Origin of the sequence: Streptosporangium amethystogenes (assembly GCF_000721075.1) — a bacterium.
GTDB lineage: Bacteria > Actinomycetota > Actinomycetes > Streptosporangiales > Streptosporangiaceae > Streptosporangium > Streptosporangium amethystogenes.
The window spans coordinates 339287-396957 of the sequence record NZ_JOEQ01000001.1 but is presented as its reverse complement, the minus strand read 5'-3'; the positions used below and the strand labels follow the sequence as shown (position 1 = coordinate 396957).

Sequence of the window (57671 nt, the reverse complement as noted above, 5' to 3'; positions counted from 1 at the left end):
AAGCCGGCCAGCCCGAACTGCGCCTACCGGTGGCTGAACTGGATGGGCTCGGTGCGGGCGCAGCGTCCCGCCGCGGCCTGGACCGGTCTCGCCCCGGCCAATCCGGAGGCGTGTGGCGGGCGTGCCCGCCGGATGTGCGAGGTGTACCAGGTGCGTGACAACCGCCGGCTGCGCGACGTCCTCTTCGCCACCCGCCCGGTGAGGGACTGCGGCGGCCTGGGCGGGGAGTGCACCGACTACGCCGATTGGGCGGAGCGCTGGAAGAGCCTGCGGGCATCCTCCGGGCCTGGAAAGCCGCAGATCTCCGACTGAGGCCGGCCGCGGTCGCCTCCTCGCCCCCAAAGGGGCTCCGCGATGTTCCCTCTACCTCTCTATGTCGGCGATCCCAGTAACAAGCTATGTTTTTCGTTGCTCTGATCGTTTTTGGCGATGGATTCAGTGGGAAAATCATGCTCCTAATATCGACTGGTCGACCAGTCAGTGGGTAGGCTGGTCGCCATGAGAATCCTCCTCGTTGGAGCGGGCGGCGTTGGCTCCGCCGTCGTCCCGATCGCCGCACGCCGAGATTTCTTCGAACACATCGTGGTCGCCGACTCCCAGCAGGACCGGGCCGCCGCCGTGGTGGCCAGGATCGCGGACCCGCGTTTCAGTGCCATCGGACTGGACGCCTCCGACCGGGTGGCGGTCGAGGCCGCCCTCACCGAGCACCGCTGCGACGTGCTCTTCAACGCGGTGGATCCCCGCTTCACCATGTCCCTGTTCGAGGCGGCGCTCAACGCCGGAGCCCACTACCTCGACATGGCGATGTCGCTCTCGCGCCCCCATCCCCGCAGACCGTACGAGCTGACCGGGGTGAAGCTCGGCGACGAGCAGTTCGCCCTCGGCGAGGCGTGGCGGGAGCGGGGCGGGCTGGCGCTGGTCGGCATGGGCGTGGAACCTGGGCTGGCCGACGTTTTCGCGCGCTACGCCGCCGAGCACCTCTTCGAGAGCATCGAGGAGATCGGTGTCCGCGACGGCTCCAACCTGGTGGTCGAGGGTTATGACTTCGCGCCGACGTTCTCCATCTGGACGACCATCGAGGAGTGCCTCAACCCGCCGGTGGTCTGGGAGGACGGCGACTGGCACACCACCGAGCCGTTCAGTGAGCCCGAGGTCTTCGACTTCCCCGAGGGGATCGGGCCCGTCGAGTGCGTCAATGTCGAGCACGAGGAGGTGCTCCTGGTACCGCGCTACATCGACGCCAGGCGGGTGACGTTCAAGTACGGTCTCGGCGAGGAGTTCATCGGAGTCCTGAAGACCCTGCACAAGCTGGGCCTGGACCGGGCGGGCAAGATCAAGGTGGGTGGTGTCGAGACCTCGCCGCGCGACGTGGTCGCGGCCAGCCTCCCCGACCCGGCCACGCTTGGTGACCGGATGCGGGGCAAGACCTGCGCCGGAACCTGGGTGAAGGGCGTGGGCAAGGACGGACGGCCGCGCGAGGTCTACCTCTACCACGTGGTCGACAACGAGTGGTCGATGCGGGAGTACGGCTGCCAGGCCGTGGTCTGGCAGACGGCGGTGCACCCGGTGGTCGCCCTGGAGCTGCTGGCCACCGGCGCCTGGTCGGGCACCGGGGTGCTCGGCCCCGAGGCGTTCGACGCGGTGCCCTTCCTGGAACTGCTCAACGCCTACGGCTCGCCGTGGGGCATGCGCGACCAGACCACTGCGGCACTCCTGTCGGCCTGACGCGCCGCGCCCTCCTTCGCGTTCACGCTTCGGGACGGTGTGGGGTCGGAGGTCTAGAAGAAGGCGACGCGGCGAGGGAGGGAGTGGGTGTCGTCCTGCGGCAGCAGTGCCTCCGCGCACTCCGGGCAGGCGAAGAGGGCGTTGCCGTCGGGAAGGCGGCCGATTCTGATGCGCGGGCGGGGCCACTTCTTGTGACAGGCCACGCAGGCGTCGCCCTCACGCTGGGTGCGGGTCAGCCCCTCGGGGTCGAAGGTCATCGTGTCGTGTGCCGTTCTGGCCGGCCGCCAACTCATTTTAAATTCCTCCAGCGTGGAGACCCCTGGTTCTCTCCCGCGGCGCGGCCGTGGGGAGGATGCCGACACGTTTCCTGTGGTGATCGAGCACTTCCATATCGGAACTGTTATAACGCGATCACGACCCGTGACCGTTGTGGTAGGTGTCAAGTGGTGGTTAAATCACGGCCTACATGCGGGCCGTATAACGGCAAATAGGGCACTCAGCATCAAGCCGGGTGCCCTATTTGGTGGTATCTAAACCGTCAGACCTCGCTTATGGCTTTCTCCAGGATGGTGAGCCCCTCCTCCAGGAGGTGGTCGGGGATGACCAGCGGCGGCAGGAAGCGCAGCACGTTGCCGTAGGTGCCCGCGGTCAGTACGAGCAGGCCCTCGGCGTGGCACCTCCTGGCGATCTCGCCCGCCGCCGTGGGGTGCGGGTCCTTGGTGCCGGGAACCACCAGCTCGATGGCGATCATGGCCCCCCGGCCGCGTACGTCGCCGATCATCGGGTTCCGCTCCGCCATGGCGCGCAGCCGGGGGAGCATGGTCTCGCCGATGCGGCGGGCCTTTCCGGTCAGGTCGTCGGCCTCGATGGTCTCCAGCACGCCCAGTGCCGCCTCGCAGGCGAGCGGGTTACCGCCGTAGGTGCCGCCCAGACCACCCACGTGAACCCTGTCGAGGAGATCGGCCCGGCCGGTGACCGCGGACAGCGGGAGGCCGCCCGCGATGCCCTTGGCGGTGACGATGATGTCGGGCACGATGCCCTCGTCCTCACAGGCGAACAGGTCGCCGGTACGGGAGAAGCCGGTCTGCACCTCGTCGGCGATGAAGACGATGCCGTTCTCCCGGCAGAACTCCGCGATCCTCGGCAGGAAGCCCTTGGCGGGCTCGATGAAGCCGCCCTCGCCGGCGATCGGCTCGATCACCACGGCGGCGACGTTCTCCGCGCCGATCTGCTTGGTGATCTGGTCGATCGCCTGGGCGGCGGCCTCCTCGGCGCAGTTCTCCGGGCCCGAGGGCCAGCGGAACGGGTAGGCCAGTGGCACCCGGTAGACCTCGGGGGCGAACGGGCCGAAGCCCTGCTTGTACGGCATGTTCTTGGCGGTCAGCGTCATCGTCAGCAGGGTCCGGCCGTGGTAACCGTGGTCGAAGACGACGACCGCCTGGCGGCCGGTGGCCTGGCGGGCGACCTTGACCGCGTTCTCCACGGCCTCGGCGCCGCTGTTGAGCAGGAAGGTGCGCTTCTCGTGGTCGCCGGGGGTGATCTCGTTGAGCTTCTCGGCGACCTGCACGTACGACTCGTACGGCGTGATCATGAAGCAGGTGTGCGTGAAGTCGGCGACCTGCTTGCGCACCCGCTCGACGACGCGCGGAGCGGCGTTGCCGACGTTGGTCACCGCGATGCCGGAACCGAAGTCGATCAGGGAGTTGCCGTCGGCGTCGACAACCACACCGCCTCCGGCATGCGTCACGAAGACGGGCAGGGTGGTACCGATGCCCGGGGGCACGGAGGCCTGTTTGCGCGCGAACAGTTCACGGGACTTCGGGCCGGGGATCTCGGTGACGATGCGGCGTTCCTGCGGAAGCGAGGGGCCGCCCTCGGTGACGGTGCTCATGATGTGAAGGTATGTGGTGGATGTCGGTGTGCCGATGATGCACTATGTCAAAATTGACGGGGAACACTGGACGTAACGTACAAAACGGGGGTGGCTGTGGCGCCGACGCTGCGCACCGTCGTCCGGCGGTCGCCGCTCGGGCTCGGCGTGCTCGCCGGTGGGGACTCGCTCGACCGGCCGGTGCGCTGGGTGGCGGTCAGTGAACTGGAGGATCCGACCCCGTTCCTGGAGGGCGGGGAACTGGTCCTCACCACGGGCATGCGCCTGGACGCCGGCAACGCCGCGTCCTACGTCGAGCGCCTGGTCGGCAGGGAGGTCGCCGGCCTCGGATTCGGTGTCGGGCTCGGGCACGAGACGATCCCCGCGGAACTGGTCGAGGCCGCCACCCGGGCGGGGCTGCCGCTGCTTGAGGTGCCGCGCGACATCCCGTTCGTCGCCATCGGCAAGGCGGTCAGCGAACTGCTCGCCGCGGAGCAGTACGACGAGCTCAGCCGCGCCTTCGCCGCCCAGGGCCGTCTCACCCGTGCCGCCCTGCGCCCGGAGGGGCCTCGCGCGGTGATCGACCGCCTGGCCCGCGAGCTGGGCGGCTGGGCGATCCTGCTCGACGAGGCGGGGGCCGTGCGGCACGCGGCGGGCCGGGGTTCGGCCGGCGCCGCCGAGGACCTCGGCCCCGAGCTGGAACGGCTGAGAAAGATCACCAACCGTGGCGCGCCCGCGAGCGCGGCCTTCTCCTCGCCCCGGGAGCACGTCATCGTGCAACCGTTCGGGGCCCGCCGGGTCAGGGGATTCCTCGCCGTCGGCCTCGGCCGGCCCTTCACCCCGGTCGCGCACACCGTGGTCAACGCCGCGGGATCCCTGCTGACGCTCGCCGTCGAGCACGGCAGGGAGTACCTGGCCGCCGAGCGCCGGATTCGCTCGGCGGTGCTGCGGCTGCTGCTGGCCGGGCAGGTGGACGCCGGGTGCGAGACGCTGGAGCGGCTGGGGGAGCGGCTTCCCACCGGGCCGCTGGTGGCCATCGCCTGCGCCGGCGAGCGGGAGGCGGTGCTGGAGACCGCGGGTGACGAGTTCGCGGCGGCCGACGGTGACGCGGCCGGTGACGCCGACGGTGACAGGGTGGTCCTGCTCGTCCCGGACTCGCGGGCCGATGCCGTGGCCGCGGCGCTCGGCGAGCACGGCCCCGTCGGGGTCGGCGATCCCGCCGGTCTCGACGATCTGCGCACCGGGCTCGACCAGGCATACCAGGCGCTCGCCGCGGCCAGGCGCGGCGCCGTGCCGGTGATGCGCTTCGCCGACCTGGCGGGCCGGGGACTGCTCTGCCTGCTCGACTCCGACGCGGCGGCGGCGTTCTCCTCGGCGCTGCTCGCCCCGCTCAGGAGGTACGGCTCGCGCGCGGATCTGCTGGAGTCCCTCCGGGCCTACCTGGACTGCAACGGTCACTGGGACGCGGCGGCGCAGCGGCTCGGAGTGCACCGTCACACCCTGCGCTACCGCATGCGCCGGGTCGCCGAACTCGTCGGCCGTGACCTCGACGACCCGGCGGCCCGCGCCGAACTCTGGGTCGCCCTGGCCGTCGCCCCGGGTGACGGGTCCGCCCGGTGAGCCGGGGCGGGGGCTCCGCCTGCGGAGAGGTGGGGAGGCCGGTCACGCCCGGGAGACGCCGGCGACCAGGTAGCGGGAGATGACGGCCTGGATGACCGTGTCGTAGGTGCTGCTGTCGCGCAGGTGCCCGGCACGTTCCAGACTGATCGCGCCCTGGGCGGCGGCCCACACGGCATCGGCGATCTTCCTGGGCTGGGTGGGGACGATGTACCCGGCCGAGATGCAGTCGGCGATCACTCGGTCGACGATGTTCAGCGCCGCGCGGGCCAGGGTCCTGGCCCGCTCACTCGGTGCGAAGCCGGGGATCGCGCGCTCGAACATCAGGGCGTAGTAGCCGGGCTCGTCCAGCGCGGCCTCCCGGTAGGCGGGGCCGAGCGCCGTGAGGTGCTCCAGGGCGTCCCTGCGCGGGGGCACGGCCTCCAGGCGCCGCCGGAAGCGCTCGAAGCCTTCCAGGTACAGAGCCTCGGCGAGGCCCTCCTTGCTGCCGAACATGGTGTAGATGACCGTTGTCGAGCATTCCGCCTCGGTGGCGACGCGGCGCATCGACAGGCTCTCGGGGCCGATGGTGACCAGCAACTGGCTGGCGACGTCGAGCAGTCTGGCGCGCAGTTCGTCGTGTGAGGCCCGTTCACCGAGGAGATACGCGCCCTGAAGGCCGCGCGGCGCCGAGGAGGTCATGCGCCCACGCCCTTCCGCTCTGAGTGTTCATTCGGTGACTTAGCCATGATGAAGATCATTTAAACCGGCGCCATGTAAGGAATATCCCCGAATGCCCCTCTTTTCGTTACAGGGCCGGGATGAACGGACTATTGGCCGGAAAGGTGTGCCGGTACCAGGATCTTGTGCGGAGTGGAGTAAGACCACGCCGTCGCAGGTGACATAGCGTCGAGGTATGGACGTGCGCCCCTTCTGGCTCGCCGGCCGCCCCGCCACAGGCGACACCGAGCTCACCGTGACCAATCCGCATGACGGCCGAGTCGTCGCCGTCTGCTCCGTGCCGACGGCCGACCAGGTCGAGGAGGCCGTAGCCGCCGCGGCGGCCGTGCGGAAGGAGGCGGCCGCGCTCCCGATCCACGTGCGCGCCGACGCCCTCGCGCACGTCTCGCGCCGCCTGGCCGAGCGTGCCGACGAGATCGCCCGCCTCATCAGCGAGGAGAACGGCAAGCCGATCTTCTGGGCTCGCGGTGAGGTCGGCCGTGCGATCTCCACCTTCAGGTTCGCCGCCGAGGAGACCCGTCGCCTCGGCGGCGAGACCATGCGCCTGGACACCGAGGCCGCCTCCGCGGGCCGCCTCGCCTACATCTCGCGGGTTCCGCACGGCCCGATCCTGGGCATCACCCCGTTCAACTTCCCGCTCAACCTGGTGGCGCACAAGGTGGCCCCGGCGATCGCGGTCGGCGCCCCGATCATCGTCAAGCCCGCCCCGGCGACGCCGGTCTCCTCGCTGGTCCTGGGCGAGATCCTGGCCGAGACCGACCTGCCGGAGGGGATGTTCTCGGTCCTGCCGGTGCCCAACGACCGCGCCGCGGGGCTGGTCGAGGACCCGCGCCTGCCCGTCGTCTCCTTCACCGGATCGGCTCCCGTGGGGTACGCGATCCTGGAGGCGGTCCCGCGCAAGCACGTGACCCTGGAACTCGGCGGCAACGCCGCCGCGGTGGTCCTCGCCGACGCCGACCTGGACTGGGCCGCCTCGCGGATCGCCCTGTTCTCCAACTACCAGGCCGGTCAGAGCTGCATCGCCGTGCAGAGGGTGATCGTCGAGGCGTCGGTGCGCGATGACTTCGTGGCCAGGCTCGTCCCGGCCGTCGAGGCCCTGGTCGTCGGCGACCCCGCCGACGAGAAGACGCAGGTGGGCCCGCTCGTGTCCGTCGAGGCCGCGGAGCGCGTGGAACAGTGGGTCGGCGAGGCCGTCGCGGCCGGTGCCCGCCTGCTGGCCGGCGGCACCCGCGACGGCGCGACCGTCGCGCCGACGGTCCTCACCGACGTGCCGGCCGACGCCAAGGTCTCCTGCGAGGAGGTCTTCGGCCCCGTGATGATCGTCCAGACGGTGTCCGGAGTGGACGAGGCGTTCGCCACGGTCAACGATTCCAAGTACGGCCTGCAGGCCGGGGTGTTCACCCGCAGTCTCGACAATGCCTTCCGGGCCAACCGGGAGCTTGAGGTCGGCGGAGTGATCATCGGTGACGTGCCGTCGTACCGCGCCGACCAGATGCCCTACGGCGGGGTCAAGGACTCGGGCGTCGGCCGCGAGGGCATCCGCTCGGCCATCGCCGACTTCACCTACGAGAAGGTCATGGTCCTCACCGGCCTGACCCTCTGAGCCCGCCCCGGCGAACCGGCCGCGGGATCCCGCGGCCGGTTCGCCGGTGACGGCCCTCCGAACCGGGCGCGGCTCCCGGCGTCGACGAGACCCGCGCCGCCCCCCACCGGAGACGCGACCTCCTCGACCATCTCGTCCCGCGCCTCGTCCGCCGCTGTCATGACGTTGCGGCCATGGTGTAGAGCTCCCTGGCCGAGTCGCCGAAGTAGGGGCCGTACATGGTGCGGTGGTCGTCGCTGTACTTGAAACTGCTGACCGAGACGATCGTGCCGCGACCGGTGGAGGCGTCGAAGCCGCTCAGCCACGGGCCCCCGCTGGATCCGGCGGTCATGTCGCAGCGCATCCCCTGGTCACCGGTCTGCCCGTTCGGGTCGTCGCGGAGCGTGCCCGCGCAGTAGACCAGGTGCTCACCGTCGTAGGGCGAGTCGGCGGGAAAGCCGAAACCACTGGTGGGGCGCCCTCTGGGGGTGCCGAAAGCGATCTGTTGACCGCCGACGGCGTCGCCGAGGTGCTTGCCGTCATCGGTGTTGACCGCCACCATGCCGATGTCGTGGCTGTCGTCGCCGTCGCGCGACCAGGGACCCGCGACGAACATGCGGCGCGCGGTGTACTGCCCGTACGGGCGGCGGCCCTGGGAGTAACCGGGGACGAAGGTCCAGTTCTCGGCCCAGGCGCCGGCGCCGTCCTTGACGCAGTGACCGGCGGTCACGACCAGGTCCCTGTTGGCACTTTTGACCGAACTCGCCGAGCACACGAAGTCACTGCCCTTGATGGTCAGGAACACCCGCCCCGTGGTGCGTTCGACTATTCCGCCGGAGGTCCAGCGGGCGCCGGAGGTGCGTGCGGCGGCGCCGTTCGGGCTCCGTTGGAGAGCGACCCCCCGGTCGGCCCGGGCGAAGAGCCGCCCGAGCAGCCCGGTGGTCTTCGAGAGCCGGTCGACGGGGAGCGCCGAGGCCATCCGGCGGGGGGTCCAGTAGTCGAGTGCGCGCCTTCGCTCCGACGCGGTGGGAGCGATCGTGCGCTCGACGACGTCCGGCATGCCGGGCGTCGCGACCTTCGCGGTGAGGGCGGGGATGTTCACGGCCCGCTGCCCGGGCTCGGCGGCCGTCTGCCAGGTGGCCGTCACGCCGGTCATCGGGGCGCTCAGCAGCCCGGCGAGGAGCGGGGCGGCCGCAAGCAGGGGGAGGCTTGGGGTCATGAAAACCGAGTTTGCACTACGGAGAGTGTTTCTGTGGTTACTTTAGGGTAATTCGAGGTCGTCGAGGGCCCGGTGATTCTCAGGAAGCGCCGGTTGTTTGGGCGGCCTCGTAGACGGCCTGCGCGTCGGTGCCGAAATACGGGCCGAACATCCAGCCGGAGGCGAAGTCGTACTTGAAGCTGTTCACCGAGTTCAGGGTGCCCAGGCCGGTGCTCTCGTTGAAGCCGAGGAACCAGGGGCCGCCGCTTGACCCGCCGGTCATGGTGCAGTTCAACCCGATGTCGCGGGACATCAGGAAGTCGTCGAAGGCGCGTCCGGCGCAGTAGACCAGCTTGGAACCGTCATAGGGGCTGGCCGCCGGGTAGCCGAAGGAGTGCATCTGTGCCCGGCGCGACTGGTTGAAGGAGACGCCCTGGCCGCCGACCACGTCGGTCAGCGATCTGCCGTTCAGCGGGGCCACCACGGCCGAGGCCACGTCGTAGTTGATGTCCTCGGTGTTGTTCCACTGCGGGGTGGTGTAGAGCGTGGTCGCCACCCACGTGCCGTAGGGCCGGTCGCCGTTCTGGTATCCCGGTACGAACACCCAGTTGCTGTGGAAGGCCCCGCCCATCCGCACGCAGTGCCCCGCGGTGATCACGGTGCTCCTGTTCTCGCTCGTCACCGCGTTCGCCGAGCACGAGGCGTTGCGGCCCTGGTAGGTGAAGAAGACACGGCCGGTGGTCCTGGCGATCGCCCCGCCGCGGGTCCACGGCGCGCCGGTGGAGGCGCGGACGGCCGCCGTGCCCTTGGCGGCCATGCCGGCGGCCGGGACGGTCCCGCCGTTCGGTGTGGTCGCGGGGATGGAGACGGGGTCGGCCGCGGCCTGCGCCGCGATCGCCGCCGAGGTGAGGCGGGCACCGTCCTTCTCCGGGACGAGGGTGGCGAGCGGCTGCGCCGCCTCCATCCTGGCCTCCGTCCAGTAGCGCTGGACGGTCCGCTGCTCCGCCTTGGTGTCGGCCGCCTCCTTCTCGACCGGCTGGGGAACGGCCCGCGCCGCGGTGACGCCCCCGCCCCTGCCAGGGCCGCCCGCACCCGCACCCGTGTCCGTGGCGCCGTGCGCGATCGTCGCGGTGAGCAGAGTGCTTCCCGCGACCGCGGTGAGAAGAGGGATGAGTCGTGCTGTGCGTCGCATATGTACCTCCCGAGGCCCGTTGCTGTTCCGGGAAGCTAGTGCGCCGTACGTACGTATTTCTCAAGATTTACAGCTATTGATATGACGAAATTCGGACTTAAATATCGCCTTTTATCGCGTGTTTCTCGCCTAACAGATTTCCGGCGGGATGAGGCCGATTCGACAGCGCGGCCCGAGCCGGGAGAATGGGACGGTGCAGTCAGACACCGTCCGCTCCGTCGTCCTGCTCGGCTCGACCGGGTCCATCGGGACCCAGTCCCTTGACGTCATCGCCCGCAACCCCGGCCGGTTCCGGGTGGTCGCGCTGGCCGCCTACGGTGGCCGGATCGACCTGCTGGCCGGGCAGGCGGCCGAGTTCAGGCCCGACGTGGTCGCCGTCGCCGATCCCGCCGCGGTGCCGGAACTGCGCGCGGCCCTGGCCGCGCGCGGAGTGGCCGCGCGGGTGCTGGCCGGCCAGGAAGGGGTGGCGGAGGCCGCCTCCTGGCCCGCCGACGTCGTGCTCAACGGCATCACCGGCGCGCTGGGGCTGACCTCCACGCTGGCCGCGCTGGAGGCCGGCCGGGCGCTCGCGCTCGCCAACAAGGAGTCGCTGATCGTCGGGGGGCCACTGGTCAAGCGCCTGGCCAAGCCTGGCCAGCTGATCCCGGTCGACTCCGAGCACGCCGCGCTGGCCCAGTGCCTGTGGGCGGCGGGCCCCACCGGTCCCGACGCCTCCGCCGTGCGGCGCCTGGTCGTCACCGCGAGCGGCGGCCCCTTCCGCGGCAGGTCGCGCGCGGATCTCGCGGAGGTGACCCCCGAGCAGGCACTCGCCCATCCCACCTGGTCGATGGGACCGGTGATCACGGTGAACTCCGCCACGCTCGTCAACAAGGGCCTGGAGGTCATCGAGGCGCACCTGCTCTTCGACATCGGCTTCGAGCGCATCGACGTCGTGGTCCACCCGCAGTCGGTCATCCACTCGATGGTCGAGTTCGTCGACGGCTCGACCATCGCCCAGGCCAGCCCGCCCGACATGCGCCTGCCCATCGCGCTGGCCCTCGGCTGGCCCGAGCGGGTCGCCGACGCCGCGCCCGGCGTCGACTGGACCGCCGCCCACACCTGGACGTTCGAGCCGCTCGACGACGGGGCCTTCCCCGCCGTCGCGCTGGCCCGCCACGTCGGCACGGCCGGCGGCACGGCACCGGCCGTCTACAACGCCGCAAACGAGGTCTGCGTCGAGGCGTTCCTGGCCGGTCGGCTGCCCTTCCTCGGCATCGTCGACACCGTGGCCTCGGTGGTCTCCGAGCACACCGTCACCGAGGCCGGCTCGGTGGCCGAGGTGCTCGACGCCGACTCCTGGGCACGCATAAGGGCACGGGAGCTCACCGGGACTGCCTAGACTGGTGAGCGTCGTCGACTCTTCAAGGGCTGAAAATGACTTCTGTTGCTCTCGGAATCCCGTCCGTAAGGACCCGGCCGATCGCCGAGCGACGCATATCTCGTCAGATCATGGTCGGTTCCGTCCCCGTGGGCGGGGACGCGCCGGTCTCCGTCCAGTCGATGACCACCACGGTCACCGCCGACGTCAACGCGACGCTCCAGCAGATCGCCGAGCTGACCGCCTCGGGCTGCCAGATCGTCCGGGTCGCGGTCCCCTCGCAGGACGACGCAGATGCGCTGCCGACCATCGCCAGGAAGTCGCAGATCCCGGTGATCGCGGACATCCACTTCCAGCCGAAGTACGTCTTCGCCGCGATCGAGGCGGGCTGCGCGGCGGTCCGGGTGAACCCCGGCAACATCAAGAAGTTCGACGACAAGGTCGGTGAGATCGCGCGGGCCGCGGCCGACCGCGGCGTGCCGATCAGGATCGGCGTCAACGCCGGCTCGCTCGACCCCCGCCTGCTCCAGAAGTACGGCAAGGCCACCCCCGAGGCGCTGGTGGAGTCCGCGCTCTGGGAGTGCTCGCTCTTCGAGGAGCACGGCTTCCGCGACATCAAGATCTCCGTCAAGCACAACGACCCGGTCGTGATGGTCCAGGCGTACCGCCTGCTCGCCGCCCGGTGTGATTACCCGCTCCACCTCGGCGTCACCGAGGCGGGCCCGGCCTTCCAGGGCACGATCAAGTCCGCCGTCGCCTTCGGGGCACTGCTCGCCGAGGGGATCGGCGACACCATCCGCGTGTCGCTGTCCGCCCCGCCGGTCGAGGAGGTCAAGGTCGGCAACCAGATCCTGGAGTCGCTCAACCTGCGCGAGCGGGGCCTGGAGATCGTCTCCTGCCCCTCCTGCGGGCGCGCCCAGGTCGACGTCTACACCCTGGCCGAGCAGGTCCAGGCGGGGCTGGAGGGGCTGAAGGTCCCGCTGCGCGTCGCGGTGATGGGATGCGTCGTCAACGGCCCGGGAGAGGCCCGCGAGGCCGACCTCGGCGTCGCCTCCGGCAACGGCAAGGGCCAGATCTTCGTCAAGGGCGAGGTCATCAAGACCGTTCCCGAGTCGCAGATCGTGGAGACCCTGATCGAGGAGGCGCTGCGTCTCGCCGAGCAGATGGGCGTGGAGGTCGACCTCGACGACGACGTCACGGGCGCCCAGGTCGTCGTCGGCTAGGCACCGTCCCGCTTCCCGAACCTGTCCGCCCCCGGTCGCTCTCTCGCCGCCGGGGGCGCGCCTTTTGCGGGGGCTCTCCGCCGGAGATCTCCGGTCTGCGTAGCCTCCGTGGCCGTTTGTGGCGTTCTGCTGGTCCGTCCGGAGGTGCCGCCCGACCTGGGATCATTACACTTAGCAATCATCTGACTACACTTTGCTAGATATCCGGTTGTGTCCCGGGTGAATCGCGCCGCCTCCGGGAGACCATCGCCTCTGCCGTACGAGTAGGGGGACCACACAGTGAAGAAGAGGGTCGTCGGGATTGCCGCGAGCATCGCGATGCTGGCAGCCGCGGTGGGAGTGCCGCAGGGGGCGGTGGCCCAGGGCAGGGAGGGGCTGGTCTGGGGGCCCTGCGAGGGTGGGGCCTCGGTGCCCGGAGTGACGCCGTCCGTTCCAGCGCCGCGGGCGGACAGCCGGATGGAGTGCGCCACGCTGAGTGTGCCGCTCGACTACGCCAACCCGTACCAGACCGTCAACATCGCCCTGAACCGGATCAGGGGGAGGGCCACCCACGACCGTCTCGGCGCGTTGCTGGTCAATCCGGGTGGTCCCGGGGCGTCCGGTCGCGATCTGGTCAAGGGCGTCGTGGCAGGGCTTCCCGGCGGCCTGGCCGACCGGTTCGACGTGATCGGTTTCGACCCGCGCGGGGTGGGGGCCAGCGAGCCCGCGCTGAGCTGTGTCGATCCCGCGGAGTACTACAGGCCGCCCCGTCCCGACCAGGTGCCGGTCACCAGGCGCGACGAGAGCACGCTCATCGACCGGGCCCGCGAATACGCCCAGGCCTGCGGTGACCGCTGGGGCTGGATGCTGCCCCACATGACCACGGAGAACTCCGCCAGGGACATGGACCTGATCAGGGAGGCGCTCGGCGAGTCGAAGATCAGCTTCCTGGGCTACTCGTACGGGACCTACCTGGGCGCGGTCTACGCGACACTCTTTCCCGGCCGGCTCAGCCGGCTCGTCCTGGACAGCGTGGTGGATCCGCGCGGTATCTGGTACCGCTCGAACCTCAGCCAGAGCATCGCCTTCCAGGGCAGGCACCGGGAATTCCTCAAATGGATCGCCCGTCACAATCCGGTCTACCGGCTGGGCACCACTGAGAGGGCCGTCTCCTTCGCCTGGGACGCCATGCGTACCCGGTTGGGCGGCCACCCCGCGGCGGAAGTGGTCGGCCCGAGCGAGCTCGACGACCTCTACACCGTCGGCGGCTACTCCGATGCGATCTGGCCGCAGCTGGCCAAGGCCTTCTCCGCCTACGTCAAGAAGGGGGAGACGGCACTCCTGCTCAACGCCTACCGCAAGCACGCGGAGAACGACGCCAAGGATGAGAACAGCTACGCCGTCTACCTGGCGGTGCAGTGCCGCGACGCCGCCTGGCCGCGCGACTGGACACGCTGGCGCACGGACATGACCAGGGCCAACGTCAGGGCGCCCTTCCTCACCTGGCCCAACGCCTGGTACAACGCGCCGTGCGCGTTCTGGCCCGTGCAGGGGGGCACCCCCGTGCGGGTGCACGACAGCACCAGGCTGCCCCCGGTCATGCTGATCCAGGGTGAGCGCGACGCCGCCACCCCGTACGCGGGGGCGCTGCGGATGCGTACCCTGCTCCGCGGCTCCCGGCTGCTGGCCGTACCGGGTGGCAACCACGGGATCTCGCTCAACGGGAACGCCTGCGTCGACCGTCGCCTGGCCGCCTACCTGCGGGACGGCACCCTCCCCGGTGGAGCACGGCAGGACCCCGGCAGCCCGGACGCCCGTTGCCCCGGCCTGCCGCTGCCGGTGCCCGTGCCGGTGATCGGACCCTCGCCCGTCCGGGTGCCCGCCGGGCATCCGGGGGGAGGGGCGATCTAGCAGGTAGATGAGATGCTCTGTGTTGGTTCCTGCCAAAATCGAGGGGGTCGCGTAGGCTGAGCGTGTGATGCTGCGTACAACGGCGTCGCGCGTGCTCGACGACAACGATCGAGACGAGGTCCTGGCGCTTCTCGACATCGACCCCGTCGGTAATGTTTTCGTCGCCTCCAGAGTCCGTTCGGTCGGGCTCAATCCGGCCAGACTCGGTGGCCAGATGTGGGGGTTCGGGCCGCGCGGTGGCCTGACCTCCCTCTGCTACGCCGGGGCGAACCTGGTTCCGGTCAACGCCGGTACCGACGCCGTCTACGCCTTCGCCGAACGCGCGCGCAGGCAGGGCCGCCGCTGTTCCTCGATCGTCGGCCCGGCCGACGCGGTCGAGGTGCTCTGGGAGCGGCTGGAGCCGCACTGGGGAGCCGCCCGGGCGATCCGCTGGGCGCAGCCGCTCATGGTGGCCACGGAGCCGTCGCCGCTCCCTGCCGACCCGCTGGTGCGGCGGGTCCGGCCCGACGAGTTCGACATCCTGCTGCCGGCCTGCGTGGCGATGTTCACCGAGGAGGTGGGTGTCTCCCCCGAGCTGGGGGACGGCGGAGCCCTCTACCGGTCCCGGGTCGCCGAGCTGATCAGGATCGGCAGGTCGTACGCCCGCATCGAGGGGGGCAGGGTCGTCTTCAAGGCCGAGATCGGCGCGGTGACGCCGCACGCCTGCCAGATTCAGGGCGTCTGGGTCCACCCCGACCTGCGTGGCCGCGGCCACGCGGTGTCCGGGATGGCCGCGGTGGTCAAGCACGCGCTCGACTACTTCGCGCCGGTGGTCTCGCTGTACGTCAACGACTACAACGCCCCGGCCAGGGCCGCCTACCGCAGGGCCGGTTTCGTCGAGGTCGGCACCTTCATGTCCGTGCTCTTCTGACCGGCGTCCCGCCGCTCCAGGCGGATCGCCGGCCCGCGCGACGTTCTCCCACGACCCCGGGGTGCCGGTCTGCGAGCGACTCGGCCACCGGCGGACCGAGGTCGAGACCGTGCGCCTGGACGACCGGACGCTCACTCGTGTCTCGGTTCAGGGGCTGCGGACCAGGCAGGTCACGAGGTGTTCCAGCTCCGCCTCCGGGTCGGCGGTGAGACCGGCGTGGACCGGGCCCGTCTGCACGATCGTGCTGCGCGGGGCGGTCAGCCTGCGGAACCGGCTGCCCGGCGGCTCCGCGGCCAGCGGTCCCTCGTCGCCGCCGCAGGAGCGCAGGTAGACGTCGAGCGCGTGCCGTACGCCGTCGAGGTCCACCCGGGGGTCGAGGGCGCGCAGGCGTGCCTCGTCCAGCTCCACGCGGGCGCACAGGTAGCCGCGCGGCTGGCAGTAGAGCAGCACGCCGGCATTGATCAGCTCGCCGCGCTCCACCCGGGGGATGATCCGGATGATCGCGTACTCGTAGACGTCCTTCACCGGGTGTCCTTCCAGAACGCGCCCACCGAGCCGGGCTTTCCCTGCTGAGCCACCGGGTCCTGGCCGGAGGCGGCCGAGGGGGCCGGCAGCCAGGTGCGCGGGCCCTGGGCGCGGGTCAGCAGGTGCTCGACGTACGCCTGCCGTACGGCCTGCGCCCCGTCGAACCCCGGCTCGTCCTCCAGCCACTCGTCGGGAACCTCGTCCACCACCCCGTCGAGCAGGTCCCGGGTGATCTTCTCGCTGAACTCGGCGTCGGCCTCGGACATCCGGGTGGCGAAGGGGGCCATCACATGGTCGCGCGCGTCGAAACCGCGCAGCGGATCGGCCGAGGGCCAGTTGTGGTGGAACCAGAGCGCGGCGCCGTGGTCGATCAGCCAGGTGTCGCCGTGCCACAGGAGCAGGTTCGGGTTGCGCCAGCTCCGGTCGACATTGTGGATCAGCGCGTCGAACCAGAGCAGGCGGGAGGCGAAATCGGGTTCTGGAGGCCAGGCCAGCGGCTCGAAGCCCAGCGCGCCCGGCAGGAAGTCGACGGCCAGATTGTTGCCCTCGCTGGCCTTGAGCAGGTCCTGGATCTCCTCGTCCGGCTCACGGGCGCCGAGCCGTGGGTCGACGTCGATCACCTTCAGTTCGGGCGTGCGGAAGCCGAGACGCCGGGCCAGCCCGGCGGACACGATCTCCGCCACCAGGACCCGGCGGCCCTGGCCGGCGCCGCGGAACTTCACGACATATGTGCCGAGGTCGTCCGCCTCCATGACCCCGGGGAGCGAGCCGCCCTCCCGCAGGGGCGTCACATAACGGGTGGCTTTGATCTTTTCGAGCACCCGGCCAGGCTATCGGCTCGGGCCGCCGGGCGACCTGCCACCCGGCACGCGGGCCCGGTACGGGGCCTTGTACGAGGTCGTGCCGTGCCGGGCGTGCGCGTCGGGCGAGGCGTCACATTTTCGAGACGACCTCCTCGGCGAAGCGCTCCATGGTGGCGACCTTGAGCTCGATGCCCTCGCCGTACCTGGCCTTCTCCTCGGGGGTGGCGAGCCACCAGGGCGCGGCCATCGTTCCGGTCACCCCCTTGTCGGCCAAGCGGCGGTAGGTGGCGGCGTCGGGCATGACCGCGAGTGGTGCGATGATCTGCAGGGCGTCTTCCGCCCTGCCGTACTCCTTGAGGTAGCGCCGCAGGTCGGCGAGGACCGGGTCGAGCCGCTCCTCGGTGTAGATCCGGTTGCCCATCCAGCCGTCACCCGTTCTGGCCGCGCGCCGCAGCGCCGCCTCGCTGTCGCCGCCGACGAAGAACGGCACGGGCGCGGAGGGTACCGGGGAGATCGAGAGCGGGCCGTAGTCGTAGTGGGTGCCGTGGTGGGCGACGGTGCCGCCGGCCCAGAGTTCACGCAGGGCCGGGATCATCTCGTCCAGTCTGCGTCCCCGGGTGTGGAAGTCCTGGCCTGTCTGGACGAACTCCTCCTTGCACCAGCCGACGCCGACGCCGAAGGTCACCCGGTTCCCGGACAGGACCGCGGCCGTGGAGACCTGCTTGGCGACGGTGAACAGATCACGGGCCGGGGCGATGTAGACGTTGGGCGCGAAGCGCAGGGTGGTGGTGACGGCGGCCATAGCGCCGATCGTCACCCACACGTCCGGCCAGTGCGTCTCGGCGTTCCAGCGGGGGGCGCCGGTGCTGGAGTAGGGATAGGGCGACTCGAAGTCGGCATAGAAGATGTGGTCCGACAGGGTGAGCGTGTGAATGCCGCACCGCTCCGCGGCCCTGGCCAGTTCGACGAACTGGCCGGTCTCGACGAACGACGCGCCAAGCCAGAACTGCACGGATCCTCCCAGGCTCCGAAATGCTGAAATTTCGATAGATGTTCCCGGGGTAGCCGGGTGCCGTCCCTGTCCTTCCTCCCCGGAGACGCCCGAAGGGTGGGGACCTCTGGAGGGCCGAATCAGCGAAAGGTCAGTCGGAGAACTCGGGGATGACCTTGGTGGCGAACAGTTCCAGGTTGCGCTTGACGGTGTCGAGGGGCAGGACGCCCTGCTGACCCTGCATGAACAGGCCGAACCACTCCAGATCCGGCATCCGGTCGAGCATCCGCTGGATGCCGCGCTTGACGTCGTCGGGGCCGCCGAGCAGGGCCATCTCGACCTCGTTCATGCGCTTGAAGTCGCCCTTCTCGGGGCTGATCGGCTGGTGCCTGTCGTCCTCCTTCTTCCGCAGGACCTCCAGGTAGCCGAACGGCCCGAAGAAGGCGGCGAAGTCCTTCTGCATGCTCTTGCCGTAGGTGGCGATGGCCTCCTCCTTGGTGCCGGCCATCCCGACGATCTTGAGGATGCCGGTGTGCTCGCCCAGCTTGTAGTCACGGCCGCACTTGGCCGACTCCTCCTGGTAGAGCCTGGCCTTGGCGGCGTGGTCGTCGGGGTTCGGGGTGAACATCCACGGCAGGATGTCCTCCTGTGCGGCCCTGATCACCGAGCGGTCGGAGATGGTGAACGGCTGCCACAGCTCCGGGTAGGGGTTCTGGTACGGCCGGGGGCAGACCGAGACCGCCTGGATCTTCCCGTTCTCGTCGAGCTCCCCGGGGGCGCCGAACGTCCTCGTCCACTCCTGCGCCGCCCAGCCCTCGATCCCGTCGAAGGGCGAGGGGACCTCGTAGTCGAGCACGTCGGACTTGTAGCGGAGCGTCTCCTGGGTCCAGGCCATCTTCATGATGTTCAGCACCTCGCCGAACACGTCGAAGTTGCGGTTGTCAGAGCTCGACCCATCGGACCTGGCGGCCGAGGTGTGCCAGCGCTGCCCCAGCACGTTCATCCAGCGGTTCTGGTAGCCGCGGGCCACGCCGAGCCGCAGCCGCCCCTTGCTGAACTGGTCGAGCAGGGCCACGTCCTCGGCCGCCCTGATCGGGTCCCAGGCCGGCAGTACCAGCCCGAGCGGGGCGAGCAGGATGCGCTCGGTCCTGGCCGCCAGGTCGGTCAGGAACATCAGCGGGTTGACCGAGAACTCGAAACCCTCGGAGTGGAAGTGGTGCTCGGTCATCATCAGCGCGTCGAAGCCGATCCGGTCGGCGTGGACGGCGATCTCGCGCACCTCGTCCAGCAGCTTCTGGTAGGACTCGGTGTCGCGCCCGATCGGCCTTCTGGCCTTCGCGTTCTCCTCCTGGCTGTAGCCCGAGCCGGGGATCTGCGGGTTGAGCATCAACGAGAACTTCACGGCAGGCTCCTTAGCCAGTTGGTGACGACGATGAGGAACTCGCCCGGACGCTCCTCGTGCAGCCGGTGACCGCTGCCCTCCCAGACGACCGCCTTGGAGTGCGGGTCCTTGAACAGCCCGGCCTCCCACGCCGCCTGGGCGGGGTCGAACCAGAAGGTGAGCACCGGGCAGGCCCGGCGCGCGAGGTAGTCGTCGGAGTTGGGGCGCAGGCCGAGCGCGTCCGGGCCGCCGAACATCGCCTCGAAGGCCTGGAGGAGTACGTGCGGGGGCGTGGCGAGGATCCGGCGCCGGTGCCACTCGCGCAGCCACTCGGGCGTGGCGGCGGTGTGGGTCCACTCGTCGTTGCGCAGCGAGACCCCCACGACGTCCTCGCGCATCCGCTCGATCAGGGTGGGGAGGTATTCGCTCAGCGCGCCCGTGAAGCCGTAGCCGGGATCGACCGTGACCAGCGCCCTGACCAGCGAGGGGTACTCCACGGCGAGGTGCGAGACGATCTGGCCGCCCATCGAGTGGCCCACGGCGACGCACGACTCCACCCCCAGGGTGGTGCAGAGCCGGGCGAGGTCGTCGGCCATCCGCCGGGGGGTGTTGCCGGTCTCGGGCGCGGAGGAGTAGCCGTGCCCGCGCACGTCCACCGCGATCACCCGATGGTCCCTGGCGAGGGTGGGGATGTGGTGGACCCACTCGTGGGAGTCGGCGCCCAGACCGTGGACGAGCAACAGCGTCGTGTCGCCGGAGCCGTCGTCGGTGTGGAACAGCCGGACGTCGCCCAGATCCGTGAACGCCATCAGCGTCCTCCCGTGAGGATTGCCGTGTCCGCCGGCCGCGGTGCTCAGCCGTGCTCGGTGAACGCCTCGTCTTTGGTGACGTGAGCAAGCTACCCTAGGGATGATAAACGAGCAATCGCTTGGTTAACCAAGCGGGTCCGCTTGGCCGGCACGTTCCCTCGGTGACCTGGGGGGACGGCGGGGATACGGGAAAGAATGTCCGGCGAAGGCGGGGTGTCCGGCCGAGAGGCGAGACACCCGCCGGGGGTCCGGACGCGAAGACGGAGGCGCTGATGCGGCTGGGTGTCACGATGTTCGCCACCGACCGGTCCATGCCGGTCGCGGAGCTGGCCAGGGCGGCCGAGGCGCGCGGGTTCGCCTCCCTCTACCTGCCGGAGCACACGCACATTCCCGTCTCCCGCCGTACGCCCCCGGCGGCGGGGCAGGCGGTGCTCCCCGAGGAGTACCGGCGCACGCTCGACCCGCTCGTCGCGCTCTCCCACGCCGCCGCCGTGACGAGCGAGATCACCCTCGGCACCGGCGTCATGCTCGTCGCCCAGCGCGAACCCCTGGTCACCGCAAAGGCCGTCGCCACCCTCGACCACCTCTCCGGCGGCCGGGTGGTGCTCGGCATCGGGTTCGGCTGGAACGTCGAGGAGGTCGAGGATCACCTCGGCCCGCAGGGCTTCGGCTCCCGCCGCGACGTGGCCCGCGAGCACATGCTGGCGATGAAGGCCCTGTGGAGCCGGGAGGAGGCCGGGTTCGACGGCCGCCACGTCGGCTTCGAGCCCTCCTGGTCCTGGCCCAAGCCGGTCTCCGGTCCCCCCGTCTACGTGGGCGGGGGTGCGGGCCCCAAGCTCTTCGCCCACGTCGCCGAGTACGCGGACGGCTGGATGCCGATCGGCGGCCGGGGCATCAGGGCCGCCCTCCCCGCCCTGCGCGAAGCCTGCGACAAGGCGGAACGCGAGATGGTCAAGGTCGTCCCCTTCGGCACGCTCCCCAACGCGGAGAAACTCGACTACTACTCCGAACTGGGCGTCGAGGAGGTCGTGTTCAGTCTCCCCAGCGCCGAGGCCGACCAGGTCCTCCCCGTCCTCGACGAGTACGCGACCTTCCTCCGCTGACCGGCCGCGGCCCGGCCGCTCCCGGAGGGCACGAGGTCGTGGACCTGTCCGGGGCGCCGACTCCGGGGGAACGACGCACCGGGGTCTGGTCCCGCGGGCCGTACCGGATGACCGGCCCGGCACCGGCTCTGCGCTGGGCATCGGCGATTCGGGGGGTCTGTTGGGACTTGCCCTGACCTGAGCATCACATGAACATCACGGTGAGGAAGAGAAGACCTGTCTGCCCGTTGACTGTCGGCGATGCTTCTTCTTGAGTGAGAAGGGTGGCGGCGAGGGGAGGCTCGCGTGCCGTATGCGCAGCCGCTCAGAACGGGGGATCCGGCGGCGCTCGGTGAGTACGAGATCATCGGGCGGCTCGGAGAGGGAGGCCAGGGAGTGGTCTATGTCGGGGTGCGCCCCGACACCGGATCAGAGCCCTACGCGGTCAAGCTTCTGCACGGCTCGGTAGGGGAGAACCCTGAGATCTTCCTGCGCGAGGTCGAGCTGGCGAAGCAGGTGGCCCGGTTCTGCACGGCCCAGGTGATCGACGCCGGGCTGGACGGCGACCGGCCCTACATCGTCAGCGAGTACGTCGACGGCCCGTCGCTCCACCGCGAGGTCGCGGTCAGCGGGCCCCGCGAGGGAGGCAGGCTGGAGCGTCTGGCCATCGGCACGGCCACCGCGCTCGCGGCCATCCACCGGGCCGGGATCGTGCACCGCGACTTCAAGCCGCAGAACGTGCTGCTCGGCCCGGACGGGCCGAGGGTCATCGACTTCGGGCTGGCCAGGGCGCTGGACGCGGCGGCCACCCAGAGCGGGCGCGGTGCGGGTACTCCGGCCTACATGGCGCCCGAGCAGGTGGAGGGCGCCGAGATCAACCCGGCGGCCGACGTCTTCGCCTGGGGTGCCACGATATGTTTCGCGGCCAACGCCCAGGCGCCCTTCGGCCAGGACTCGATCGCGGCGGTGCTGAACCGGATCCTCACCGCCGCCCCGCAGCTGGGTCGCCTCGACGGGCTGCTCGGAGCCCTGGTGGTCGACTGCCTGGACAAGAATCCTCGTAACCGTCCCAGCAGCCGGGAGTTGCTGCTCGCGCTGCTCGGCGACGACGGGCGCAGGTCGGTGCTCGACTCCCGGACCCCTCCGGTGCCCGGCGGTCTCGCCCTGCGGGCCGGCTCCGGCGGGTCTGACGCCTCGGACCCGTCCGGCGTGTCCGGTCCCGCCGGTTCCTCGGATCCGCCCGGCTCCTTCGAGGTGCCGGGCCTCGCGGGGAGGTCGCGCCCGTCCGGGTCCGCCTGGCGGGCGATGTCCGGTGGGCGCGGGCACTTCACCGAAGGCGAGGACTTCGACGAGCCTCGGACTCACCCGGGGCGGGCGGCCACCAGGGCGTCGATGGCGGTCTCCGGGGCGCTGCTGGTGAGCGCCGCGGTGCTGGTGGGGGTGCTGGTCCCGGCACTGAGCGGTGTCGCACCGAAAGGCGCGGTGGCACCGTCGGCGGTTCCGGTGGTGGAGACCAGTCCCCAGGTCGAGGCGGCGCCGCAGGTGAGCAGGACGAGTCCGCCGATCAGGCCCCTCCCGACGGACCCGGCCAGGCCTCCGCGCGCGGAGGGTGTCGGATCCTCCCCGCTGCCACCGTCCGAGGTCACCACGGTCGTGCCGGCCCTCGTCGGGCTGGACCGCTCCGGGGCGGCGCGTCTGATCAAACAGGCCGGGCTGGTCGCCGGGACCGTCCAGGCGGTCAACTCCGACCGGCCGGTCGGAGAGGTGCTCGCGAGTGATCCGGTGGCGGGGACCACGCTGCCGAGGAAGGGCAGGGTCAACCTGGAGGTCTCCGCGGGGATCCAGGTGCCCACGCTGGTCGGCCTCGCCAGGAGTGCCGCCCAGGCGGCGCTCGCCCAGGCCGGGCTGGTCGCCGGAGAGGTGAGTACGCGCTGCTCGGACCAGCCGGCCGGGCGGGTGCTGGCGAGCATCCCCGGCGCGGGCAAGCACGTCTCGCCGGGCGGTGCGGTGGCGCTCGTCATCTCCAGGCACGGTGCTTCGGTGCCGTCGATCACCGGCCAGAGCGCGGCCGATGCCTCGAACACGCTCGGCGGGGCGGGTTTCGCGGTACGGACCCGGGCGCGGCTGGTCACCGACGACGCTCAGGACGGTGTGGTGCTGGCGCAGAGCGTGGCGCCGGGCACCTGTGCCAGGCCGGGCGCGACGGTCGTGATCACCGTCGGTGTGGCGGGTCAGAGCGGGCCCGGTCCGGGGCCGGATCCGAGCAGCGGCCCGGGCGAGACCACCGCGCCTCCCGATCCACCCGACTCGCCGGTTCCCGTACCCGGGGAGGCGGCTCCCTCGGGATGACGGCATCCCGGTACGGCGTCACGGTACGGCGGCGGGCCGGGGCGATGGGCGCCCGCGGGACGGCGAGGTAGCGGCCAGGGCGGTGGTCAGCAGGGTCTTCCTGACCTCCTCCTGGGGGAGGTCGATCGTCTTGACCACCCCGTACTGGAGCGACCCCAGCAGGGCCCAGGCCCAGACCCGGCGGTCGGGATCGGGGTCGGGTCCGGCCAGCCGGTGGTAGATCTCGTCACGGAAAGCACGGATGATCTCACCGGGGGAGCCGGGCGGCGCGTCGTCGGCGCCGCCGAGGTCCTCCATGATCAGCCGGATGATCGCCCGGTACCTGACCACGAAGGTCACCAGAGCCTCGATGAAGGCGCGGTCGTCGTCGAAGTCGCTCTCGATCAGGACCATGATGTCCTCGGCGGCGGGTGCGAGCAGTTCGGTGGCCAGCCGGTCCTTGGGATGGAAGTGGTAGGCGACGGCGGTCTTCGTCAGGCCGACGGCCGCGGCGATGTCGGCCAGCGAGGTCGCCGCGTAGCCGCGCTCGGCGAACAGCCGGCGAGCGGCGTCGAGGATCCGGCCGCGCGTGTCGTGTCCATGCTCAAGTGTGGTCATCGTCTCAATCCCACGCTATTGGGGACATTTCCCAATTGGCGCGCCTACTCTCGTATCGTAGGTTCTGTACGACCGTACAGTACGGTGTTTCAGGCACATTTCAGACTTTAATAGGGCGGTCACCGAATGTCTGGTTTGCTGGGGCGGCTGGGGAGTTGGTGCGCGCGGCATGGCAAGGCGGTGCTGGCGCTGTGGGTGGTCGCCGCGGCACTGCTGATGGCGGGATCGGTGCTGTTCCCCGGACCGGCCACCAACGACACCAGCCTCCCCGGCACCGACACCCAGCGGGCGATGGACCTGCTGAAGGACGGTTTCGGCCCCGGTTACGAGATGGGGGGGTCGGTTCAGCTCGTCCTCTACTCTCCCGACGGCTCCCTCCTCGCCGAGCCGAGGAAGAGCGCGGTGGAACGTGCCGCGGAGCAGATCCGCAAGGTCGCGCATGTGGTGGAGGTGACCCCTCCCTCCCGGACGGGCGGGATCGCGCCCAGCCTGGAGATCGGTTTCATCGCGGTCAAGCTTGAGGGGCACGACACCACCAAGACGGCCGAGACCGCCAAGCTCCTCGTCGAGGCGGCCGAGCCCGCGCGGGCGGCGGGCCTGGAGGTCGTGCCCGCCGGCTCGTCGAGCCCGGCGAACAAGGAGATCAAGACCGGGACGAGCGAGATCATCGGTGTGGTCTGCGCGTTGCTGGTCCTGCTGTTCGCGTTCGGCACCCTGGTCGCCGCGATGATTCCGATCTTCGTCGCACTGGTCAGCATCGCGACCGGGCTCGGCACGATCGGCCTGCTCGGCCACCTGGTGGACGTGCCCAAGCAGGCGCCGATCCTGGCGACGATGATCGGCCTCGGCGTCGGCATCGACTACGCGCTCTTCCTGCTCAGCAGGTACCGCAAGCTGCTGGCCGACGATGTGCCCGTCCACGAGGCGATCCGCCGGGTGGTCGCCAGTTCCGGCGGCGCGGTGGTGTTCGCCGGCGGCACGGTGATCATCGCGCTCAGCGCGCTGATGCTCGCCGACTTCCCCATGCTGCAGACGCTCGGCTGGATCACCGGCATCTCGGTGGTCTGCGCGGTGATCACCGCCGTCACGCTGGTCCCCGCGCTGCTCGGGATGCTCGGACAGCGGGTCAACGCGTTCCGCCTGCCGTTCATGGGGCGCCGGGGCAGCCACGGCTCCTCCGGCTGGGGTTCGCTGGGCAACTGGGTGGCCAGGCGGCCCTGGAGCGTGCTCGCGCTCAGCCTTGTGCTCCTGGGAGCGCTCGCCGCCCCCGCCCTGGGACTCAAGCTGGGCACGCTCGACAACGGCTACGGCGACCGCGGCACCGATGCGCGGCGCTCCTACGAGCTGCTGCAGGCCGGGTTCGGACCCGGTATGAACGGCCCGCTCGTCGTGGTGGCGGATCTGGAGACCCCGGTCGTCGACCGGAAGCCCGCCCCGGCCATATTGCAGAACCTGAAGGATCGCGTCGAGGGTGTCGAAGGGGTGGCCCACGTCGGCGACCCGGTGCTCAACGAGCGCGGCACGGCGGCCCTGATCCAGGCGATCCCCGACTACGCCCCCAGTGACCCCCGGGCGCTGGAGGTGGTCAAGGCGGTCCGCGCGATGGAGTTCGACGGAGCCAAGGTGCACGTGGGCGGTGAGGTCGCGGGCATGGCCGACGCCAACTCCAAGATCGCCGCACGTACCCCGCTGGTCGTCGGCGTCGTGGTCCTGCTGAGCGCGCTGCTGCTGCTCCTGGCGTTCCGCTCGCCGGTCGTCGCGATCAAGGCCGCGGTGATGAACCTGATCTCGCTCGGCGCCGCGTTCGGTGCGCTCTCGCTGGTCTTCTCCCTGGGCCTCGGCAGTGGCCTGGTCGGCATGGACCCGCCGGTCAACGTGGACGCCTCCTATCTGAGCACGCTCTTCTTCACGGTGCCGATCGACAGCTACATCCCGCTGATGCTGTTCGCGATCCTGTTCGGCCTGTCGATGGACTACGAGGTCTTCCTGCTCACCGCCGTGCGGCAGGCGTACCTGAAGCACGGCGACAACCGCAGGGCGGTGGCCGAGGGGCTGGGGTCGACCGGCCGGGTGATCACTTCCGCCGCCCTGATCATGGTCTCGGTCTTCGTCGCGTTCGTCGCCTACCCCGACCCGATGGTAAAGATCTTTGGTGTCGGCCTGGCGGTGGCCATCGCGGTGGACGCCACGATCATCAGGGGCCTGCTGGTCCCGGCGACCATGGTCCTGCTCGGCAGGTTGAACTGGTGGTGCCCCGCCTGGCTGGACCGTCTCCTGCCCAACCTCTCCATCGAGGGTCAGGAGGAGGACGAGGAGGCCGAGGAGCCGAGCAGGGAACTGGTCGGCGCGGGTCGCGGCTGAGTCGCGGCGGCGACCGGGGAGGTCGTGCATGAGGGCGGCGGTCAGTCGAAGACGATGACGCTGCGGGCCACCGCCCCCTCGCGGACGTGCCGGATCGCCTCGTTGATCTCCTCCAGCGGAAGGCGCTCGCTGACCAGGCGGTCGAGGTCGAGGCGGCCGCGCAGGTACTGCTCGGCGAGCATGGGCAGATCCCTGATCGGGGCGGCGTCGCCGCCCTGGGTGCCCATCAGGCGCCTGGAGGCGAACAGCAGGCCCGGTTCGACACTGATCGGCTCCCCCTGCGGCGGGCTGCCGACCATCACCGTCGTACCGCCGGGCTGGGTGGAGGCGAGGGCGGTGCCGAGCACGCCGGCCACGCCGGTCACGTCGAAGGCGTAGTCCACGCCGCCCCTGACGATCTCGCCCACCTGCTTGGGCAGGTCGGTGACGAGGATCGTGTGGGTGGCGCCGAACTCCTCGGCCAGCTTCAGCTTCTGTTCGGCCACGTCCGCGGCGACGATGGTGGTGGCTCCGGCCAGCGCGGCGCCCTGGACGACGTTCAGCCCGACCCCGCCGCAGCCGACCACCAGCACGCTGGAGCCGGGGGTGACCCGCGCGACGTTCAGCACGGCGCCGACGCCGGTGATCACCCCGCAGGCCAGCAGGCACATGGTGTCGAACGGCGCGTCTTTTGCGATCCTCACGCACATCGCCTCGTTGACCACGGCGTACTCGGCGAACGAGCCGATGCCGATCATCGTCCTGGCGCCGTCGCCGTCCACGGTGATCCGGGTACCGCCGTCGCGCATCGTACCCATGATGGCCGCCGTCCTGGCGGGGCCGCCGCACAGGTGGAACCGGCCGGCGCCGCAGTTGCGGCAGCGCCCGCAGGCGCCGTTCATCGCGATGATCACATGGTCGCCGGGCCTGACGCCGGTCACCCCGGCTCCGGTGCTCTCCACGATCCCGGCGCTCTCGTGGCCGAGCACGAAGGGAAGCCGTCGCACCACCGGGCTCTTGCCGTCCAGCGCCTTGATGTCGGACCCGCAGACGCCGGAGGCCTTGATCCGCACCCGCACCTCGCCGGGGCCCGGATCGGCGATCTCGACCTCGCGTACCTCCAGCGCCGTGCCGAACCCGGTGAGTACGGCCGCACGCATCAACATGTCCGCTCCCGTCGAGCCGAGGGCCCCGTGCGCTCCGCACGTTGGCCCGGAGCGGCATTATAAGCAAGCAATTGCTTGGTTATCTACTGTTTCGGGGCGTCGCCGCCCGCTCCTCCCCGCCTTCCGGAGGGTCGTGTGGCCGGTGTGGGGGGTGTGGTGATCTTCCATTGACACCCCAGGATGCCAAATCTACGCTGACGAAACCAAGCGAGCGCTAGGCCAAATTGTGGCGGGCGCGCGCCGCACGGCACGGCACGGCAGGGAGCGACCTATGAGACGGCAGGCAGTGCGACTCATCGGCCTGGTGGCCGCGGCGGCGCTCGCCGCAGGCGGCTGCGCGGCCGAGCAGAAGGCCGCGGGGGGCGGTGGCTCCGAGGGGGCGGCAGGAGTGACCGCCACGACGGTCAAGGTGGGCGGAGTGCTCACCAAGACCAGCGCTAGCGGCTACTCCACCAAGGACGCGGAGATCGGGGCCAGGGCCAGGTTCCAGCGGGCGAACGAGGCCGGTGGCGTGCACGGGCGCACCATCGAGTTCATCGGGGCCGAGGACGACAACCAGGACGCGGCCAAGGGTGACGCGGCGGCCAAGAAGCTGGTTCAGAAGGACCGGGTGTTCGCGCTGGTCCCCGTGCACGCGCCCAACTTCGGCGGCGCGACCTTCCTGGAGCAGCAGGGCGTGCCGTGGTTCGGCTGGGCCACCGGGCCGCAGTGGTGCGGCACGAAGACGGGCTTCGGCTACAACGGCTGCCTGGCGCCGCAGCCGGGCGCGGGCTCGCAGACCTGGTGGGGCAACCAGATGGCCGAGCTCATCGGCGGTTCGGCGGGCAAGAGCGTCTACGTCCAGACGAGTGACTCCAGCGGCAGCAAGTACGGGGGCAAGACCATCTCGCAGTCCTTCGAGGCCGCGGGCTTCAAGCTGGTCGGCCTCAACTCGGGTCTGCCCGCCGCGGCCCCGCCACCCGACTGGCTCCCGTACGTCAACAAGATCATGACCTCCGACGGCGGCGGGCCGCCGGACCTGGTGGTCTCGATCATCGCCGGCACCAAGTTCAACGTCGGCCTGTACGGCGCGCTGAAGAAGGCGGGCTACCAGGGCCTGATCTCCGACGCGACCAGTTACGACGCCGCGATCCTGGCGGACCCGGCGATCGCCCAGGCGCTCGAAGGCGTGATCGCGGCCCCCATGTTCGAGCCCTTCGAGTCGCAGGCCCCGGAGATCGCGCAGCTCAAGGCGGACGTGGCGAAGACCGCACCGGGGACCCAGCTCACCCAGCATCTGGCCATCGGCTACTGGGCGGCCGACATCTTCCTCAAGATCCTGGAGCAGACCGGCAAGGAGCTGACCAGGGAGAGATTCCTGGCCGCGGCCAACGGCTCCTTCGACTACGAAAATCCCGGCTTCGGCAGGATCCGCTATCCCAAGGACCACACCGAGCCCAACGGCTGCGGCGCCCTGGTCAAGCTGGAGGGGGGTGCCTTCAAGGTGGCCAAGAACATGAAGTGCTTCGACAACGTCCCGCTGAAATAGCGGGCGCGGGCTTGCCGCTCACGCGTCTGGCGGGCCATGTGAGCGGCGAGCCGGGGGCACCCCCGGCCGCCAGGCCGGCCCTCACCCGTCAACCCCACCATCCGACCGTCGTCCTCCTCGGGGACCGGTACGACCGGTCCCGCAGGCGAACGGGTCACACCCGTGAGCAGTCAGCAACCAGGCGCGAAATCCCGGGGTGAAGGCCCTTATGTCCGAGCTTGTTGGTTACATTCTCAGCGGCCTCGTCACCGGAGCCGTCTTCGCGGTCATGGCCTCGGGGCTGACCCTGTCCTACGCGGCGACGGGCGTGTTCAACTTCGCTCACGGGGCCATCGGGTTCCTGGCCGCGCTGCTGTACTTCGAACTCAATGTGGGTCTCGGGCTGCCCGCCTGGGCGGCCGGGGTGGTCGCGGTGGCGCTCTTCGCGCCGCTGCTCGGGTACCTGCTGCACAGGGTCATGTTCCGCGGCCTCGCCCAGGCGGGGGAGACGGCGCAGATCGTCGGGACCATCGGCCTGACGATCGCGCTGCCGGCGCTCGGGCTGCTGGTCGTCGACCTGGTCGCCGAGCCGCTCGGGCTGCCACGTGCCGACGCGACCTCGCTGCCGCGCGGCCTGGGCCCCTACCCGGCGGCCACCTACGCCTTCGGCGCCGTCCGCCTCGACTCCGACCAGCTCATCACCTTCGCCTTCGCGGTGCTGGCCGCCGTGGGGCTGTGGGCCTTCATGCGGCACACGCCGTACGGCCTGAGGATGCGCGCCTCGGTGGACTCCCGCGGGCTGGCCACCCTGCGCGGGATCGACGTCGACGCCTCCTCGGCCATGGCCTGGACGCTCAGTTCGACACTCGCCGGGCTCGCCGGGGTGCTGGCGGTCTCGACCCTGGGCCTGGACTCCACCGCGTTCACCGTGATGCTGTTCGTCTCGGCGACGGCCGCGGTGTTCGGCCGGCTCCGGTCGATCCCATGGACGTTCGCGGCCGGGCTCGGGCTCGGCGTGGTGCAGAACCTGGTCGCGGGGTACGCGGACTTCGCCGAGGACGTCACCGGACTGCGCACGGCGGTACCGGTGATCCTGCTGTTCGTCGGGCTGATCCTGCTCAACCGGTCCAGGGGCCGCATCGCGGGGTCCGCCGCCGAGGACGCGCCGCCCCCCGACCACCTGGCCGACCTGCCGCCGTGGCGGCGGCGCCTGCCGTGGGTGCTCGGCCTGGTCGCGCTGCTGGCCTGGACCCTCACCCGCCCGGCCGACGACTTCTCCGTGAGCGTGGTGGCCCAGGGGCTCGTCCTCGCGCTGATCTTCTGCTCCTTCGTGGTCGTCACCGGCATCGGCGGCATGGTCAACCTCGCGCAGGCGTCCTTCGCCTCGATGGCCGCGCTCACCTGCGGCTGGGCGTTCTCCTCCGGCCTGCCCCTCCCGGTGGCGATCCTGCTGGGGGTACTCGGCGCGACGGCGGTCGGCGTGCTCGTCGCGCTGCCCGCCCTCCGGCTGGGCGGCCGGGTCCTCACCCTGGCGACGCTCGCCCTCGCCCTCCTCGCCGACCAGGTGCTCTTCCAGATCGACGAGTTCAGCAACGGCACGATCGGCTGGCCGCTGCCCGCCCTCGGACTGGGTTTCGCCGACACCACCGACCCCCGGGTACGGGTCCTGCTGCTGCTGGCCCTGATCGGGCTGGTCGGGCTCCTGGTGCGGAACCTGGAACGGTCGGCCTCAGGCCGGGCGGTTCTGGCGGTCCGCTCCGCGCCCGCCGCCGCGACCACCTCCGGCATCTCGGCACCCCGTACCAAGATCATGCTCTTTGCCCTGGCCTCCGGGATCGCGGGGCTGGGCGGAGTGCTGTTCGCGATCTCCAAGGGGTCGGTGACGGCCACCGACCTGCCGGCCTTCTCGGGTTTCGTCTGGCTGGCCGTGGTGGTCCTGCAGGGCGTCCGCAGGATCGGCGGCGCGGTGCTCGGCGGGTTGATCGCCGCGATCTTCCCCGAGCTGCTGGCCGGGTGGCACGTCTCCGCGCACGTCGGGGCGATCCTCTTCGGGGCCGGCGGGATGATCCTGGCCAGGCATCCGGACGGGGTGCTCGCCCAGCTGGGCGAGGCCCGCCACCGCCGCCGCACGCGCGGTGACCGCGCCGCGGCCCTCCGGCGCGAGACACCCGCGCGCGAGGGGGCCGTCCCGGCGGTGCAGGTGACGAACGGGACCGGCCACCGCCCGGTCACCGCACCGCCGCGGGCCCCCGCCGTCGAGGACGCGCTGTTCCGGCTGGAGGGCGTGGTCGCCGGGTACGGGGACGTCACAGTGCTGCGCGGGGTGGACCTCGCGGTACGACCGGGAGAGGTGGTGGCGCTGCTCGGCGCGAACGGCGCGGGCAAGTCCACCACCTGCGCGGTCGCCGCAGGGGATCTCCGGGTGACGGCGGGGCGGGTGGTCCTGGACGGGGCCGACGTGACCTCCTGGCCCGCCCACCGCCGGGCGCGGGAAGGTGTGCTGCTCGCACCCGAGGGGCGCGGTGTCTTCCCCGGACTGACCGTGGACGAGAACCTGCGGACCTGGCTCGCCGATCCAGGTCCCGTCTACGAGCGGCTGCCGCAACTCGCCAGGCGCCGGGGGCTTGCCGCCGGGGCACTCTCCGGTGGTGAGCAGCAGCTGCTCACCCTGGCTCCCGCCCTGGTCAGGCCGCCTCGGGTACTGATCGCCGACGAGCCCTCGCTCGGCCTGGCACCGCTCGTCGTCGAGCAGGTCTTCGAGGTCTTCGCCGAGCTGCGCGAGCGCGGCGTCGCGCTGCTCCTGGTGGAGGAGAAGGCCACCTCGGTGCTCGAACTCGCCGACACCGTCGCGTTCATGCGCCTGGGCAGGGTCACCTGGACCGGCCCCCGGGCCGAGGTGGACGGCGCCAGGCTCACCGCCGCCTATCTGGGGGTGTCGTGACAGGAGAGATGAGGTGGCGATGAGCGCGGCGTTGCGGGTCGAGGCCGTATCGGTCTCCTTCGGGGGCGTCCACGCGCTCACCGACGTCTCCTTCGAGGTGCCGGTGGGTCAGGTCTGCGGGGTGATCGGGCCCAACGGGGCGGGGAAGACCACGCTGTTCGACGTGATCTCCGGACTGCGCCGGCCGACCTCGGGTGCCGTCTCGGTGATGGGCCGCGAGAGCACGGGGACTCCGGCGGTGCGGCGGGCGCGTGCCGGGCTGCGCCGTACCTTCCAGCGGACCCAGGTGTTCGGCCGGTTGACCGTGGCGGACAACGTGCTGGCCGCGATGGAGTGGAGAGGCGGGGGAGGCGGGCTCCCGGCCGACCTGGTCGGCTGGCGGGGACGCCGGAGGCTGGAGCGGGAACGCGGGGAGCGGGTGGACGAGGTGCTGGAGCTCTGCGGTCTGAACGGGCTGCGCGACGCCTACGCGGCGGCACTGCCCGCCGGGTCGCGACGCCTGGTCGAGCTGGCCCGCGCCCTCGCGGACGCGCCGTCCCTGCTGTTGCTCGACGAGCCCACGTCCGGTCTCGACGCCGACCAGACCGCTCGTATCGAGGAGGTCATCGGGGCGTTGGAGACGACGATCCTGCTGGTCGAACATGACATGGGGTTCGTGATGGGCACCTGTGACCGTCTCGTCGTCCTCGACCTCGGCCGCGTCATCGCCTCGGGCGCTCCCGCCGAGATTCGCGAGGATCCCGTGGTCCGTGCCGCCTATCTCGGCTGACCTCGTTCTTCGCGCGGGTGGGATTCCGGGGCGATCGGGGGCCGCGCGTCGCGTATGGATTCGACACTCGCCGTTGTGGGCATATACTCACCCATACCTTGATCGCTTACTGGCGTGGGGTCGTCCTGCCCCTTGAGCGCCGGGATGGTTCCAGCATGTCGTCGGACGTTTCCGGCGATCCACCAGTGGCTTCCAAGTACTCCCCAAGTAGTCCCCGTCATGCTCTCGCCTCGGGAAGCAAGTTTTGGGGAGAGTACGAAAATGTGGGGAAGAATCAGCGCCGTCGCGGGCCTGGTGCTGGCGAGCGCGCTGGCACTGCCGGGTACAGCGGTGGCCAAACCCAAAGAGGTCGACGTCCCCGTCGGGACGTGGCTGGCCGCCAGGACGCACCCGTCCGTCCAGTTGACCTCGGTGTCCTACACGGCGGACGTGGCCGTGCCGACGCCCGAGGCGAACCTGGAGGCGATCAGGACCCTGACGCAGCAGGGGATCAGCGCCGTCCAGAGCGGCAAGATCTCCTCCGACGAGAACAGCATCTACCGCTGGGTCGTGCAGCAGATGGCCAAGAACCCGGGCCGCTACTTCTCGCCCGGCGGGCAGGAGCGGGTCGTCGAGGCGACGGCGGGCGGGCTGTGCACCGGCTGGTGGATCACGCCGGACGGCTACATGGTGACCGCGGCGCACTGCGTCGGCCAGGAGGACACCGAGCTGGCCCAGACCTTCGCGGCGCAGGCGCTCACGAAGATCAATGAGAAGGACGCCGCGGACCTGGTCACCAGCCTCGGCGACATCGCCTCCGACGAGGAGATCCTCCGGACCGCGACGAAGATCTTCCAGATCTGGAACGCGGAGAACATCAAGATCCGCAATGTCCAGAGCTCGCTCTCGCTGCTGCAGAGCCTGCCGGGCGGCGGCGTCGACAAGACCACCAAGACGGTGCCGATCGAGCTGGTCGCCAAGGGCACGGTCTACCCGGGCAAGGACGTCGCGATCCTCAAGGTCAACGGGCAGAACAACCTGCCGACCGTGCCGCTGGGCGAGGACTCGGACGTGCGCGTCGGCGACACCCTCTACATCAGCGGGTTCCCCGGCACCGTGACGCAGACCTCGATCTTCAACCTTGAGTCCAAGCTCGACCCGGCGTTCACCGAGGGCCCCTACAACGCCAGCCGCCAGACCCCCGAGGGGGTGCCGTACATCCAGACCCAGGCGCCCTCCTATCCGGGCAACTCCGGCGGTCCGGTGTTCAGCAAGGACGGCAAGGTCATCGGCATCCTGGTCGGCGGCCTGATCCAGCAGGACGGTGGTTCCACCGAGGGTGAGAGCTTCGTGCTGCCGGTCAGTATCGTCAAGGAGAAGCTGAACGAGAAGAACATCAAGCCGGCCGAGTCGACGACGACGAAGGCCTACAACGAGGCGCTCGACCTGTTCTTCCAGAACAGGTACGCAGACGCGCTGCCCAAGTTCCGCGAGGTGCAGGCGCTGCAGCCGAACCACCCGTACGTCGCCAAGTACATCAGCGACTCCCAGCAGGCCATCACCGCGGGCAAGGACGAGAGCGGCACCCCGATCCTGCCGTGGCTGCTCTGGGGTGGCGGCGGCCTGGTCGCCGCGTTCGTGATCGGCACCATCGTCGCGGTTACCAGGGGCAAGCGCCGCTCCAGGGGGCCGGCCTCCTTCCCGCCCGCTCCGTACGGGGTGCAGCCCGGTTACCCGGCGCAGTTGCCGGGTGGCCAGCCACAGTACGGCCAGCCACCCGGCCAGCCGCCATACGGCCAGCAGGGACAGCCGTACGGTGCGCCGCAGCAGTACCAGCAGCGGCCGCCCTACCCGCTCCCGGCGGGGGAGACCAGGGCGGTCCGCCCGCAGTCGCCGTACGGTCAGCCGCAGCCCCAGCAGGGGACTCCGGGCCCCGGGGCGAACACCCGGATCGCAGGTCTGGAGGCGGAGCTGGAGCAGTTGCGCCGGAACATCGGGCAGCGCCCGCCCGAGCAGCGCTGATCACGTCCGCTCGGGTGGCACCGCACCCCTGGGGAGCGCCGGCGGCGCTCGCCCGAGCGGAATCGGCGTCACCTGCCCGAATACGCCGGGCGGTCATCCGGACAACGGCGTCCGGGTAGCGGCGTTCGGACGGGTGACGCCGGGCGATCACTCGAACGGCGCCCCTCGCCCGAGGGGTGCCGTTCGAGTGCCGAGGCCCGGAGCGGAACCACCGCTCCGGGCCTTTCGCGGTACGGCCGCTGTACGCTCACCCAAGCGTGCGCTAGGTTGGTGTAGTGGATCTGGACTTCACTCCCGCGGAGCGGGAATTCCGGGCCGAGGTGCGGGACTGGCTGGCCCGGCATGTCCCGGCCGCCCCGCTGCCCTCGATGGACACCGGGGAGGGCTTCGAGGCGCATCGTGAGTGGGAGCGCCTGCTCGCGGCCGACAGGCTGTCGGTGGTCTCCTGGCCCGTCGAGTACGGCGGCCGGGGGGCGAGCCTGGTCGAGTGGCTGATCTTCGAGGAGGAGTACTGGGCGGCGGGCGCCCCCGGCCGGGTCGGCCAGAACGGCATCTTCCTGCTGGCCCCCACGATCTTCTCGTACGGCACGGCGGAGCAGCGGGAGCGCTTCCTGCCCGCGATGGCCAGGGCCGACGAGGTCTGGGCACAGGCTTGGTCCGAGCCCGAGGCGGGCAGTGACCTGGCCGCCCTGCGGTCCCGCGCGGAGCGGGTGGAGGGCGGCTGGCGGCTGTACGGGCAGAAGACCTGGAGCTCCCGGGCCTGCCACGCGGACTGGGGCTTCGGCCTGTTCCGGAGCGACCCCGCCTCGGCCAGGCACCGGGGCCTGACCTATTTCATGTTCCCGCTGGCCGATGTCACCGTACGGCCCATCGCCCAGCTCGACGGCGAGCACGGGTTCGCCGAACTGTTCTTCGACGGCGTCGAGATCCCCGACGACCTGGTGCTCGGCGCCCCCGGCGAGGGTTGGCGGATCGCGATGGCGACCACCTCCTCGGAGCGGGGCCTTACCCTGCGCAGCCCCGGCCGGTTCACGGCCACGGCCGACCGGCTGGTCCGGCTGGCCCGCTCGGATGGCACCGATCCCGTCCTGGCCGACCAGGTCGCCCGTGCCTGGCTGGACGCCGAGGCCTACCGCCTGCACACCTTCGGCACCGCCCGCCGTCTGGCGGCGGGGGAGGAGATCGGCTCCGCCTCCAGCATGGGCAAGGTCTTCTGGTCCGAGCTGGACGTGCGCATGCACACCCTCGCCCTGCGGCTCCTCGGCGAGCGCGGCCTCCTGGACGGCGGTGCCCCCGGGGCGGAGGACGGCGGACGCTGGCTGGACGGCTTCCTGTTCTCCCTGGCCGGACCGATCTACGCGGGCACCAACGAGATCCAGCGCAACATCATCGCCGAACGCGTCCTGGGGCTTCCACGATGAACTTCGCCTTCACCGATGACCAGCTCGCACTGGCCGCCACGGTCAGGGAGGTACTCGCCGCGCACTGCCCGGCTCGGGCCGCGCGGACGGAGCGGACCCCCGCCTGGTCACGGCTCGCCGAGATCGGACTGTTCGGGCTGTTGGTCCCCGAGGAACACGACGGCCTCGGGCTGGGACTCCTCGACGCGGTGCTCGCCTTCGAGGAGACGGGCAGGGTCGCACTCCCCGGTCCGGTGGCCGAGACGGCGGTGGCGGCCCCCGTGCTGCTCGCCGGTGACCCGCTGCTGGGCAAGCTCGCCGCGGGCTCGCTGCGGGTGAGCGTGCGCGTCGGCGACCAGGTCTACTCTCCCGACGCGGACCTGGCGGACCTGCTGGTCGTCGAGCGCGACGGCGTCCCGTACGCGGTGACGCCAGGGCGGGCACGGCTCACGCCCCAGTCGGGGGTCGATCGGAGCAGAAGGCTGTTCGCGGTGGATTTCGACCTGGAATCCGACGCGGAATCCGACGGTGTGACTCGGCTCACGGCCCCGGTGGCCCCCGCGATCCGCGCGGTCACCGTGGCGGTCGCCGCCCAGCTGGTCGGGGCGGCCAGGCATCTGCTGGAGACGAGCGTCGGCCACGCGTTGACCCGCAGGCAGTTCGGTGTCCAGATCGGGTCCTTCCAGGCGGTCAAGCACCTGCTCGCCGACGTGGCGGTGGCCGTCGAGTTCGCCGCGCCGCTGGTCTACGCCGCGGCCTTCGCGGTGGACAGGGGGCTGCCGACCGCCGGCCGGGACGTCGCCGCGGCCAAGGCCGCCGCCGGAGAGGCCGCCGAGCTGGCCGCCAGGACCGCGCTTCAGGTACACGGCGCGATCGGCTACACCGAGGAACTCGATCTGCACCTGTGGCTCGCCCGGGTGTGGTCCCTCTCCGCCGCCTACGGCGGCACCGCCCTGCACCGGTCCCGGCTGAGAGCCGAGATCCTCGGTTCCGCCGGACCGGTGAGGTGGCCGTGAGCCGGGAGGTCCCGGCCGGCCACGAGCGGGGCCGGCCATCGAGGGGGGCGTTGTGAGGTTCGGGGTCCCGCTGGGGCTGATCCATCCGGACGCGTGGCGGGACGTCGCGGTCGCCGCCGACGAGCTGGGGTTCGAGTCGGTCTGGCTGCCCGAGCACCTGGTGTTCACCACCGACCTGTCGCTGGCCGTCTATCCGGGAACCGACAGGCCGGGCATCTCCCCGGTCACCCCGCTCTTCGACGCCCCCGCCTACCTGTGCTGGCTGGCCGGGCTGACCTCGCGGGTACGGCTCGGCACCGCCGTGCACCTCTACGCGCTGCGGCATCCCTTCGTCTCCGCCCGCGCCTTCGCCACCCTGGACAGGGTCTCGGGAGGGCGGGCGATCTGCGGGGTCGGTGCCGGTTGGTACGAGGGGGAGTGGCTGGCGGCCGGGGTGGACTTCGCGACCCGGGGCCCACGCCTGGACGAGGCGATCGAGGTGACCCGGCGACTCTGGTCTGAGCCGGTCGTCGCGCACGCGGGCCGTTTCCACCACTTCCCCGAGGTCGCGTTCGAGCCCAAACCGGTCCAGGACCGGCTGCCGATCCTCGCCGGGGGCGAGTCGGGCGCGGCCCTGCGGCGGGCCGCCCGGCTCTGCGACGGCTGGATCAGCATGCCGCACTCCCTGGAGACGATCCGCCCGCAGCTCGACAGGCTCGCCGCGCTCCGCGACGACCGCCCCTTCTCGGTGACCGTGCACGCCTACGAGCTCGGCGGCCCCGCCGAGATCCCGCGCTGGGAGAGGCTCGGCGTGGACCGCATGATCGTCCGCCCCTGGCGACGCAGCCGCGACGCCGTGGCCGCGCTGGCCGCCTTCGCCGCCGATCATTTCTAGATTCGTCGGGTCCCTAGGCCGGCACCCCTGTCCTGCGGCGGCGTCCCCGGTAGCCGCTGTGCACCAGGACGTCGCCTGGTTCGGCGGATGAGGTGAGGGAGCCGGCCGAGGTGGCAGGACCGCCCCGGCCGCCCTGACCACTCCGGCCGCTCCGGGCCATGGGGAGGGAGGCGGAGATGGTGGCCGTTCTCGGGCCGGTGGCCAGGTGAGCGGGCATGGTGGAGCGGACGGGGTGGGCGGAATGGGCCGGGGTGGCCGGGATGGTGGTGGTGATCACAGAGTCGGCCCGGCGGTGGCGGCGGCCACGCAACGGAGCGTCCTGCACGAAGGTGGACGACTCCACCACGGGACGCTCGTGCAAACGACGCCTGCCCCGGTAGGGCGCGTTGGAACGGCCGGGAGTACCGGTCCGGCCGGCGGCGCGGCGGCGGCCCGGAGCCCTGCGGGACGGGGTGACCGGCGCGGTGCGCTCGGCGGCAAGGGCGAGCCGTACCCTCGACTGCTTGGCCCTGGTGTGCGCGATGATCGCCACCGCGGCGAGCAGCACCGGCGCGAGCACGGCGGGGGTGCCGAGCTCCGGGGGATACACGGTGAGATCACGGACGGTGGCGGTCGGCGAGACGGCGAGCGCGCTGGTGTCGGCGGTGGCGGCCTTGGCGTGCTTGCCCGGTGAGGTACGGCCGGCGGGGGCCGGTACCCGGGCCTGACCGGGCGTTCCGGTGACCGCCCGGTCACCGTCCGAGGTGTTCGCGGTGCCGCTCTGCCGCGACGTGGCGGTCCCGTCGCCGTTCCCCGAGACGGTCCCGCCGTCATCTCCCGAGGTGGTCTCGCCGCGGTTCCCCGAGGTGGCCTCCCGGCCGTTTCGGGCGGCTGTCCCGGTGGCGTGCCCGGGGGCCTGTCCGGCCTTGCCGGGGCCCGCGGACTCCGGGGTCTTTCTCGCGGGGACGGGGGCGGGGACCAGGGCGAGCAGGTCGGGTCCCGGATCGACCGCCACCAGGTTGCCGCCGCCACCGCCCCCACCCGCGGTGGCGGTGGTGGTGGCGGCGGGATCGAGAACCGTCTGCTTCTCGGTGGCCTCCCGGTCCAGCCGGGCCTTGATCTTCTCCGGATACCCGTAGCCGACGACCTTGCCGGTGTCGCGTTCCTTGCGCTTGGCGATCCCACCGTCGATGTTGCCCTCGATCGTGTGGATCCTGTTCCCCTCGACCCGGGTGACGATCCCCACGTGGTCGATGCCGTCGATCCTCTTCGAACCGCTCCAGTCGAAGAAGACGATGGCCCCGGGCCTGGGAGTGGTGCCCCAGGCGTCCTGCTGGCGAAACCACCGGGCGTGGTAGACGGTGTAGGCGAACTGGCCGACCCACTCCTGGTAGCCCAGCTTGGCGGCCGCCCAGGAGAGGTACATGTCGCACCAGGGGGCGGCGGTGTAGTCGGCGTCGAACTCGACGGTCCTGCCGTACCAGTCGCCGAACTTGGTGTAGCCGCCGCTCTTCTCGGAGTATCCGAGCTGGCTCTCCAGCAGCTTGATGAACTTCTGCATCTCAGGGGTCATATGAGGTTTCAGGGGGACCCCCGGCGGCCGTGCGGGCATGGTCGCTCCGCCTCGCGACCTGGCCACCGGGAGACGGGGTTGAGCGACGGCGCGTTCACGCGAGCTTCCCGAGGGACGGGTGGGACGCGTGCGGCGGCACCACTGGCCGGTTGTCTTCCGTGACGAGGGAGGTTACCCGGCCTCAAGGATAGGTCACGACAGTCTAAAGTGCGCGCAAAGTCACTCGAAGTCATATATCTAGACAAAAGGCGACGTCAGCGGGCTTTCGTGCGATCTTTCGCGGGCAGACCGTTCGGCGAAAAGATCTACGGGGCGGCCGCAACCGGAGCCGGGAGCGCCTGTCTCCGCTCGGATCGGTCCCGTTGACCATCCCCCCTGCCGAGGGCCGTCCTCTTTACCATCGGCGAAATGGGTATGGATATAGGTATTTATCCCGATATGACGGGATCGCTGCTGAGGGATGCTCGTCACATCGAAGGCTCAACTGCAACCAATGAAGGATCAAAGGTACGAGCCATGTGTCAGCACCAGCCGCGATGCCCTCTCGCAAGCGCCCCCGATCACGAAGCCGCGTCCCTCGTGGCCTTCCACCCCGAGCAGGGGTGGGGTCTGCTCTGCAACGGCGTCGTGGTCTTCGATGACACCGGAGCGCTCCTGCCGGACGGGCGGAGCACTCCCGTCCACGACATGTCCGCCCACCGCGTTCCGATGAGGCAGGCGGCATGAGTCCGGTCCGCGTTCCCACCGACCAGGGACCGGGCGCGCCACTCCAGCAGGTCACCCAGCCGTGGCCGGTCGCCGTCGGCGACGGCCGCGTGCGCGAGCCACACCCTGCGGAGGTGGCGTCCACGGCCCCCCGCCCCGAGAGGCCGGACGTGAAGGAGACGTCGTTCTCCCTCACGCCCGAGTCGTCATCCGTACCCCGGGCACGCCGGATGACCCGCGCCTGCCTGGCGGACTGGGGGCTGCGGGAGGAACACAGCACGGTCGCCGAGCTGCTCGTCAGCGAGCTGGTCACCAACGCGCTGCGCCACTCGCGGGGGACCATCAGGCTCGCCCTCTCCTTGGAGGACGGCCTGCTGCGCTGCGAGGTCGAGGACACGGACCCCGACCCCTCCCCGATCCAGGTGTGCCAGGCGCGCGAGGACGACGAGCGGGGCCGCGGGCTGTACCTGCTCGACCTGCTCTCCTGCTGCTGGGGTAGCGACCGCACCTGTGCGGGCAAGGCCGTCTGGTTCGAGCTCCCCGCGTACGCCGCCGCCGAGCGCTGACCGCGGGTCCGCCATATACGCCGGTCGACCCCCGCCGGGAGCCGGACCCACATACCACCTCCGAAGAGCGGAGGCCGAGTTCCCTGACTCGCCCTCCGCCGTCCGCCGGAGCCGACGAGATCGCCGCACTCGTCGGCTCCGGCGTCCCCCTTCCCTCCTCCCGTCAGGTGCCGGAGGGGCGGTTCTCGTCCGTGTCCCGGTTGCGCTCGCCGATCCAGACGGCGATCTGGGCCCGGGAGTGGAAGCCCAGTTTGGTCATGATGTGCTCGACATGACCCTCCGCGGTGCGCTGGGCGATCGTCAGCGAGGCCGCGATCTCCTTGTTGCTCAGTCCCCGGGCGACGAGCTGGGCGATCTCGGTCTCCCTGCGGGTCAGCGGGGACGGCGACGGCTCGGCCCTGCCGGGATGCCCGCCTGAGCGAGCGCCCTCGTCCAGGGCGAAGGCCAGCGCCTCGTCGCAGGACAGCCTCGCGCCCCGCCTGACGGTCGCGTCGAAGGCCACTTTCCCGAGGGCCTCACGCGTACGGGCCTCGCACTCGTCGTGGTAGTGCGTGAGGTGTCCGAACCCGGACATCGGTGCCCCGACCGCCTGCCAGATCGTCTCCAGGATCCCCAGCAGTACGGCCGCCCGCCGGTGGTCCCCCTCCGCGGCGGCGATCCAGGCCAGCACCTCCAGGTTGACGCCGAGGCCCAGCAGATCGTCGAGCGAGCGGTTGAACCTCAGGCTCTCCTTCTCCAGCTCGGTCGCGCGCCGGGCGTCGCCCCGGGACCAGACCCCGATGCCGAGCGCCATCATCGCGTAGGCCCGGTGCCAGCCCTCCCCGTGGGCTTCGCAGAGCGTGAGGCACTCCTCGCCCGCGGAGACGGAATTCTCCCAGTCGCCCAGGAAGGAGTGGGCGAGGCAGAGCCGGATGAGCGTCAGGGCCAGGCCCGTCGGGTCGTCGTCGGCGCGGTGCCGCGCCGCCGCCTCCCGGTAGAGCTCGATCGCGGCTCCGATGTCCCCCCGGGACATGGCGATCATCCCCGAGTAGAGCGCGACATAGCCCAGGATCGGCTCGTTCCCGGGCCGGTCTCCCAGCGCCCGGGCCTCCTCCAGCATCGCCGCGGCGGCGGTGACGTCGGCCTGGATGATGGCCAGCCAGCTGTTGGACCACAGCGCGCGGCCCCGAATCTCGTCGGGTTCGGTGACCGCCGGCAGGCTCCGGTCCAGCCAGTGACGGCCCTCGCTGAGGTAGTGGCTCGTGATCCAGTGGTAGAGCAGGTCGGTGGCCATGCCCAGGGCGATGGGGACCCCCCCGGGGTCGGTGAAGCAGTACTCCAGCGCGGTGCGCAGGTTGGCGTGTTCGAGGTTCAACCTGCCGAACCAGGCCACCTGGAAAGGGCCGAACCGCTGCGCGTACGCCTTTGCGGACAGCCGCCGGTAGTGGTCGCGGTGCAGCCGCCGGAGCGCGGTCTCCTGACCCAGGTCCACGAGCCGCTCCCGGCCGTACTGCCGGATCGTCTCCAGCAGCCGGTAGCGGGTCACCGAGGGGGCGGCGGGGGAATCCTCCTTGATCAGGACGGACTTGCCCACCAGCCCGATCACCAGGTCGATCACCTCCTCGCGATCGATGCCGTCCCCCGAGCAGACTGCCTCGGCCGCCTCAAGGTCCAGGCCGTCGGCGAACACCGAGACGCGCGCCCACAGCAGCTGCTCCTTCTGCGTGCAGAGGGCGTAGCTCCAGTCGATCAGCGCGCGCAACGTCTGCTGGCGGGGCAGCGTCGTGGGCGAACCACCGGTGAGCAGCCGGAACCGGTCGTCCAGCCTGGCCAGCAGTTCCTCGGGAGAGAGCGCCCGCAACCGTGCGGCCGCCAGCTCGATCGCCAGCGGGATACCGTCCAGCCTGCGGCAGATCTGCTCCACGGCGGCCCGGTTGGCCTCGGTGACCGTGAAATCCGATAGGACGGCGCAGGCCCGCTCGGCGAACAGCCGTACCGCCTCGGCCTGGGTGGCGGGTTCGGCCGGCAGCCTCGGACGGTCGGAGCCGGAGGCCGGCGGCGGCAGCGGCAGCGTCGGCACGGCCAGCGTCTGCTCGGCGGAGATGCCCAGCGCCTGCCGGCTGGTGGTGAGGATCCGCAGGGCGGGGGCCGAACGCACCAGGATCTCCACCAGCACGGCGCAGTCCCGCAGGAGGTGCTCGCAGTTGTCGAGGATCAGCAGCGCGCGCTTCTTCCTGAGGTGCTCGGCGACCACCTCCACCGGAGGACTGGGCGAGGTGTCCATGATCGCCAGGGCCTCGCTCACCGTCGTGCCGAGCAGTTCGGGGTCCTTCAGCCCGGCGAGCTCGACCAGCCACACCCCGTCGGGAAAGGCCCGCTGGACGTCGGCCGCGACGCGCAGGGCCAGCCGGGTCTTGCCGACGCCGCCGGGGCCGGTGAGGGTCACCACGCGGGCTCTGGACAGCAGGCGCTTGACCTCGGCCACCTCATGCCGACGTCCTACGAAACTGGTCACCTCGGGTGGCAGCCCCACTGTCTGCCACCGTTTCGGGGTGGCCGGTGCCACCTCATCCATCAGCGCCTCACGCCGGCCTCGGCAGGCGAACCGTCACAGGTTCGGGTCCGACCGGCACCATCCACACTATGCGCAGGGGGGTTCGCCCCCGTACGCGCCGTGACCGCGACCGGATGGGCGCCGGTGGATCAGTAGCCCGCGCCGGTCAGCAGGCCGCCGTCCACCGTGAACTCGCTGCCGGTGCAGTAGCTCGCCCGGTCGGAGGAGAGGAAGGCCACCACGTGGGACACCTCGACAGGCTTGGCGAAACGCTTGATGACCATGGACTTCATGAACGCCTCCGCGTCCACCTTGGCGATGATCTCCGGATCCAGCACCATGGAGGTGTTGATCGCGCCGGGGTGCACGGAGTTCACCCGGATCTTGAACTGGGCGAGCTCGCGGGCCGCGGCCTTGGTCACCCCGCGTACGCCGAACTTGGAGGCGGAGTAGGCGGACATGCCCTCGGCGCCGATGAAGCCCTCGACCGAGGAGATGTTCACGATCGAGCCCCGCCCGGCGGCCCTCATCGGCTCGATCACGGACTTGACGCCGAGCCAGGTCCCCTTGAGGTTGACGTCGAGGACGCGCTCGAACTCCTCCAGCGCCATATCCTCGATCCGACGAAATTTCAGGATTCCGGCATTGTTGACCAGCACATCGAGCTTGCCATAGGTGTCGACGGCGGCACCGACCGCGCGCTGCCAGTCCCCGGGCCTGGTCACGTCCTGGTGGACGAAGAGCGCCCCGGTCTCCTCCGCGAGCGCCTTGCCCTCCTCGTCGAGCACGTCGCCGAAGACGACCCGCGCCCCCTCCTGCAGGAACAGCCGTACATGGGACTCGCCCATGCCCCTGGCGCCACCGGTGACCAGCGCGACCTTGCCGTCCAGAAGACCCATGTCAAGCTCCTCGGATGAAACGTGCGGCGGCGGCGACGGCCACGGCGGCCGCCTCCATCGAGCGGTAGACGGGAATTCCCGCACCGGCGGCGATCGCGCGGACCTCGTCCTCGACTCCGGGCGGCGCGCACTCGCCGTTCCTGGTGACCAGGGTGATCCTGGTTCCCGGCAGGTCCCGCTGCGCCCGGGCGAGGTTGTGCGCGTACGCGTAGAGCGGGTCGGCGGAGGTTCCGAAGGTGAAGAAGCTCTGCACGTTCACGTGCGCCACGACGTCGGGGTACGGCCGGCGCGCCACGATCGCCCCGATGACCTCCCTGACCAGTTCCGGCCGGCCTCGCGGACCCACCGGGACCTCCAGCGGATTGGCCGGAGAGGTGCCGGCGGCCCCCGCGCCCAGGGCCTTCAGCACGTCCCGCGTCTCGTCGGGCAGCGCCGCCAGCACCAGCCCCGCCGCGTCGAGGACGTCCGCCGCCAGCACGCTCGCCCCGCCGCTCGGGCCGATCACCAGCACGGCGGGAAGGCAGTCCTCGTCGCGGCCCGTCCACGGTTCCCTCGCGGTGTCCGCGACGGACCCGGCGGGCGGAACGATCCTGGAGGAGTGGGACTGGAAGAAGGACAGGGCGCCGATCAGGTCGTCCTGGCTGCCGACCAGGACGGCGCCGGTCTGGTCGGCCAGGGCCTGCCAGACGCGGCCGTCGCCGACCATGCCACCGGTGTGCGAGGCGGCCGCCCTGCGCCCCTGGCCGCTCCGGCCGCCCACCAGCAGGACGACCGGGAGCCGTCCGCGCACGGACATCAGGGCCTCGAAGAGGGCACGGCCGTCCCGGGGGTCCTCCAGGTACATGCCGACGACCGAGGTGTGCTCGTCACCGCCGAGCCAGCCGAGCAACTCGGCGGGGGTCACGTCGGCGGAGTTGCCGACCGTGGCCACCCGGCTGAACGCCAGCCCGCGCCGCTCGCCCACCCTGACCACCTCTCCGGCCAGGCCGCCGCTCTGCGAGATCAGCGCCACGTGACCCGGAGGCCCCGGCTCGCCGCCGATGAAGGTCTGCCCGCCGCGCGGGCTGTAGACGCCCATGCAGTTCGGTCCGAGCAGCCGGGCCCCCGCCTCCCGCGCCGCCCTGACCAGGTCGGCCTCCAACCCGGCGGCCCCGGCCTCGCCGAACCCGCCGCTCATCACCTGGACGAACGAGACGCCCTTCGCATGGCGTACGACCTCCGCGCAGCGGTCGGCCGGTACGGCGACCAGTGCGTAGTCGGCGCCCGCCTGCGCGAGGGTCGGCACCGTGGGCACACCGTTGATCTCGTCCGCCTCCGGGTGCACCGCGACCAGTGGCACGCCGGTGGCCTTGTAGAACTCCAGGAACATGTTCCCGAAGTTCGGTCTGCTCGCGGACGCGCCCACCACGGCCACCGCCCTGGGCTCGAACAGCGCGGTGAAGTCCTGCCCCGGGGTTTCCCGCCGTGGCCCGGTGGGCTCCGCGGTGCCGGGAAGGTAGCGCGCGTCCACCGCGATCACGCCCTCCTCGGTGGCGATCACCGGGTTGAGTTCGAACTCGCCGAGATCCAGCCGTTCCCACAGCCCTTGGGCCCCGCCGATCGCGAGCAGCAGCCCGACCAGGGCCTCCGAGTCCACGGCGGGCCGGCCACGGTGGCCGTGCAGCAGCGGCGCGCCGCGCAGTGCGGCGAGCATCCGCCGGGCGTCGGCCTCGGAGGCGGGGCAGAGACAGAGCGCGGTGTCGCGCATGACCTCGGTCCATACGCCACCGAGCCCGGCGAGCAGGACAGGTCCGAAACCCGGGTCGCGCACCACGCCGACGATCAGCTCGACCCCCGGCGCGGCCTGCTCCTCCACCAGGAACCCGTCGGGCGTGATGCCCCGCGAGACGAGTCCGGCCAGCATCTCGCCGGCGGCGGACTCCGCCTCGGCCGGCCCGGACAGCCCCAGCCGTACCGCCCCCGCGTCCGACTTGTGCACCAGGCCGGGGCCGTGGGCCTTGAGCACCAGGGGAGGCGTCAGCCCCCGAGCCGCCGCGGCGACCTCGGCGGGGACGGCGGCCGTGGCGCCTCGGGGCACCGCCACCCCCCACTCCCGCAGCAGGGCCTTGACCTCGTGTTCCGCGAACCGTGCGGGGGCGGGCCGCTGAGATGCTCCGGATATCTCGGGCGGCCCGCCGGTGGATGCGGTCACGCCTCGTCCATCCGGCTCTGGTACCTCTCCCGGATCTCCCGCCTCAGCAGCTTGCCGGGTCCGCCGGAGGCGTCCTGGAAGTGCGGGAGCTCGGCGGCGACGACGACGTGGTCGGGGCGCTGGTGCGCGGGCAGCGTCTCGGCCAGGGCGAGGGCGATCTTGGCCGGGTCGGCCGGGTGGCCCGCCCTGGCCACCACCGCGAGCAGGATCCGCTGCTCGACCGCCTCCTGCCCCTCGGTGTGGGCGGGCACGCCGACCACCCCGGCCTCCGCCACGCCGTCCAGCGCGACCGCGGCCTCCTCGATCACCGAGGGCTGGGACCAGATGCCGCCCTTGAGCACGGACTCCTCACGGCGGCCGAGCACCGTGAGGTTCCCGTCCTCCGACATCACGCCCAGGTCGCCGCCGACATACCACCCGTCGCGCAGCACCTCGGCGGTCTTCTCCGGCAGGCCGTCGTACTCGGTCATCCGGTGCGGCCCGGCGAGGTTGATCTCACCGACCTCGCCGGCCGGCCGGACGCCCGAGGGGCCGGTGATCCGCACGGCGTTGCCGGTCCGCGCCCTGCCCGAGGAGCCGAGCGGGGTGCTGCCGTCGTCGACCCGGCCGAAGCAGGTGTAGGGGGCCTCCGTCTGGCCGTAGTAACAGTAGACACCGGCGTCGGGCAGCCGCTCCTTCATCCTGGCCAGCAGCGCCGCGGGGAGCGGCTCGCCGCCCAGCATGATGACCCGCAGCGACGACAGGTCGGTATCCGCGTGGTCGTCGGAGCCCAGCAGCGCCGCGTAGAAGGAGGGGATCTGCGAGACGTGGGTGACCTTCTCACGGGGGACCACTCTCAGGAAGTTCGCCGGTCCCCAGTCCTGTTCGAGCACCAGCCGCATGCCCGCGTAGAGCGCCGGTCCGACAAGGGCGGGGAAGCCGATACCCCAGATGATCGCCCCGGTGCCGAGCACCGAGTCCTCGGCGCGCGGCACGTCGAGCCAGATCTGCGCGATGGCCAGCGACGAGGCGTGCGTGTGGACCACCGCCTTGGGCAGGCCGGTCGTCCCGGAGGTGTAGTAGAGCGCCAGCGGGTCGTCCCAGAAGCCGCCGAGGGCGGGCTCGTCCTCGGCGGCGTCCAAGGTGAGCGCGTCCAGGTCCACGGCGTTCTCACCGGGGCCGCCGACCCTGATCCAGCGGGTGATCTCCGGCAGCCGGGGGCGGATCTCCGCGACGGCGGCCTCCACCGTGGAGTCGTACACGAACGCGGTGGCGCCGGAGTGCGCGACGACCGCGGCCAGGGTGTCGGCGGGCCAGTACGGGTTGAGCGCCGCGGTGACGGCGCCGAGCTTCGCCGCGGCCAGGTAGACCTCGGCCACGTGCAGGGTCTCGTTGAGCAGCGCGGCCACCCGCTGCCCGGGGGCGACTCCGGCCTCCGTCAGCGCGTGGGCGCGCCGGTTGACGAGCCGGTCGAGTTCCGCGTAGGTGAAGCTCTGCTCACCGCAGTAGGTCAGCGCGACCCGGTCGGGGGTGCGCATGGCGTTGGCGGTGAGGATGGCGTGGGCGTAGTTGCCGTACGGGGTGCCTGCCGGGGTCGGGCGCGCCATCTCTGGCCTCCGTTCGGAGTTCGGAGCGAGGGGTGGATCGGTGCGGGGTTTCAGTGCGAGGAGTAGAGGACGAAGACGTTTCCTGACGGGTCGCGCAGTACGGCTCTGATCTCGTGCGGCCCGGCCTCCGGCTCCCGTACGAGCTCGGCCCCGGCCCCCGCCAGCGCCTTGGCGGCCCGCGCGACGTCGTCCACCTTGTACGAGGGCGCGGTGACCTCGCCCGCCACGCGTTCCTCGGCCGCGACCAGCGCGACCGTGGCGCCTCCGCCGTCCAGGGCGGCGAACCGGTCGCCGTCGCGGAACCTGACCGCCAGCCCGAGTGTCCCCGAGTAGAAGGCGATCGCCGTCTCCAGGTCGTCCACGGGGATCAGGACGTTGCCGAGCTTGCTCACGCGGGCCTCCACTGGGGCAGGTCGTCGACGAAGGTCACGCGCACCGGCATGCCGATCCGCACCAGGTCCGGCGGGCACTCCACGACCTGCCCGAAGGCCCGTACCCCTTCGGGAAGGTCGATCCAGGCCAGCACGTACGGCTCCCGCCCCCGGAACTCGGGCACGAACGAGCGGTGCACGACCGTGAAGGTGTGCACCGTGCCGTCGCCGGAGACGGGTTCGTAGGGGAGGTCGGTGCCGCCGCAGCCGGGGCACTCGGGGGCGGGCAGGTGCACCCGCCGGGCGCAGGCGGCGCAGCGTTGGACGACCAGCTCGCCGCGACGGCAGGCGTCCCAGTAGGCGAGCGTGTCGCCGGTCATCGATCCGGTCATCGATCGCCAAGCTAGCGCACGCTTGGTTGCCTCACAAGATGCCGTCCACACCGGTTCGCTCGGGGCCGGTCTCGTCCACGGTGGGCCGTTCGGAGTCCCGCGGTCCCTCCGGGGCCGAGTCCGGGGCCGGGTCCGGGGTCGCGCTGGAGGTGGGAGTGCAGGAGGGCAGATCGATCCGGACGGTCCGGGAGGGCATGTCGCCCGCGGGGACCGTAGCGATCGTCACCAGCCGGGTGACGCGCTCCCCGCACCGGGGCAGCTCGGCGAACTCCCCCTTCACCTCCCGCGTGTACTCGGTGGCGCCGGACAGCTCCAGTTCCCGGGTACCACTGGTCACCGCGCCGTCGAGCCGCTGGGCGAACCCGAGCCGCACGGTCACCGGCGCGGTGCCCGAGGTCCTGACCAGGAAGCCGACGGTGGTGCCGTCGAAGGCGGTGATGGAGACCGAGGGCGGCGAGCACGGCTCGCCGTGGACCTCCTGGGTGCGGACGGCGGTCCCGCCCGAGGAGCGGGGTGAGGTTTCGACCGTGACCCGGCGGTAGAGGGTCTGCCCGCAGGCCGGAACCGTGAAGGCGTGCGGGACGGTGTGCGAGTAGGCCGCGGACCCGCCGAGGACGGAGGTGCGCGGGGGCGCCTGGACGAGCCGGTCGCGCTCCGGCCCCTCGGCGAACGTGACGGTCACCGCGACGTCCGCCACGGTGGAGGCGCGGAAGGCGACCCTGATGCCGTTCGCGTCGATTCCCACGATCCGCAGCCCGCTGACCGCGTGCGCGGGCTCCGGCGGCGTCACCGTCACGGTCGGCGCGGGTGTCGGGGGGCGTGTGGCGGTGGGCGTCGGTGGCCTCGGCGTGGGGGTCGGTGTGGCCTTCGGTGTGGCCTTCGGTGTGGGCGTCGGTGTGGGCTTCGGCCGGGAGGTGGAGGGGGTGGGGTCCACGGTCCGGCTCGGCATCGGTGAGGGGAACGTGACGGGGGCCGTGTTCTCCGAGGGGGGCACGAGCCGGCCGACGGCGGCGCTTCGCGAGGGGCTCGACCCGACGGACGGCTCCGGCGGCTCCGGCACCCGGCTCCGTCCCGCCGGGGTCTCCTCGATGATCGCCGAGCGGGGCGGCGGGGTGAAGATCGTGTCGGCGGAGAGCCGGTCATGCGGCCGGTTGGCCGCGACCACACCGGCGGCCATCGCGACGGTGACCACCCCGAGCCCGGCCAGCGTCCTGGGGCCCAGCCGGGGACGGCGCACCCGGCCGAGCACGGTCTGGGCCACCGAGGAACTCGCCCTCGGTGCGGGCTTGGCCAGCGGGAACGCCAGTGCCAGCAGCGTGGCGAGTTCGGCCAGGTGCCGCCGCCCGCGCTGCTCCCAATCCGGCCCGTACGCCGACTGCGCCGCGTCCTCCAACTCCTCCAGGAACACCCGCGCGTTCTGCGGCCGGTCGTTCAGGTCCTTGGCCATGCCCCGCATGACCAGGGCGCGGACCGAGCCGGGCACCTCCGCCACCGGGATCGGCGCGGTCAGGTGCCCGTGCATCAGCGCCGCGCGGTGATCCGCCGGGTACGGCCTGTGCCCGGTGAGGCACTCGAAGAAGACGCAGGTGGCCGCGTAGACGTCGGTCGCGGCACTCGCCGCCGCTCCCTCCCACTGCTCGGGGGCCATGTAGGCGGGGGTACCGGCCGTGATGCCGGTCTCCCCGACGTGGGCGGCGATGCCGAAGTCCGCCAGCTTGCTGCCGCCGTCGGCCTGGATCAGCACGTTCTCCGGCTTGTAGTCGCGGTGCACGACCCCGGCCGCGTGCGCGAAGGCCAGGCCGAGCAGCGAGCCCTTGAGCACGGTCAGTGCCGCCTCCGGGCTGGTGCTGCCGTGCTCGGCCAGGATCCGCCTGAGCGCGACCCCGTCGACCAGTTCCATCACGATCGCGGCTTCGAGCACGTCCTCGTAGTACTCGTACAGCTGGACCACGTTCGGGTCCTGCAACTCCACCATGACGCGCGCCTCCGCACGGAAGCGCGCCAGGAAGCGGTGGTCGTCCTTGAGCGTCGCGTTGAGGTATTTGATGGCCACGTAGGCGCCGGTGGCGGCGTATGTGGCCAGCACCACGCGCCCGCCCCCGCCGACGCCGAGTTCCCGAATCTCGCGGTATCCCGGAACCATCCAGCTCCCTTCCGAGTGCCGTCGACTTGTTCGACGGTCTCACCCATGGGGTTGGTTGTCACGGTTGGTCAACTTTTGCGAAGGGTAACGATCGGAATCGTGCTCGGTGGTCGATCCGGTCGCGTGTTAGGCTCCGATCGTTAACCAAGCAAGCGCTCGGGTTAGTGGAGGTCGCATGGCCGTCGATCTGGGCACGCTCGCCGCGCCGGACCGCAGCGCGGTGCTGGTGATGGAGATGCAGCGCGGCGTCGCCGGAGATCTCGCGAAGTTCCCGGACCTGGTGGAGGTGTGCGCCCGGCGCGACGTGGTGGCCAACGCCGCCGCGGTCCTGGCCGCGGCCCGCGCGGCCGGGGTACCGGTGATCCACTGCACCGCGGCCTTCCGCGCCGACCGCGCCGGGTCGCACACCGCGAACAGCCCCTTCATCGCGGCCCTGCTCAAGGACCCCGCGCACATGCTGGAGGGCAGTGGCGCGGTCGAGGTGCTGCCCGGCCTGCGCGACCCCGGCGACCTGGAGTCGCGCCGCCACCACGGGTTCTCGCCCTTCACCGGGACGTCGCTGGACATGACCCTGCGCTCGCTGGGCGTCTCGACGGTCGTCGCCATGGGGTTCTCCCTCAACCTCGGCATCCCCGGGCTCGCCCTGGAGGCGGTCAACCTCGGCTACCGGGTGGCGGTGGTGACCGACGCCGTGGCGGGAGTCCCCGACGACTACGCGCAGGCGGTGCTGAGGCACACCGTGAGCCTGCTCGCCGCGCGGGTGCGGGCCGCCGACATCGTGGAGGTCTGGAAGTGATCGACGGCCTGAGGCTGGACGGACGCACGGCGGTGGTGACCGGGGGGGCAGGGGCGATCGGCGCCGCGGTCTGCCGCGACCTCGCCGCGCTCGGGGCCGGGGTCGTGGTGGCCGACGTGGACGAGTCCGGTGCCGCGGCGATCGCCGACGAGTTGAACAGCGAGTCGATCGGCCTGGGCCCCGGGGCCGGGGTGCCGAGGGGGCCGAGGGCCCCGGCCACGGCCCTGCGGGTCGACCTGGCGGACCCGGCGTCCATCGAGGACTTCTGCGGGCGGGCCGGGTCGGTGGACATCCTGGTCAACAACGCCGGGGTGTCGATCGTCGAGCCGTTCGTCACCGGCGACCCCGAAGGCTGGGAGCTGATGTGGCGGGTCAACCTGCGCGCCCCGATGCTGCTCACCCGCCTCCTGCTGCCCGGGATGATCGAGCGCGGCTGGGGCCGCCTGGTCTTCGTCTCCTCGGACGGGGCGCGGGCCGGCTCCGGCGGCGAGGGCGCGTACGCCGCGACCAAGGCGGGACTGTTCGGCCTGGCCAAGACGCTGGCGAGGGAGGCGGCCCGGGGGAGCGTCACCTCCAACGTGGTCTGTCCAGGGCCCACCGACACCCCGATGCTCCGCCGCGTGGACGCGGAGAAACCGGGACTGGTCGACAGGATCGCCAAGGGCATCCCACTGCGCCGCCTCGGTGCCCCCGAGGACGTCGCCGGGATGGTCGCCTACCTCTGCACCGACAGGGCCGCCTACGTCACGGGCCAGACCCTGTCGGTCAGTGGCGGCGTCACGATGCATTGACACCTCGGACGAGGGGCCGGCGACGGCGCCCGGGAACCGGTCCCGCCGGGCCGGCCCCCCCGCCGGGGGCGCCGCCGGAGTCCTCCCCGGGGTCTTTGGCGGCGCCCCCGGGGGGTTCAGCGCGCGGGGCGTCCCTGGGGGAGCGACTCGTAGACGGCCTCGGCCAGGCGGTAGGCGCGGAGGCTGCCGGAGACGGCGCCCGCCATCCTGTTCATCGTGTACGCCATGCCCAGGCCGTGCTCGGCATCGCCGAGGCCCAGCGACCCGCCGAGACCGGTGTGGCCGAAAGCGGTCTCCGCGCCGGCGGCGGGGGTGAGGAAGGTCATCGCCGGACGCATGTAGCCCAGCCCGAAGGAGCTGTCGATGAACATCACCCTGTCCGGGCCGTGCACCCTCCTGCGCGTCGCGTCGCGCAGGGTCTCCGGGCCCACGATCCGCCCGGCCACCAGGTCGCGGTAGAACCCGGCCAGTCCCCGGGCGCTGGTGACGGCACCCATCGCGGGCCAGCCGGCCCGCAGGACGACCGGATTGTTGGCGCCGCCGGGCAGCCGGTGGATCGGTGGGTTGCCCAGCGCCCGGTTCATCAGGCTGTTCCTGTCGAGCGAGGCCCTGGCCATCTCGTAGACCGGGTCCCCGGGTCCGCCCCCCGGCAGCTCCGCCGCCGTGGAGACCGTCGCGGGGCCGCCTGCCGCGCCGTTGCCGGCCCGCCCGTCTTTCGAGGCCCGCGCGGTGCCGGTGACCTGTCCGGGCTGGTCCGCCGCGCCCGCCGGTGCGGATTCGGCGGGTGCCGGGGCGGAGGGCTTGGCGCGATCCCGGGCGGACAGCCGGGCCGCCCGCTCGACCGCGTCGTCGCCGGCGCCGATCTGGAGGTCCAGATCGAGCGGCCCGGAGATCTCCGTGGCCACCAGCTCGCCCACGGAGCCGCCCGACACCCTGCGGACCACCTCGCCGACCAGGAACCCGTACGTCAGCGCGTGGTAGCCGTGCGCGGTGCCCGGCTCCCAGATCGGCTCCTGGCCGGCCAGCCGGTCTGCGATGGCGGCCTGGTCGCCGAACTCCTCCACCGGGACCTGCTCCTCGATCACGGGCAGCCCCGCCTGGTGGGTGAGCAGGTGCTCGACGGTGACGCGCTCCTTGCCGTGCCGCGCGAACTCCGGCCAGACGTCCGCGACCGGGGCGGCGATGTCGAGCAGCCCGCGCTCGGCCAGCAGCAGCGCGACCGTCGCGGTCACCGCCTTGGTGCACGAGTACGCCAGCACGGGGGTGTCACGCTCCCAGGGCCGTCCGCTGTGGCGGTCGGCGACCCCGCCCCACAGGTCCACGACGGGTTCGCCGTCCAGGAAGACGGCGAACGCCGCGCCCAGTTCCTCGCCGCCGGCGAAGTGCGCGTCGAACACCTCCCGCACCCGGGAGAACCGGGGATCGCAGTGCCCGTACGTGTCCGCCCGACCCTCGATCACACCGTCCGCAGTCATCGTCCGTCCCCGCATCCTTAGAAAGTGAGCACTTGCTTGGTAGCCGAGCCTAACAACTGGGGCCGCTTCGGCCCAGGAGACCAGCGTGGCACCCTCAACCTGCTGACCCCCGGCACGGTCCTGGCCGCCCTCGCCTCCGCCGTCACCGGCCAGGTGATCAGCCTGGCCATGCCCATCAGGGGCGCCACCTCCTCGCCCGCCCCCACGACGGTTCCGCACCTGCGGGGCCGCCCGCTGCCGCAGCACTTCATGTCCGTGGACGGCGGCGACTACGCGGCCGGCACCCGCCCGATCGGGGCCGGGCTGCGGATGGCCGACGACGCCCTGATGGTCACCCACCACGGCACCACGACCCACATGGACGCGCTCTGCCACATGTGGGCGGGGGAGGAGCTCTACAACGGGCACCCCGCCGCCAGGGTCAGGTCCTACGGGGCCACCCGCTGCGGCATCGAGACCGCGGGCGGGGTCGTCGCCCGGGGGGTGCTCTTCGACGTCCCCCGCCATCTCGGCCTCGATCACCTGCCGGTGGACTTTCGCGTCTCCGGCGATCTGCTGGCGGAGATCTGTGATGATGTGCGCCCCGGCGACGTGGCGGTGGTCCGCACCGGCTGGCCCCTGGTCTGGGAGAGCTCGCCGCAGGACTACTGGGCGGGCCAGCCGGGCCTGTCCGCGGACGGCGGCAGGTGGCTCGCCGCCCGCGACGTGGCCGTGGTCGCCTCGGACAACGCCGCGATCGGGGGCCTCAACGCCCGCCAGCTCGCCGACGAGGACCTGGCGGACGATCTGCACCTGATCCTGCTCTGGCGGCACGGCATCCACCTGGCCGAGATGCTCTCGCTGGAGGAACTGGGCGCGGCCTGCGCCGGCCGCGGCGGCGGGGAGTTCGTCTTCGTCGCGGCCCCGCTGCGGATCGAGGGGGGTACGGGGAGCCCGATCAACCCGCTGGCGATCCTCTGAGAGGGCCGCTTCCCAGGCACCGGGACATGTGTCGTCACGCGTTTCGTGCCGATGGTTCTGCTCGGTCCGCCCGGGGCGCACCGGTGCCTTCGAGGCGGTTCCGCGGGTCCGTGCCGGACGTGGCGATTCCCCGCGCGACCTGGGAAACTCTCCTCGCGCCCGATGCGGGTGCGGCGTGCCCCGCCGGGCAGGAGTGTGCTCGATGAGCACTGTCCGCGAGTGGCTAGAGTAGTAGTTGTACTAACATTTGAAATTACTTCCCCGGGGAGAAGCATGAGCCGTCCACAGCGGGGGACCCTTCGTGATGTGCGGAAGGGCAACCGGTCCGTGGTCCTGTGGACGTTGTATTTCGCCAACGAGCTGAGCAGGCACGACCTGGCCCGGACCACCGGTCTCAGCGCCGCGACGGTCAGCAACGTGATCGGCGACCTCATCGCGGACGGCATCGTGGTCGAGACCGGTTCCGTCGACTCCGACGGCGGGCGACCGCGGATCATGCTCAGGGTCGACCCCTCGTACGGATACGTGGTCGGGGTGGGGGTCGGGGAGACCCGCGTCCGTGTCGAACTGTACGACCTGGCGATGCAGGAGCGGGCGAGGAAGGAGTTCGCCCTCGACCCGAGCCATCACGAGCCCGCCGTGGTGGCCCGTCACATCCTCGACGGGCTGGAGGCGGTCCTGTCGGAGGCGGGGGTGGACGAGTCCGAGGTGCTCGGCATGGGACTGGGCGTCCCGGGCGTCGCCGAGCAGGGGCCCGACCTGCTCATCCACGCCCGCGCGTTCGGCTGGGACGGCGTACCGCTGGGCGCGCTGCTGCGCGAGGGCACCTCGATCCCGGTCTTCGCCGACAACGGGGTCAAGACCACCGGCCAGGCCGAGCTCTGGTTCGGGGCGGGCAAGGGCGCCCAGCACCTGGTCATGACCTTCATCGGCACCGGCGCCGGGGCGAGCGTCATCAACGGCGGCGTCACCTACCGGGGAACGGCGAACGGCGCGGGGGAGTGGGGCCACACGAAGATCGTCCTCGATGGGCGCCCCTGCCGCTGCGGCAGCCGGGGCTGCCTGGAGGCGTACATCGGCGCCGAGGCGATCCTCGCCGGCGCGGGCAGGGAACTGAAGGACGACGACGAGGAGAGTGTCTTCGCCGCGCTTCTCGCCGACCCGCTGGCCAGGCCCGCGTTCGAGGAGGCCGTCCGCTGTCTCGGGGCAGGGCTGGCCGACCTCATCAACCTGTTCAATCCCGAGCGGGTCATCCTCGGCGGCTGGGCCGGGTCCCTGCTCGGGCGGGAGTTCCTCGCCGAGATCCGTGCCGCCGCCGCCGGATACGCGCTGCCCCTGCCCTTCTCGCAGGCGTCGATCGAGCTGGGCCGGCTCGGTCCCGAGGCGGTCGCCCTGGGCGCGGCCACCCTGGTCGTCGAGGACTTCCTGCTGCGCAGCCACGCGGTGCGCCCCGCGGGGCGGGGCGAGGCCCCGGCACGGGCGGCCGGGCCCGCACGAGGCTGACCGGCCTCCGGCGCCGAGCTCGTCGACGCCGCCCGGTACTTTTCCGGCGGCGGTCACCGGTCCGCGGACCTGCGGCACCCACCGGGTACGAACCCAGCCGGCGCGGCCTGATCCGCCCCGCCCGGTGACCGCCGTCCGACGCTGCGTTTCCCGAGCCTTCCTCGGGGACGCAGTCGCGGGGAACGCCGCCTCAGATCCCGTTCCTGCCGATGACACCGCTGTACCACAGCGCGCTGTCCTTGGGGATGCGGCGTTGGGTGTCGTAGTCGACGTGGACCAGCCCGAACCGCTTCTCGTAGCCGTACGCCCACTCGAAGTTGTCCATCAGCGACCAGGCCAGGTAACCGCGCAGGTCGGCTCCCTCGCCGATCGCCCGGTGGGCGGCGAGCAGATGGGCGCGCAGGTAGTCGACGCGCTCGGCGTCGGCCACCCGGCCGTCCTCGGCGGAGTCGTGGTAGGCCGCCCCGTTCTCGGTGATCATCAGAGGGGTGGCGGGATAGTCCCGTGCCAGCCGCACGAGGAGCCTGCGCAGGCCGTCGGCCTCGACGGGCCAGCCCATGGCGGTCACCGGCAGGCCGGGGTCGAGGTGTTCGACGCCCTCGGTGCCGGGGAAGCGGTCCGAGGAGGGCGTGCCCACCTTCGCCGCGACGAGGGTCGGCGCGTAGTAGTTGACTCCCAGCAGGTCGATCGGGGCGCCGATCAGCTTCTCGTCGCCGTCGGCGACGTGCTCCAGAGTGGTGAAGCGGGCCATGTGCTCCAGCATGTCGGCGGGGTAGCGGCCGTTGAGGATCGGGTCGAGGAAGATCCGGTTGTGCAGGCCGTCGACGAGCCCGGCCGCCGCGACGTCGTGCCGGTCCTGCGGGTCGCGGGGGGACACCGGGGTGAGGTTGACCGTGATCGAGACCTCTCGGGCTCCCGCCGCGCGCAGGGCGCGGGCCGCCAGGCCGTGGCCGAGCAGCAGGTGGTGCGCCGCGCGGAAGGCCGCGTCCGGCTCGGTCCTGCCGGGCGCCTGATCGCCGGTGGCGTACCCGAGGAAGGCCGAGCACCACGGCTCGTTGAGCGTGGTCCAGGTCCTGATCCGGTCTCCGAGCCGGTCGTACACCGCTCCGGCGTACTCGGCGAAGTGGTGGGCGGTCTCCCGCACGGTCCAGCCACCTCGGTCCTCCAGGGACTGTGGCAGGTCCCAGTGGTACAGGGTGGTCATGGGCTCGATGCCGGCGGCCAGCAGGGTGTCCGTCAGCCGGTCGTAGAAGTCGAGACCGAGGGGGTTCACCGGCCCCGTGCCGTCGGGCCTGATCCGGGGCCAGGAGACGGAGAAGCGGTAGGTGTCGATGCCGAGGTCCCGCATGAGGGCCACGTCGTCGGCGTAGCGG

At 71.4% G+C, this 57671-nt stretch carries 46 protein-coding genes (2 of these 46 running past the window's edge); 24 read left to right on the top strand and 22 right to left on the bottom strand.

Translation table 11 applies throughout. The features are described from left to right. Both IG98_RS0101755 and IG98_RS0101750 read left to right on the top strand, forming a co-directional pair. Positions 1–312 carry the end of a type 2 periplasmic-binding domain-containing protein gene (locus tag IG98_RS0101755; RefSeq protein WP_157594102.1) on the top strand. It extends 1011 nt beyond the left edge of the window, so 312 of the gene's 1323 nt are visible here — the last part of the coding sequence; its start codon lies off the left edge, out of view; it ends in the stop codon at positions 310–312. 186 nt (positions 313–498) lie between these two features. Continuing rightward, positions 499–1725, top strand: a complete 1227-nt coding sequence (locus IG98_RS0101750; protein ID WP_030904398.1) for a saccharopine dehydrogenase family protein — start codon at positions 499–501, stop codon at positions 1723–1725. Positions 1726–1778: 53 nt separating this feature from the next. Here the strand turns inward: IG98_RS0101750 and IG98_RS0101745 are convergent, their stop codons facing one another. Together IG98_RS0101745 and gabT are read right to left on the bottom strand one after the other, a co-directional pair. Continuing rightward, complete coding sequence (locus IG98_RS0101745) at positions 1779–2018, bottom strand: hypothetical protein (protein ID WP_030904397.1); 240 nt, start codon at positions 2016–2018, stop codon at positions 1779–1781. 245 nt (positions 2019–2263) lie between these two features. Next, positions 2264–3616, bottom strand: a complete 1353-nt coding sequence (gene gabT / locus IG98_RS0101740; RefSeq protein ID WP_030904396.1) for a 4-aminobutyrate--2-oxoglutarate transaminase — start codon at positions 3614–3616, stop codon at positions 2264–2266. A 90-nt stretch (positions 3617–3706) separates the two neighbouring features. Here gabT and IG98_RS0101735 point away from each other — a divergent pair, with 90 nt between their 5' ends. After that, a complete protein-coding gene (locus tag IG98_RS0101735; protein ID WP_030904395.1) occupies positions 3707–5215 on the top strand; it encodes a PucR family transcriptional regulator ligand-binding domain-containing protein in 1509 nt (502 codons plus the stop codon). Positions 5216–5257: 42 nt separating this feature from the next. Here IG98_RS0101735 and IG98_RS0101730 read toward each other — a convergent pair whose 3' ends face one another. Continuing rightward, positions 5258–5893, bottom strand: coding sequence for a TetR/AcrR family transcriptional regulator (locus IG98_RS0101730; RefSeq protein WP_030904394.1), 636 nt, complete (start codon positions 5891–5893; stop codon positions 5258–5260). 214 nt (positions 5894–6107) lie between these two features. Here IG98_RS0101730 and IG98_RS0101725 point away from each other — a divergent pair, with 214 nt between their 5' ends. Then, the gene (locus IG98_RS0101725) at positions 6108–7535 is read left to right on the top strand and encodes an aldehyde dehydrogenase family protein (protein ID WP_030904393.1); all 1428 of its coding nucleotides are present in this window, start codon (positions 6108–6110) and stop codon (positions 7533–7535) included. 157 nt (positions 7536–7692) lie between these two features. On the opposite strand, the gene IG98_RS0101720 is transcribed toward IG98_RS0101725, so the two are convergent. Then, positions 7693–8733 carry a trypsin-like serine peptidase gene (locus IG98_RS0101720; RefSeq protein WP_030904392.1) on the bottom strand — a complete coding sequence of 347 codons (1041 nt, stop codon included), beginning with the start codon at positions 8731–8733 and terminating at the stop codon, positions 7693–7695. Positions 8734–8812: 79 nt separating this feature from the next. Continuing rightward, a complete protein-coding gene (locus tag IG98_RS0101715; RefSeq protein ID WP_030904391.1) occupies positions 8813–9904 on the bottom strand; it encodes a trypsin-like serine peptidase in 1092 nt (363 codons plus the stop codon). A 193-nt stretch (positions 9905–10097) separates the two neighbouring features. On the opposite strand from IG98_RS0101715, the gene dxr reads away from it, so the two are divergent. The 4 genes from dxr (at position 10098) to IG98_RS0101695 (ending at position 15284) form a co-directional block, all read left to right on the top strand. After that, a complete protein-coding gene (dxr, locus tag IG98_RS0101710) occupies positions 10098–11282 on the top strand; it encodes a 1-deoxy-D-xylulose-5-phosphate reductoisomerase (RefSeq protein WP_030904390.1) in 1185 nt (394 codons plus the stop codon). A 35-nt stretch (positions 11283–11317) separates the two neighbouring features. Beyond that, positions 11318–12484 (top strand): flavodoxin-dependent (E)-4-hydroxy-3-methylbut-2-enyl-diphosphate synthase, encoded by a 1167-nt coding sequence (gene ispG, locus IG98_RS0101705; RefSeq protein ID WP_030904387.1) that lies wholly within the window; start codon positions 11318–11320, stop codon positions 12482–12484. A 279-nt stretch (positions 12485–12763) separates the two neighbouring features. Then, entirely contained in the window at positions 12764–14374 is a 1611-nt protein-coding gene (locus tag IG98_RS0101700) for an alpha/beta hydrolase (protein WP_063766147.1), read from the top strand. A gap of 67 nt (positions 14375–14441) precedes the next feature. Beyond that, positions 14442–15284: a GNAT family N-acetyltransferase gene (locus tag IG98_RS0101695; RefSeq protein WP_030904382.1), complete on the top strand. Its 843-nt coding sequence runs from the start codon at positions 14442–14444 to the stop codon at positions 15282–15284. Positions 15285–15431: 147 nt separating this feature from the next. Here the strand turns inward: IG98_RS0101695 and IG98_RS0101690 are convergent, their stop codons facing one another. From IG98_RS0101690 to IG98_RS0101670, 5 genes are all read right to left on the bottom strand, one after another. Next, positions 15432–15809 carry a DUF3037 domain-containing protein gene (locus tag IG98_RS0101690; RefSeq protein WP_030904380.1) on the bottom strand — a complete coding sequence of 126 codons (378 nt, stop codon included), beginning with the start codon at positions 15807–15809 and terminating at the stop codon, positions 15432–15434. Further along, on the bottom strand, positions 15806–16630 hold the full coding sequence (locus IG98_RS0101685) for a HipA family kinase (protein ID WP_037969110.1): 825 nt from the start codon (positions 16628–16630) through the stop codon (positions 15806–15808). Before IG98_RS0101685 ends, IG98_RS0101690 begins: the two co-directional genes overlap by 4 nt. Positions 16631–16742: 112 nt before the next feature. Beyond that, positions 16743–17624 carry a TIGR03619 family F420-dependent LLM class oxidoreductase gene (locus IG98_RS0101680; RefSeq protein ID WP_030904376.1) on the bottom strand — a complete coding sequence of 294 codons (882 nt, stop codon included), beginning with the start codon at positions 17622–17624 and terminating at the stop codon, positions 16743–16745. Between the two features lie 130 nt (positions 17625–17754). Beyond that, positions 17755–19005, bottom strand: coding sequence for an LLM class flavin-dependent oxidoreductase (locus IG98_RS0101675; protein ID WP_030904374.1), 1251 nt, complete (start codon positions 19003–19005; stop codon positions 17755–17757). Next, a complete protein-coding gene (locus tag IG98_RS0101670; RefSeq protein ID WP_030904372.1) occupies positions 19002–19793 on the bottom strand; it encodes an alpha/beta fold hydrolase in 792 nt (263 codons plus the stop codon). Before IG98_RS0101670 ends, IG98_RS0101675 begins: the two co-directional genes overlap by 4 nt. A gap of 272 nt (positions 19794–20065) precedes the next feature. Between IG98_RS0101670 and IG98_RS0101665 the strand changes: the two genes are divergently transcribed. After that, complete coding sequence (locus IG98_RS0101665) at positions 20066–20896, top strand: TIGR03619 family F420-dependent LLM class oxidoreductase (protein WP_030904371.1); 831 nt, start codon at positions 20066–20068, stop codon at positions 20894–20896. A 285-nt stretch (positions 20897–21181) separates the two neighbouring features. Continuing rightward, complete coding sequence (locus IG98_RS46490; protein WP_051751353.1) at positions 21182–23224, top strand: protein kinase domain-containing protein; 2043 nt, start codon at positions 21182–21184, stop codon at positions 23222–23224. Between the two features lie 18 nt (positions 23225–23242). Here the strand turns inward: IG98_RS46490 and IG98_RS0101655 are convergent, their stop codons facing one another. Continuing rightward, complete coding sequence (locus tag IG98_RS0101655) at positions 23243–23821, bottom strand: TetR/AcrR family transcriptional regulator (protein ID WP_051751352.1); 579 nt, start codon at positions 23819–23821, stop codon at positions 23243–23245. A 126-nt stretch (positions 23822–23947) separates the two neighbouring features. Here IG98_RS0101655 and IG98_RS0101650 point away from each other — a divergent pair, with 126 nt between their 5' ends. Next, positions 23948–26182, top strand: coding sequence for an MMPL family transporter (locus tag IG98_RS0101650; protein ID WP_030904368.1), 2235 nt, complete (start codon positions 23948–23950; stop codon positions 26180–26182). Between the two features lie 41 nt (positions 26183–26223). Here IG98_RS0101650 and IG98_RS0101645 read toward each other — a convergent pair whose 3' ends face one another. Beyond that, on the bottom strand, positions 26224–27327 hold the full coding sequence (locus IG98_RS0101645; protein WP_030904367.1) for an alcohol dehydrogenase catalytic domain-containing protein: 1104 nt from the start codon (positions 27325–27327) through the stop codon (positions 26224–26226). 271 nt (positions 27328–27598) lie between these two features. On the opposite strand from IG98_RS0101645, the gene IG98_RS0101640 reads away from it, so the two are divergent. The 7 genes from IG98_RS0101640 (at position 27599) to IG98_RS0101610 (ending at position 37835) form a co-directional block, all read left to right on the top strand. Continuing rightward, positions 27599–28855: an ABC transporter substrate-binding protein gene (locus IG98_RS0101640; protein ID WP_030904366.1), complete on the top strand. Its 1257-nt coding sequence runs from the start codon at positions 27599–27601 to the stop codon at positions 28853–28855. A gap of 208 nt (positions 28856–29063) precedes the next feature. Beyond that, complete coding sequence (locus IG98_RS0101635; protein ID WP_030904365.1) at positions 29064–31775, top strand: ABC transporter permease subunit; 2712 nt, start codon at positions 29064–29066, stop codon at positions 31773–31775. A gap of 19 nt (positions 31776–31794) precedes the next feature. Beyond that, entirely contained in the window at positions 31795–32544 is a 750-nt protein-coding gene (locus IG98_RS0101630) for an ABC transporter ATP-binding protein (RefSeq protein ID WP_030904364.1), read from the top strand. Between the two features lie 261 nt (positions 32545–32805). Then, positions 32806–34545 carry a S1 family peptidase gene (locus IG98_RS0101625; RefSeq protein ID WP_030904363.1) on the top strand — a complete coding sequence of 580 codons (1740 nt, stop codon included), beginning with the start codon at positions 32806–32808 and terminating at the stop codon, positions 34543–34545. A 275-nt stretch (positions 34546–34820) separates the two neighbouring features. Continuing rightward, positions 34821–35966 carry an acyl-CoA dehydrogenase family protein gene (locus tag IG98_RS0101620; protein WP_030904361.1) on the top strand — a complete coding sequence of 382 codons (1146 nt, stop codon included), beginning with the start codon at positions 34821–34823 and terminating at the stop codon, positions 35964–35966. Next, positions 35963–36961: an acyl-CoA dehydrogenase family protein gene (locus IG98_RS0101615; protein ID WP_030904359.1), complete on the top strand. Its 999-nt coding sequence runs from the start codon at positions 35963–35965 to the stop codon at positions 36959–36961. Before IG98_RS0101620 ends, IG98_RS0101615 begins: the two co-directional genes overlap by 4 nt. Positions 36962–37013: 52 nt before the next feature. Next, complete coding sequence (locus tag IG98_RS0101610; RefSeq protein WP_030904357.1) at positions 37014–37835, top strand: TIGR03619 family F420-dependent LLM class oxidoreductase; 822 nt, start codon at positions 37014–37016, stop codon at positions 37833–37835. 13 nt (positions 37836–37848) lie between these two features. Here IG98_RS0101610 and IG98_RS50055 read toward each other — a convergent pair whose 3' ends face one another. Further along, positions 37849–39375, bottom strand: a complete 1527-nt coding sequence (locus tag IG98_RS50055) for a CHAP domain-containing protein (protein WP_245651364.1) — start codon at positions 39373–39375, stop codon at positions 37849–37851. 528 nt (positions 39376–39903) lie between these two features. On the opposite strand from IG98_RS50055, the gene IG98_RS0101600 reads away from it, so the two are divergent. Continuing rightward, positions 39904–40113 (top strand): DUF5999 family protein, encoded by a 210-nt coding sequence (locus IG98_RS0101600; RefSeq protein WP_030904353.1) that lies wholly within the window; start codon positions 39904–39906, stop codon positions 40111–40113. Continuing rightward, complete coding sequence (locus IG98_RS0101595) at positions 40110–40658, top strand: ATP-binding protein (protein ID WP_084195065.1); 549 nt, start codon at positions 40110–40112, stop codon at positions 40656–40658. Before IG98_RS0101600 ends, IG98_RS0101595 begins: the two co-directional genes overlap by 4 nt. A 163-nt stretch (positions 40659–40821) precedes the next feature. Here IG98_RS0101595 and IG98_RS0101590 read toward each other — a convergent pair whose 3' ends face one another. The 7 genes from IG98_RS0101590 to IG98_RS46480 form a co-directional block, all read right to left on the bottom strand. Then, positions 40822–43212 (bottom strand): ATP-binding protein, encoded by a 2391-nt coding sequence (locus IG98_RS0101590; protein WP_030904349.1) that lies wholly within the window; start codon positions 43210–43212, stop codon positions 40822–40824. Between the two features lie 128 nt (positions 43213–43340). Continuing rightward, a complete protein-coding gene (locus tag IG98_RS0101585) occupies positions 43341–44090 on the bottom strand; it encodes a glucose 1-dehydrogenase (RefSeq protein WP_030904348.1) in 750 nt (249 codons plus the stop codon). A gap of 1 nt (position 44091) precedes the next feature. Further along, entirely contained in the window at positions 44092–46281 is a 2190-nt protein-coding gene (locus IG98_RS0101580) for an acetate--CoA ligase family protein (protein WP_425427972.1), read from the bottom strand. After that, a complete protein-coding gene (locus IG98_RS0101575) occupies positions 46278–47867 on the bottom strand; it encodes a class I adenylate-forming enzyme family protein (protein WP_030904344.1) in 1590 nt (529 codons plus the stop codon). Before IG98_RS0101575 ends, IG98_RS0101580 begins: the two co-directional genes overlap by 4 nt. 50 nt (positions 47868–47917) lie before the next feature. Next, the gene (locus tag IG98_RS0101570) at positions 47918–48259 is read right to left on the bottom strand and encodes a VOC family protein (protein WP_051751375.1); all 342 of its coding nucleotides are present in this window, start codon (positions 48257–48259) and stop codon (positions 47918–47920) included. Then, a complete protein-coding gene (locus tag IG98_RS0101565) occupies positions 48256–48630 on the bottom strand; it encodes a Zn-ribbon domain-containing OB-fold protein (RefSeq protein WP_030904339.1) in 375 nt (124 codons plus the stop codon). The genes IG98_RS0101570 and IG98_RS0101565 overlap by 4 nt, the downstream gene beginning before the upstream one ends. Before the next feature lie 31 nt (positions 48631–48661). Further along, positions 48662–50773: a protein kinase domain-containing protein gene (locus tag IG98_RS46480; protein ID WP_051751344.1), complete on the bottom strand. Its 2112-nt coding sequence runs from the start codon at positions 50771–50773 to the stop codon at positions 48662–48664. A gap of 175 nt (positions 50774–50948) precedes the next feature. On the opposite strand from IG98_RS46480, the gene IG98_RS0101555 reads away from it, so the two are divergent. Together IG98_RS0101555 and IG98_RS0101550 are read left to right on the top strand one after the other, a co-directional pair. Further along, positions 50949–51569 (top strand): isochorismatase family protein, encoded by a 621-nt coding sequence (locus IG98_RS0101555; RefSeq protein ID WP_030904335.1) that lies wholly within the window; start codon positions 50949–50951, stop codon positions 51567–51569. Next, on the top strand, positions 51569–52360 hold the full coding sequence (locus tag IG98_RS0101550) for an SDR family NAD(P)-dependent oxidoreductase (protein WP_030904333.1): 792 nt from the start codon (positions 51569–51571) through the stop codon (positions 52358–52360). The genes IG98_RS0101555 and IG98_RS0101550 overlap by 1 nt, the downstream gene beginning before the upstream one ends. 116 nt (positions 52361–52476) lie before the next feature. On the opposite strand, the gene IG98_RS0101545 is transcribed toward IG98_RS0101550, so the two are convergent. Beyond that, positions 52477–53835 (bottom strand): serine hydrolase domain-containing protein, encoded by a 1359-nt coding sequence (locus tag IG98_RS0101545; RefSeq protein WP_037969109.1) that lies wholly within the window; start codon positions 53833–53835, stop codon positions 52477–52479. A gap of 36 nt (positions 53836–53871) precedes the next feature. On the opposite strand from IG98_RS0101545, the gene IG98_RS0101540 reads away from it, so the two are divergent. Together IG98_RS0101540 and IG98_RS0101535 are read left to right on the top strand one after the other, a co-directional pair. Continuing rightward, the gene (locus IG98_RS0101540; RefSeq protein WP_030904331.1) at positions 53872–54795 is read left to right on the top strand and encodes a cyclase family protein; all 924 of its coding nucleotides are present in this window, start codon (positions 53872–53874) and stop codon (positions 54793–54795) included. A gap of 273 nt (positions 54796–55068) precedes the next feature. Next, positions 55069–56298 carry an ROK family transcriptional regulator gene (locus tag IG98_RS0101535; RefSeq protein ID WP_030904330.1) on the top strand — a complete coding sequence of 410 codons (1230 nt, stop codon included), beginning with the start codon at positions 55069–55071 and terminating at the stop codon, positions 56296–56298. A 190-nt stretch (positions 56299–56488) separates the two neighbouring features. Here IG98_RS0101535 and IG98_RS0101530 read toward each other — a convergent pair whose 3' ends face one another. Beyond that, a protein-coding gene (locus IG98_RS0101530) for a GH1 family beta-glucosidase (protein ID WP_051751342.1) crosses the window boundary here: on the bottom strand, positions 56489–57671 show its 3' portion. Its footprint extends 203 nt past the window's final position; 1183 of the gene's 1386 nt are visible here — the last part of the coding sequence; its start codon lies off the right edge, out of view; it ends in the stop codon at positions 56489–56491.

What these genes read in the sequence shown, in the direction of transcription:
- IG98_RS50055 (WP_245651364.1), bottom strand. Translation starts at nt 39,375, where the DNA reads ATGCAGAAGTTCATCAAGCTGCTGGAGAGCCAGCTCGGATACTCCGAG.
- IG98_RS0101535 (WP_030904330.1), top strand. Translation starts at nt 55,069, where the DNA reads ATGAGCCGTCCACAGCGGGGGACCCTTCGTGATGTGCGGAAGGGCAAC.
- IG98_RS0101715 (WP_030904391.1), bottom strand. Translation starts at nt 9,904, where the DNA reads ATGCGACGCACAGCACGACTCATCCCTCTTCTCACCGCGGTCGCGGGA.
- IG98_RS0101745 (WP_030904397.1), bottom strand. Translation starts at nt 2,018, where the DNA reads ATGAGTTGGCGGCCGGCCAGAACGGCACACGACACGATGACCTTCGAC.
- IG98_RS0101725 (WP_030904393.1), top strand. Translation starts at nt 6,108, where the DNA reads ATGGACGTGCGCCCCTTCTGGCTCGCCGGCCGCCCCGCCACAGGCGAC.
- IG98_RS0101600 (WP_030904353.1), top strand. Translation starts at nt 39,904, where the DNA reads ATGTGTCAGCACCAGCCGCGATGCCCTCTCGCAAGCGCCCCCGATCAC.
- IG98_RS0101625 (WP_030904363.1), top strand. Translation starts at nt 32,806, where the DNA reads ATGTGGGGAAGAATCAGCGCCGTCGCGGGCCTGGTGCTGGCGAGCGCG.
- IG98_RS0101590 (WP_030904349.1), bottom strand. Translation starts at nt 43,212, where the DNA reads ATGGATGAGGTGGCACCGGCCACCCCGAAACGGTGGCAGACAGTGGGG.
- IG98_RS0101595 (WP_084195065.1), top strand. Translation starts at nt 40,110, where the DNA reads ATGAGTCCGGTCCGCGTTCCCACCGACCAGGGACCGGGCGCGCCACTC.
- IG98_RS0101565 (WP_030904339.1), bottom strand. Translation starts at nt 48,630, where the DNA reads ATGACCGGATCGATGACCGGCGACACGCTCGCCTACTGGGACGCCTGC.
- IG98_RS0101665 (WP_030904371.1), top strand. Translation starts at nt 20,066, where the DNA reads ATGCGGCTGGGTGTCACGATGTTCGCCACCGACCGGTCCATGCCGGTC.
- IG98_RS0101615 (WP_030904359.1), top strand. Translation starts at nt 35,963, where the DNA reads ATGAACTTCGCCTTCACCGATGACCAGCTCGCACTGGCCGCCACGGTC.
- IG98_RS0101645 (WP_030904367.1), bottom strand. Translation starts at nt 27,327, where the DNA reads ATGTTGATGCGTGCGGCCGTACTCACCGGGTTCGGCACGGCGCTGGAG.
- IG98_RS0101655 (WP_051751352.1), bottom strand. Translation starts at nt 23,821, where the DNA reads ATGACCACACTTGAGCATGGACACGACACGCGCGGCCGGATCCTCGAC.
- IG98_RS0101730 (WP_030904394.1), bottom strand. Translation starts at nt 5,893, where the DNA reads ATGACCTCCTCGGCGCCGCGCGGCCTTCAGGGCGCGTATCTCCTCGGT.
- IG98_RS0101555 (WP_030904335.1), top strand. Translation starts at nt 50,949, where the DNA reads ATGGCCGTCGATCTGGGCACGCTCGCCGCGCCGGACCGCAGCGCGGTG.
- gabT (WP_030904396.1), bottom strand. Translation starts at nt 3,616, where the DNA reads ATGAGCACCGTCACCGAGGGCGGCCCCTCGCTTCCGCAGGAACGCCGC.
- IG98_RS0101575 (WP_030904344.1), bottom strand. Translation starts at nt 47,867, where the DNA reads ATGGCGCGCCCGACCCCGGCAGGCACCCCGTACGGCAACTACGCCCAC.
- IG98_RS0101640 (WP_030904366.1), top strand. Translation starts at nt 27,599, where the DNA reads ATGAGACGGCAGGCAGTGCGACTCATCGGCCTGGTGGCCGCGGCGGCG.
- IG98_RS0101750 (WP_030904398.1), top strand. Translation starts at nt 499, where the DNA reads ATGAGAATCCTCCTCGTTGGAGCGGGCGGCGTTGGCTCCGCCGTCGTC.
- IG98_RS0101695 (WP_030904382.1), top strand. Translation starts at nt 14,442, where the DNA reads ATGCTGCGTACAACGGCGTCGCGCGTGCTCGACGACAACGATCGAGAC.
- IG98_RS0101585 (WP_030904348.1), bottom strand. Translation starts at nt 44,090, where the DNA reads ATGGGTCTTCTGGACGGCAAGGTCGCGCTGGTCACCGGTGGCGCCAGG.
- IG98_RS46480 (WP_051751344.1), bottom strand. Translation starts at nt 50,773, where the DNA reads ATGGTTCCGGGATACCGCGAGATTCGGGAACTCGGCGTCGGCGGGGGC.
- IG98_RS0101650 (WP_030904368.1), top strand. Translation starts at nt 23,948, where the DNA reads ATGTCTGGTTTGCTGGGGCGGCTGGGGAGTTGGTGCGCGCGGCATGGC.
- IG98_RS0101630 (WP_030904364.1), top strand. Translation starts at nt 31,795, where the DNA reads ATGAGCGCGGCGTTGCGGGTCGAGGCCGTATCGGTCTCCTTCGGGGGC.
- IG98_RS0101545 (WP_037969109.1), bottom strand. Translation starts at nt 53,835, where the DNA reads ATGACTGCGGACGGTGTGATCGAGGGTCGGGCGGACACGTACGGGCAC.
- IG98_RS0101670 (WP_030904372.1), bottom strand. Translation starts at nt 19,793, where the DNA reads ATGGCGTTCACGGATCTGGGCGACGTCCGGCTGTTCCACACCGACGAC.
- IG98_RS0101635 (WP_030904365.1), top strand. Translation starts at nt 29,064, where the DNA reads ATGTCCGAGCTTGTTGGTTACATTCTCAGCGGCCTCGTCACCGGAGCC.
- IG98_RS0101720 (WP_030904392.1), bottom strand. Translation starts at nt 8,733, where the DNA reads ATGACCCCAAGCCTCCCCCTGCTTGCGGCCGCCCCGCTCCTCGCCGGG.
- ispG (WP_030904387.1), top strand. Translation starts at nt 11,318, where the DNA reads ATGACTTCTGTTGCTCTCGGAATCCCGTCCGTAAGGACCCGGCCGATC.